This window comes from Sphingorhabdus arenilitoris (assembly GCF_042651485.1).
GTDB lineage: Bacteria > Pseudomonadota > Alphaproteobacteria > Sphingomonadales > Sphingomonadaceae > Sphingorhabdus_B > Sphingorhabdus_B arenilitoris.
In genome coordinates this window covers 55,133-109,657 of the sequence record NZ_JBHSDH010000005.1, presented here as the reverse complement: position 1 = coordinate 109,657, position 54,525 = coordinate 55,133, and the positions used below count along the sequence as shown (strand labels likewise).

The 54,525-nt window shown below is 54.1% G+C and carries 63 protein-coding genes, 1 tRNA gene and 1 pseudogene (1 of these 65 running past the window's edge); 44 read left to right on the top strand and 21 right to left on the bottom strand.

From position 1 onward, the window contains the following. Positions 1-159: 159 nt before the first annotated feature. The 22 genes from rplC (at position 160) to ACFOWX_RS00595 (ending at position 11,768) form a co-directional block, all read left to right on the top strand. Positions 160-921: a 50S ribosomal protein L3 gene (gene rplC, locus ACFOWX_RS00700; RefSeq protein ID WP_381420530.1), complete on the top strand. Its 762-nt coding sequence runs from the start codon at positions 160-162 to the stop codon at positions 919-921. 3 nt (positions 922-924) lie between these two features. Continuing rightward, a complete protein-coding gene (gene rplD / locus ACFOWX_RS00695) occupies positions 925-1,551 on the top strand; it encodes a 50S ribosomal protein L4 (protein WP_381420529.1) in 627 nt (208 codons plus the stop codon). Beyond that, the gene (locus ACFOWX_RS00690; protein ID WP_381420528.1) at positions 1,544-1,852 is read left to right on the top strand and encodes a 50S ribosomal protein L23; all 309 of its coding nucleotides are present in this window, start codon (positions 1,544-1,546) and stop codon (positions 1,850-1,852) included. The genes rplD and ACFOWX_RS00690 overlap by 8 nt, the downstream gene beginning before the upstream one ends. 10 nt (positions 1,853-1,862) lie before the next feature. Beyond that, positions 1,863-2,699, top strand: a complete 837-nt coding sequence (gene rplB / locus ACFOWX_RS00685) for a 50S ribosomal protein L2 (protein WP_381420527.1) — start codon at positions 1,863-1,865, stop codon at positions 2,697-2,699. A gap of 3 nt (positions 2,700-2,702) precedes the next feature. Then, a complete protein-coding gene (gene rpsS, locus ACFOWX_RS00680) occupies positions 2,703-2,978 on the top strand; it encodes a 30S ribosomal protein S19 (protein WP_381420526.1) in 276 nt (91 codons plus the stop codon). Next, entirely contained in the window at positions 2,978-3,358 is a 381-nt protein-coding gene (gene rplV, locus ACFOWX_RS00675; RefSeq protein ID WP_381420525.1) for a 50S ribosomal protein L22, read from the top strand. Before rpsS ends, rplV begins: the two co-directional genes overlap by 1 nt. Positions 3,359-3,361: 3 nt before the next feature. Further along, entirely contained in the window at positions 3,362-4,066 is a 705-nt protein-coding gene (gene rpsC, locus ACFOWX_RS00670) for a 30S ribosomal protein S3 (protein ID WP_381420524.1), read from the top strand. 17 nt (positions 4,067-4,083) lie between these two features. Then, complete coding sequence (rplP, locus tag ACFOWX_RS00665) at positions 4,084-4,518, top strand: 50S ribosomal protein L16 (protein WP_381420523.1); 435 nt, start codon at positions 4,084-4,086, stop codon at positions 4,516-4,518. Position 4,519: 1 nt separating this feature from the next. Beyond that, positions 4,520-4,729, top strand: a complete 210-nt coding sequence (gene rpmC, locus ACFOWX_RS00660) for a 50S ribosomal protein L29 (protein WP_381420522.1) — start codon at positions 4,520-4,522, stop codon at positions 4,727-4,729. A gap of 11 nt (positions 4,730-4,740) precedes the next feature. Then, positions 4,741-5,022: a 30S ribosomal protein S17 gene (rpsQ, locus tag ACFOWX_RS00655; RefSeq protein ID WP_381420521.1), complete on the top strand. Its 282-nt coding sequence runs from the start codon at positions 4,741-4,743 to the stop codon at positions 5,020-5,022. 70 nt (positions 5,023-5,092) lie between these two features. Then, positions 5,093-5,461: a 50S ribosomal protein L14 gene (rplN, locus tag ACFOWX_RS00650; RefSeq protein WP_381420520.1), complete on the top strand. Its 369-nt coding sequence runs from the start codon at positions 5,093-5,095 to the stop codon at positions 5,459-5,461. A 2-nt stretch (positions 5,462-5,463) separates the two neighbouring features. Further along, the gene (rplX, locus tag ACFOWX_RS00645) at positions 5,464-5,793 is read left to right on the top strand and encodes a 50S ribosomal protein L24 (RefSeq protein WP_381420519.1); all 330 of its coding nucleotides are present in this window, start codon (positions 5,464-5,466) and stop codon (positions 5,791-5,793) included. After that, a complete protein-coding gene (gene rplE / locus ACFOWX_RS00640; RefSeq protein ID WP_381420518.1) occupies positions 5,786-6,370 on the top strand; it encodes a 50S ribosomal protein L5 in 585 nt (194 codons plus the stop codon). The genes rplX and rplE overlap by 8 nt, the downstream gene beginning before the upstream one ends. Positions 6,371-6,411: 41 nt before the next feature. Further along, complete coding sequence (gene rpsN / locus ACFOWX_RS00635) at positions 6,412-6,717, top strand: 30S ribosomal protein S14 (RefSeq protein WP_381420517.1); 306 nt, start codon at positions 6,412-6,414, stop codon at positions 6,715-6,717. A 12-nt stretch (positions 6,718-6,729) separates the two neighbouring features. Continuing rightward, positions 6,730-7,134, top strand: coding sequence for a 30S ribosomal protein S8 (gene rpsH, locus ACFOWX_RS00630; protein WP_381420516.1), 405 nt, complete (start codon positions 6,730-6,732; stop codon positions 7,132-7,134). Continuing rightward, a complete protein-coding gene (gene rplF, locus ACFOWX_RS00625) occupies positions 7,134-7,667 on the top strand; it encodes a 50S ribosomal protein L6 (RefSeq protein ID WP_381420515.1) in 534 nt (177 codons plus the stop codon). Before rpsH ends, rplF begins: the two co-directional genes overlap by 1 nt. A gap of 3 nt (positions 7,668-7,670) precedes the next feature. Next, positions 7,671-8,024: a 50S ribosomal protein L18 gene (gene rplR / locus ACFOWX_RS00620; protein WP_381420514.1), complete on the top strand. Its 354-nt coding sequence runs from the start codon at positions 7,671-7,673 to the stop codon at positions 8,022-8,024. 2 nt (positions 8,025-8,026) lie between these two features. Further along, positions 8,027-8,758 (top strand): 30S ribosomal protein S5, encoded by a 732-nt coding sequence (gene rpsE, locus ACFOWX_RS00615; protein WP_381420560.1) that lies wholly within the window; start codon positions 8,027-8,029, stop codon positions 8,756-8,758. A gap of 5 nt (positions 8,759-8,763) precedes the next feature. Then, positions 8,764-8,940 carry a 50S ribosomal protein L30 gene (rpmD, locus tag ACFOWX_RS00610; RefSeq protein WP_381420513.1) on the top strand — a complete coding sequence of 59 codons (177 nt, stop codon included), beginning with the start codon at positions 8,764-8,766 and terminating at the stop codon, positions 8,938-8,940. Between the two features lie 62 nt (positions 8,941-9,002). Next, the gene (gene rplO / locus ACFOWX_RS00605; protein WP_381420512.1) at positions 9,003-9,524 is read left to right on the top strand and encodes a 50S ribosomal protein L15; all 522 of its coding nucleotides are present in this window, start codon (positions 9,003-9,005) and stop codon (positions 9,522-9,524) included. Positions 9,525-9,698: 174 nt separating this feature from the next. Beyond that, complete coding sequence (secY, locus tag ACFOWX_RS00600) at positions 9,699-11,075, top strand: preprotein translocase subunit SecY (protein ID WP_381420511.1); 1,377 nt, start codon at positions 9,699-9,701, stop codon at positions 11,073-11,075. A 48-nt stretch (positions 11,076-11,123) separates the two neighbouring features. Continuing rightward, complete coding sequence (locus tag ACFOWX_RS00595) at positions 11,124-11,768, top strand: adenylate kinase (protein WP_381420510.1); 645 nt, start codon at positions 11,124-11,126, stop codon at positions 11,766-11,768. Here the strand turns inward: ACFOWX_RS00595 and ACFOWX_RS00590 are convergent. Together ACFOWX_RS00590 and ACFOWX_RS00585 are read right to left on the bottom strand one after the other, a co-directional pair. After that, positions 11,749-12,714 (bottom strand): alpha/beta fold hydrolase, encoded by a 966-nt coding sequence (locus tag ACFOWX_RS00590; RefSeq protein ID WP_381420509.1) that lies wholly within the window; start codon positions 12,712-12,714, stop codon positions 11,749-11,751. The two genes, ACFOWX_RS00595 and ACFOWX_RS00590, sit on opposite strands and share 20 nt — an antisense overlap. A 65-nt stretch (positions 12,715-12,779) precedes the next feature. Further along, positions 12,780-13,130 (bottom strand): arsenate reductase family protein, encoded by a 351-nt coding sequence (locus tag ACFOWX_RS00585; RefSeq protein ID WP_381420508.1) that lies wholly within the window; start codon positions 13,128-13,130, stop codon positions 12,780-12,782. Between the two features lie 162 nt (positions 13,131-13,292). On the opposite strand from ACFOWX_RS00585, the gene ACFOWX_RS00580 reads away from it, so the two are divergent. Continuing rightward, positions 13,293-15,350: a TonB-dependent receptor gene (locus ACFOWX_RS00580; RefSeq protein ID WP_381420507.1), complete on the top strand. Its 2,058-nt coding sequence runs from the start codon at positions 13,293-13,295 to the stop codon at positions 15,348-15,350. A 64-nt stretch (positions 15,351-15,414) separates the two neighbouring features. Here ACFOWX_RS00580 and ACFOWX_RS00575 read toward each other — a convergent pair whose 3' ends face one another. Genes ACFOWX_RS00575 through ACFOWX_RS00560 form a run of 4 tightly spaced genes read right to left on the bottom strand, consistent with a single transcriptional unit; the run spans position 15,415 to position 19,198 of the window. Continuing rightward, a complete protein-coding gene (locus tag ACFOWX_RS00575; RefSeq protein ID WP_381420506.1) occupies positions 15,415-15,975 on the bottom strand; it encodes a gamma carbonic anhydrase family protein in 561 nt (186 codons plus the stop codon). Further along, positions 15,972-16,514 (bottom strand): GNAT family N-acetyltransferase, encoded by a 543-nt coding sequence (locus ACFOWX_RS00570; protein WP_381420505.1) that lies wholly within the window; start codon positions 16,512-16,514, stop codon positions 15,972-15,974. Before ACFOWX_RS00570 ends, ACFOWX_RS00575 begins: the two co-directional genes overlap by 4 nt. 47 nt (positions 16,515-16,561) lie before the next feature. Next, positions 16,562-17,563: a porphobilinogen synthase gene (hemB, locus tag ACFOWX_RS00565; protein ID WP_381420504.1), complete on the bottom strand. Its 1,002-nt coding sequence runs from the start codon at positions 17,561-17,563 to the stop codon at positions 16,562-16,564. Between the two features lie 54 nt (positions 17,564-17,617). Beyond that, positions 17,618-19,198 (bottom strand): M23 family metallopeptidase, encoded by a 1,581-nt coding sequence (locus tag ACFOWX_RS00560; protein WP_381420503.1) that lies wholly within the window; start codon positions 19,196-19,198, stop codon positions 17,618-17,620. A gap of 223 nt (positions 19,199-19,421) precedes the next feature. Here ACFOWX_RS00560 and ACFOWX_RS00555 point away from each other — a divergent pair, with 223 nt between their 5' ends. Beyond that, positions 19,422-20,138: a class I SAM-dependent methyltransferase gene (locus tag ACFOWX_RS00555; protein WP_381420502.1), complete on the top strand. Its 717-nt coding sequence runs from the start codon at positions 19,422-19,424 to the stop codon at positions 20,136-20,138. A 690-nt stretch (positions 20,139-20,828) separates the two neighbouring features. Then, on the top strand, positions 20,829-22,196 hold the full coding sequence (locus ACFOWX_RS00550; RefSeq protein WP_381420501.1) for an acyltransferase family protein: 1,368 nt from the start codon (positions 20,829-20,831) through the stop codon (positions 22,194-22,196). Between the two features lie 260 nt (positions 22,197-22,456). Here ACFOWX_RS00550 and ACFOWX_RS00545 read toward each other — a convergent pair whose 3' ends face one another. The 3 genes from ACFOWX_RS00545 to ACFOWX_RS00535 all read right to left on the bottom strand — a co-directional run bounded on the left by ACFOWX_RS00545 (position 22,457) and on the right by ACFOWX_RS00535 (position 23,669). Next, positions 22,457-22,957 carry a thermonuclease family protein gene (locus ACFOWX_RS00545; RefSeq protein WP_381420500.1) on the bottom strand — a complete coding sequence of 167 codons (501 nt, stop codon included), beginning with the start codon at positions 22,955-22,957 and terminating at the stop codon, positions 22,457-22,459. 86 nt (positions 22,958-23,043) lie between these two features. Then, entirely contained in the window at positions 23,044-23,391 is a 348-nt protein-coding gene (locus ACFOWX_RS00540; protein WP_381420499.1) for a PilZ domain-containing protein, read from the bottom strand. A gap of 101 nt (positions 23,392-23,492) precedes the next feature. Further along, positions 23,493-23,669 (bottom strand): PspC domain-containing protein, encoded by a 177-nt coding sequence (locus ACFOWX_RS00535; RefSeq protein WP_381420498.1) that lies wholly within the window; start codon positions 23,667-23,669, stop codon positions 23,493-23,495. Between the two features lie 591 nt (positions 23,670-24,260). Between ACFOWX_RS00535 and recF the strand changes: the two genes are divergently transcribed. Beyond that, positions 24,261-25,331, top strand: a complete 1,071-nt coding sequence (gene recF / locus ACFOWX_RS00530; protein ID WP_381420559.1) for a DNA replication/repair protein RecF — start codon at positions 24,261-24,263, stop codon at positions 25,329-25,331. A 2-nt stretch (positions 25,332-25,333) separates the two neighbouring features. Here the strand turns inward: recF and ACFOWX_RS00525 are convergent, their stop codons facing one another. From ACFOWX_RS00525 to ACFOWX_RS00515, 3 genes are all read right to left on the bottom strand, one after another. Next, the gene (locus ACFOWX_RS00525; RefSeq protein WP_381420497.1) at positions 25,334-27,712 is read right to left on the bottom strand and encodes a putative bifunctional diguanylate cyclase/phosphodiesterase; all 2,379 of its coding nucleotides are present in this window, start codon (positions 27,710-27,712) and stop codon (positions 25,334-25,336) included. Positions 27,713-27,825: 113 nt separating this feature from the next. After that, entirely contained in the window at positions 27,826-30,168 is a 2,343-nt protein-coding gene (gene clpA / locus ACFOWX_RS00520) for an ATP-dependent Clp protease ATP-binding subunit ClpA (RefSeq protein ID WP_381420496.1), read from the bottom strand. A 122-nt stretch (positions 30,169-30,290) separates the two neighbouring features. Continuing rightward, positions 30,291-30,485 carry a DUF1192 family protein gene (locus ACFOWX_RS00515; protein WP_381420495.1) on the bottom strand — a complete coding sequence of 65 codons (195 nt, stop codon included), beginning with the start codon at positions 30,483-30,485 and terminating at the stop codon, positions 30,291-30,293. Between the two features lie 99 nt (positions 30,486-30,584). Here ACFOWX_RS00515 and ACFOWX_RS00510 point away from each other — a divergent pair, with 99 nt between their 5' ends. Continuing rightward, positions 30,585-31,586 carry an NAD(P)H-quinone oxidoreductase gene (locus tag ACFOWX_RS00510; protein ID WP_381420494.1) on the top strand — a complete coding sequence of 334 codons (1,002 nt, stop codon included), beginning with the start codon at positions 30,585-30,587 and terminating at the stop codon, positions 31,584-31,586. Positions 31,587-31,639: 53 nt separating this feature from the next. Here ACFOWX_RS00510 and ACFOWX_RS00505 read toward each other — a convergent pair whose 3' ends face one another. Continuing rightward, positions 31,640-32,389 (bottom strand): hypothetical protein, encoded by a 750-nt coding sequence (locus tag ACFOWX_RS00505; RefSeq protein ID WP_381420493.1) that lies wholly within the window; start codon positions 32,387-32,389, stop codon positions 31,640-31,642. A 155-nt stretch (positions 32,390-32,544) separates the two neighbouring features. Here ACFOWX_RS00505 and ACFOWX_RS00500 point away from each other — a divergent pair, with 155 nt between their 5' ends. The 4 genes from ACFOWX_RS00500 (at position 32,545) to ACFOWX_RS00485 (ending at position 37,331) form a co-directional block, all read left to right on the top strand. Then, the gene (locus tag ACFOWX_RS00500) at positions 32,545-33,534 is read left to right on the top strand and encodes an acyltransferase family protein (protein WP_381420492.1); all 990 of its coding nucleotides are present in this window, start codon (positions 32,545-32,547) and stop codon (positions 33,532-33,534) included. A 62-nt stretch (positions 33,535-33,596) separates the two neighbouring features. Further along, positions 33,597-34,310 carry a DUF1013 domain-containing protein gene (locus ACFOWX_RS00495; RefSeq protein ID WP_381420491.1) on the top strand — a complete coding sequence of 238 codons (714 nt, stop codon included), beginning with the start codon at positions 33,597-33,599 and terminating at the stop codon, positions 34,308-34,310. A 101-nt stretch (positions 34,311-34,411) separates the two neighbouring features. Beyond that, positions 34,412-35,524 carry an MBL fold metallo-hydrolase gene (locus ACFOWX_RS00490; protein WP_381420490.1) on the top strand — a complete coding sequence of 371 codons (1,113 nt, stop codon included), beginning with the start codon at positions 34,412-34,414 and terminating at the stop codon, positions 35,522-35,524. Between the two features lie 94 nt (positions 35,525-35,618). Continuing rightward, on the top strand, positions 35,619-37,331 hold the full coding sequence (locus ACFOWX_RS00485; protein ID WP_381420489.1) for an AMP-binding protein: 1,713 nt from the start codon (positions 35,619-35,621) through the stop codon (positions 37,329-37,331). Between the two features lie 100 nt (positions 37,332-37,431). Here ACFOWX_RS00485 and ACFOWX_RS00480 read toward each other — a convergent pair whose 3' ends face one another. The 4 genes from ACFOWX_RS00480 to lipB all read right to left on the bottom strand — a co-directional run bounded on the left by ACFOWX_RS00480 (position 37,432) and on the right by lipB (position 40,089). After that, positions 37,432-37,635 (bottom strand): cold-shock protein, encoded by a 204-nt coding sequence (locus tag ACFOWX_RS00480; RefSeq protein WP_381420488.1) that lies wholly within the window; start codon positions 37,633-37,635, stop codon positions 37,432-37,434. Between the two features lie 179 nt (positions 37,636-37,814). Continuing rightward, complete coding sequence (locus ACFOWX_RS00475) at positions 37,815-39,107, bottom strand: NADH:flavin oxidoreductase/NADH oxidase family protein (RefSeq protein WP_381420487.1); 1,293 nt, start codon at positions 39,105-39,107, stop codon at positions 37,815-37,817. Then, positions 39,107-39,388, bottom strand: coding sequence for a hypothetical protein (locus ACFOWX_RS00470; protein ID WP_381420486.1), 282 nt, complete (start codon positions 39,386-39,388; stop codon positions 39,107-39,109). Before ACFOWX_RS00470 ends, ACFOWX_RS00475 begins: the two co-directional genes overlap by 1 nt. A 26-nt stretch (positions 39,389-39,414) precedes the next feature. Further along, complete coding sequence (gene lipB / locus ACFOWX_RS00465) at positions 39,415-40,089, bottom strand: lipoyl(octanoyl) transferase LipB (protein ID WP_381420485.1); 675 nt, start codon at positions 40,087-40,089, stop codon at positions 39,415-39,417. Between the two features lie 136 nt (positions 40,090-40,225). Here lipB and ACFOWX_RS00460 point away from each other — a divergent pair, with 136 nt between their 5' ends. Beyond that, complete coding sequence (locus tag ACFOWX_RS00460) at positions 40,226-40,963, top strand: hypothetical protein (RefSeq protein ID WP_381420484.1); 738 nt, start codon at positions 40,226-40,228, stop codon at positions 40,961-40,963. A gap of 72 nt (positions 40,964-41,035) precedes the next feature. On the opposite strand, the gene hemF is transcribed toward ACFOWX_RS00460, so the two are convergent. Both hemF and ACFOWX_RS00450 read right to left on the bottom strand, forming a co-directional pair. Further along, positions 41,036-41,893, bottom strand: coding sequence for an oxygen-dependent coproporphyrinogen oxidase (gene hemF, locus ACFOWX_RS00455; protein ID WP_381420483.1), 858 nt, complete (start codon positions 41,891-41,893; stop codon positions 41,036-41,038). Position 41,894: 1 nt separating this feature from the next. Next, positions 41,895-42,398 (bottom strand): tRNA (cytidine(34)-2'-O)-methyltransferase, encoded by a 504-nt coding sequence (locus ACFOWX_RS00450; protein WP_381420482.1) that lies wholly within the window; start codon positions 42,396-42,398, stop codon positions 41,895-41,897. Between the two features lie 198 nt (positions 42,399-42,596). On the opposite strand from ACFOWX_RS00450, the gene petA reads away from it, so the two are divergent. From petA to ACFOWX_RS00390, 12 genes and pseudogenes are all read left to right on the top strand, one after another. Next, positions 42,597-43,181 carry a ubiquinol-cytochrome c reductase iron-sulfur subunit gene (gene petA / locus ACFOWX_RS00445; RefSeq protein ID WP_381420481.1) on the top strand — a complete coding sequence of 195 codons (585 nt, stop codon included), beginning with the start codon at positions 42,597-42,599 and terminating at the stop codon, positions 43,179-43,181. Between the two features lie 14 nt (positions 43,182-43,195). Continuing rightward, positions 43,196-44,491: a cytochrome b gene (locus ACFOWX_RS00440; protein ID WP_381420480.1), complete on the top strand. Its 1,296-nt coding sequence runs from the start codon at positions 43,196-43,198 to the stop codon at positions 44,489-44,491. An 18-nt stretch (positions 44,492-44,509) separates the two neighbouring features. Next, entirely contained in the window at positions 44,510-45,388 is an 879-nt protein-coding gene (locus tag ACFOWX_RS00435) for a cytochrome c1 (RefSeq protein ID WP_381420479.1), read from the top strand. Positions 45,389-45,474: 86 nt separating this feature from the next. Continuing rightward, positions 45,475-45,548, top strand: a tRNA-Gly gene (locus tag ACFOWX_RS00430). A 199-nt stretch (positions 45,549-45,747) separates the two neighbouring features. Next, positions 45,748-46,968 (top strand): annotated as a pseudogene (locus tag ACFOWX_RS00425) (tyrosine-type recombinase/integrase). Between the two features lie 4 nt (positions 46,969-46,972). Continuing rightward, positions 46,973-47,593 (top strand): hypothetical protein, encoded by a 621-nt coding sequence (locus tag ACFOWX_RS00420; protein WP_381420478.1) that lies wholly within the window; start codon positions 46,973-46,975, stop codon positions 47,591-47,593. 103 nt (positions 47,594-47,696) lie between these two features. After that, the gene (locus ACFOWX_RS00415) at positions 47,697-47,888 is read left to right on the top strand and encodes a helix-turn-helix domain-containing protein (RefSeq protein WP_381420477.1); all 192 of its coding nucleotides are present in this window, start codon (positions 47,697-47,699) and stop codon (positions 47,886-47,888) included. 3 nt (positions 47,889-47,891) lie between these two features. Then, on the top strand, positions 47,892-48,263 hold the full coding sequence (locus ACFOWX_RS00410) for a hypothetical protein (RefSeq protein ID WP_381420476.1): 372 nt from the start codon (positions 47,892-47,894) through the stop codon (positions 48,261-48,263). A 162-nt stretch (positions 48,264-48,425) separates the two neighbouring features. Further along, positions 48,426-49,040 (top strand): hypothetical protein, encoded by a 615-nt coding sequence (locus tag ACFOWX_RS00405; protein WP_381420475.1) that lies wholly within the window; start codon positions 48,426-48,428, stop codon positions 49,038-49,040. A gap of 483 nt (positions 49,041-49,523) precedes the next feature. Next, on the top strand, positions 49,524-50,150 hold the full coding sequence (locus ACFOWX_RS00400; protein WP_381420474.1) for a hypothetical protein: 627 nt from the start codon (positions 49,524-49,526) through the stop codon (positions 50,148-50,150). 138 nt (positions 50,151-50,288) lie between these two features. After that, on the top strand, positions 50,289-51,011 hold the full coding sequence (locus ACFOWX_RS00395; protein WP_381420473.1) for a response regulator: 723 nt from the start codon (positions 50,289-50,291) through the stop codon (positions 51,009-51,011). Beyond that, a complete protein-coding gene (locus tag ACFOWX_RS00390; protein WP_381420472.1) occupies positions 51,008-52,414 on the top strand; it encodes a HAMP domain-containing sensor histidine kinase in 1,407 nt (468 codons plus the stop codon). The genes ACFOWX_RS00395 and ACFOWX_RS00390 overlap by 4 nt, the downstream gene beginning before the upstream one ends. On the opposite strand, the gene ACFOWX_RS00385 is transcribed toward ACFOWX_RS00390, so the two are convergent. Then, the gene (locus ACFOWX_RS00385; protein ID WP_381420471.1) at positions 52,411-53,316 is read right to left on the bottom strand and encodes a sigma 54-interacting transcriptional regulator; all 906 of its coding nucleotides are present in this window, start codon (positions 53,314-53,316) and stop codon (positions 52,411-52,413) included. The genes ACFOWX_RS00390 and ACFOWX_RS00385 overlap by 4 nt on opposite strands. Positions 53,317-53,492: 176 nt before the next feature. Continuing rightward, positions 53,493-54,525: the 3' portion of a cell wall hydrolase gene (locus tag ACFOWX_RS00380; protein ID WP_381420470.1), read on the bottom strand. Its footprint extends 188 nt past the window's final position; only the last 1,033 of its 1,221 coding nucleotides appear in the window; its start codon lies off the right edge, out of view — the gene reads right to left on this strand; its stop codon occupies positions 53,493-53,495.

The following is a 54,525-nucleotide window of genomic DNA, read 5'->3' as shown; positions in this document are numbered from 1 at the left end:
GGGCCGCGTTCCCCGTCTCGCCAAGCACGCCTTTTTGAAAAAGGGTGCTGGCACCTAGCCCGGACGGGGCTCGTTTAATTTACAGGGTTGGAAAATTAGGCGTCACGCCCTCCTGGCAATCCTGCCAGCCGGGCCTCTGACATAGTTGGAGTATGGATCATGCGCACTGGCGTGATCGCGAAAAAGATGGGTATGATGCGCCTCTTCAATGAAGATGGCCGTCACGTTCCTGTCACCGTATTGGCTCTTGAGGGATGCCAAGTGGTCGGAGCCCGTAACGAAGAACGTGATGGTTATTTTGCCGTCCGTCTCGGAGCCGGAGCCCGTAAAGCGAAAAATGTAAACAAACCGCAACGCGAAGAATTCGCAAAAGCTTCTGTTGAGCCCAAGGCTCGCGTCGCTGAATTCCGCGTCGATAATGAAGATGGTCTCCTGCCTGTTGGCGCTGCTATCTCCGCCGATCATTTTGTTGATGGTCAGATGGTTGATATCACCGGTCATACACAAGGTAAGGGTTTTGCTGGTGCCATGAAGCGTTGGGGCTTCGGCGGTATGCGCGCGACCCATGGTGTGTCCATCTCTCACCGTGCCCATGGTTCGACGGGTCAACGTCAGGATCCAGGTAAAGTGTTTAAGGGTAAGAAGATGGCCGGCCACATGGGCGACCGTCAACGCACCCAGCAAAATCTCGAAATCGTCCGCACCGATGTGGCGCGCGGCCTGATTTTCGTAAAGGGAAGTGTTCCCGGCGCGAAAAATGGCTGGCTTCTGGTTCGCGATGCCGTGAAGCATCCTGCTCCCGAAGGCGCACCTTTCCCTGGTTCGGTCAAAAATGACAATGAAGCGCCTGCTCCTGAAGTAGCAGACACTCCTGCTGCTGAGGCTCCTGCAGTCGAAGCTACCGAAGAGAAGGAGGGTTAAGACATGAAACTCAAAGTTCAAACCCTCGACGCGAAAGCCAAAGGTGACATTGATCTGAATGATGATGTCTTCGGTCTTGAGCCACGTGCAGACATTTTGCACCGCGTTGTCACATGGCAGCGTGAAAAAGCTCGCGGCACGGCACGTCCCACGCGTGAGCGCGGTGATGTAGCCCGCACTGGTAAGAAATTCGGCAACCAAAAAGGTGGTGGTACCGCCCGTCATGGTAACCGCCGCGCGCCGATCTTTATCGGTGGTGGTAAAGCCCATGGTGCACGCTTGCGTGACTTTAACCCTTCGTTGAACAAGAAAATCCGTGCTCTGGGCCTGAAAATGGCTTTGTCGAGCAAGGTAAAAGCCGGCACTTTGTTCGTGCTTGAAAATGTGGAATTGAAAGACGCCAAAACCAAGGCGTTGCAAGCTCACATTGGCAAGCTGGGCCTCGGCAAGAAAATTCTTGTGATCGACGGTGAAGCCGTGAATGACAATTTCCGCAAGGCATCGGCCAATCTGGTCGGCATCAATTCGCTCCCCGCTGTGGGCGCCAATGTCTATGACATTTTGAATGCTGATAGCTTGGTTTTGACCCGCGCTGCGGTTGAGAAACTGGAGGCGCGTTTCAATGGCTAAAAAAGACAGCATCGACGCCCGTCATTATGACGTGATTGTTGCGCCGCATATTACCGAGAAAGCAACTTTGCTCTCGGAAAATAACGCGGTTGTTTTCAAAGTAGCGAAAACTGCAAGCAAGCCGCAGATCAAGGCCGCTGTTGAGGCTTTGTTCAATGTCAAGGTTACTGGCGTCAACACGCTGGTCCAAAAAGGCAAAGTCAAGCGTTGGAAGGGTGCTCCCTATAAGCGCAATGACGTAAAAAAAGCTGTTGTGACTTTGGCTGAAGGCCAGATGATCGACGTGACCACGGGGGTTTAACGGATATATTATGGCATTAAAAAGCTACAAACCGACTAGCCCCGCACGCCGCGGTCTTGTGCTGGTTGACCGGTCAAGCCTGTATAAAGGCCGTCCGGTAAAAGCGCTGACCGAAGGTAAGAAGAAAACCGGTGGCCGCAACAATAAAGGTCATGTGACCTCGCGCGGTATCGGCGGCGGTCATAAGCAAAAATATCGCGTGATCGATTTCAAACGTCGGAAGTGGGATATGCCCGCGACCGTAGAGCGTTTGGAATATGACCCCAACCGCACGGCATTCATCGCGCTTCTAAAATATGAAGATGGCGAGCAAGCCTATATCATCGCACCGCAGCGTCTCGCCGTTGGCGATACGGTTGTGGCGGGTGAAAAAACCGACGTGAAGCCTGGCAATGCGATGTTGCTGAGCCAAATGCCGGTTGGCACCATCTGCCACAATATCGAAATGAAGCCCGGTAAGGGCGCTCAGATCGCACGCAGCGCGGGCACTTATGTGCAGCTGGTCGGACGTGATGGCGGACGCGTGATCGTCCGTTTGAACTCAGGTGAGCAGCGCTATATCTTGGGCAGCTGCATGGGAACAGTTGGCGCGGTTTCAAACCCCGACAATTCGAACACCACGCTTGCCAAGGCTGGCCGCAATCGCTGGCGCGGTATTCGTCCGCTGACCCGCGGTGTTGCGAAAAACCCGGTCGATCACCCGCATGGTGGTGGTGAAGGCCGGACCTCTGGTGGTCGTCATCCAGTGACTCCATGGGGCAAGCCGACCAAGGGCGCACGGACCCGCAAGAACAAATCGACTGATCGGATGATCATCCGTTCACGTCATGCGAAGAAGAAGAGGTAACTTATGTCTCGTTCCGTCTGGAAAGGTCCGTTTGTTGACCTCTATCTGCTGAAAAAAGCAGAAACCGCCCAGGATGAAGGCGCTCGTTCGCCGATTAAAACCTGGTCACGCCGCTCGACGATCTTGCCGCAATTTGTCGGCCTGACGTTCAACGTTTATAACGGCCATAAATTCATTCCCGTTTCGGTGAATGAAGACATGGTCGGCCATAAGCTGGGTGAGTTCGCTCCGACGCGCACTTATCATGGTCATGGCGCAGACAAGAAGGGCAAACGCTAATGGGTAAGCAATCCGCCCCCCGCCGCGTAGGCGATAATGAAGCATTGGCTGTTGGCACAACGATCCGTGGCAGCGCGCAAAAGCTGAACCTGCTGGCTGCGTTGATCCGTGGTCGCAAGGTGGACGAAGCTTTGAGTATCCTGAAATTCTCCAAAAAGGGAATGGCGCAGGATGTGAGCAAGGTTCTCGCCTCGGCTATCGCCAATGCAGAAAATAACCATAACCTTGATGTGGACGCGCTGTTCGTAAAAGAAGCCAGCGTTGGCAAGGCGCTTAGCATGAAGCGTTTTCATGCCCGCGCCCGTGGCCGCTCAAGCCTTATCGTGAAACCTTTTAGCCGTTTGCGCATCGTTGTTCGCGAACAAGAAGAAGAGGCGTAAACCATGGGTCAGAAAAGTAATCCAATCGGGCTCCGCCTGCAGATTAACCGGACTTGGGATAGCCGCTGGTTCGCAGAAGGCCACGAATATGGCCAGATGCTGATCGAGGATCTCAAAATCCGTAAATTCATTTTTGAAACTTTGCCACAAGCGGCGATTTCAAAAGTTGTCATTGAGCGTCCGGCGAAAAATTGCCGCGTGTCCATTTATGCCGCACGTCCAGGCGTGATTATCGGCAAAAAAGGCGCTGACATCGAAAAGTTGAAAAAGCAAATTGGTCAACATACCAAAGCGGAAATCAGCCTGAACATCGTCGAAATTCGTAAGCCAGAAGTGGACGCGAAGCTGGTCGCACAAGGAATCGCCGATCAGCTGATCCGCCGTATCGCATTCCGCCGCGCCATGAAGCGTGCGGTGCAATCTGCGCTGCGTTTGGGTGCAGAGGGTATCAAGATCACTTGCGGCGGCCGTTTGGGCGGTGCAGAAATTGCCCGCGTGGAATGGTACCGCGAAGGCCGCGTGCCGTTGCATACGCTGCGTGCAAATGTCGACTATGCCGAAGCCGAAGCGCTGACCGCTTACGGTATTATTGGCATCAAATGCTGGATCTTTAAGGGCGAGATTCTCGGCCATGATCCAATGGCAATGGACCGTTTGATGATGGAGGCCCAAACATCGGGCGTTCGTCCGCATGGCGACCGGCGCTGATAGGATAGGGTAGAAAAATGCTACAACCTAAAAAACATAAATTCCGCAAGCAGTTTAAGGGCCGCATTAAGGGCGCTGCAAAAGGCGGTACGGATTTGAACTTTGGTTCCTATGGCCTGAAAGCTTTGGAACCTGAGCGTATCACAGCGCGTCAGATCGAGGCGGCTCGCCGCGCGATCACGCGTCATATCAAACGTCAGGGACGTTTGTGGATCCGTATCTTCCCCGATGTGCCGGTTACCAAAAAACCTGCTGAAGTCCGTCAGGGTAAAGGTAAAGGTTCGGTCGAATATTGGGCAGCCAAGGTGAAGCCAGGCCGCATCATGTTCGAACTGGACGGCGTTCCCGGTCCGATTGCAGCGGTTGCTTTTCAGCGCGCTGCTATGAAATTGCCGGTCAAAACCAAAGTAGTTGCCCGTCTGGGTGATACTTCGCATTTGGGAGCATCATAAGATGAGCAAAGCAGAAGATCTCCGCGTCAAAACCGACGATGAGCTGTCGGCCCAATTGACTGAGTTGAAGCGCGAAGCGTTCAACCTGCGTTTCCAGGCGGCTACTGGCCAGTTGGAAAAGCCTGCACGGGTTCGTGTGGTTCGCCGCGACATTGCTCGCATCAAGACACTTCAGGGCGAGCGCTCAGCCGCTGCCTCGAAAACGGCATAAGGAGCCAATAGATGCCAAAACGCATATTAACCGGCACGGTTGTCTCCGACAAAAATGACAAGACAATTGTCGTAAAAGTCGAGCGCAAGGTAAAGCACCCGCTGTACGGAAAGATCATCCGTCGTTCGAAAAAATATCATGCCCATGATGAAGCCAATGAATTCAAAGCGGGTGAGACCGTCCGTATTGAAGAAACCCGGCCGATTTCAAAGAATAAGACCTGGAAGGTTTTGGAGCGCGAAACCGCTGCAGCACCGGCCAAGGCAAAGACGGAAGATGCAGGCGCTGAATAAGCGGTTTGCCGAATAGATTTAGGAACTACCGGGCAGATCCCGGCAAGCCCAAACGAAAGGAATTGGATCCATGATCCAGATGCAATCTAATCTCGACGTCGCTGACAATAGCGGTGCGAAGCGCGTCCAGTGCATAAAAGTGCTGGGCGGGTCAAAGCGCCGTTTTGCCGGCGTTGGCGACATCATCGTGGTGTCGATCAAAGAAGCGGCTCCGCGCGGCAAGGTGAAGAAGGGTGACGTCCATAAGGCTGTTATCGTTCGCACTCGCAAGGATATTCGCCGCGCCGACGGCAGCGTCATTCGCTTTGATGGCAATGCTGCGGTTTTGATCGGAAACAATGGCGAACCCATTGGCACACGTATTTTTGGCCCAGTCGTTCGCGAATTGCGCGCCAAAAAACATATGAAAATCATCAGTCTTGCGCCGGAGGTATTGTAATCATGGCTATGGCAAAGATTAAAAAAGGCGATACGGTAGTATTGCTGGTTGGTCCAAAGGAACAACGCGGTCGCACTGGTGAAGTGCTGAAAGTGTTGCCAAAGGAAAATAAGGTCGTTGTCAGCGGCCTGAAATTGGCAAAACGTCACCGCAAACCAACGCAGGACAACCCACAAGGCGGGATCGATACATTTGAAGCACCGATCCATATTTCCAACGTAGCCCTTGCTGACCCCAAAACAGGCAAAGCAACTCGGGTAAAGATTGTTGCTGACAAAGACGGCAAAAAATCACGCGTTGCCGCAAAGTCAGGGGAGAAGATCAGTGGCTGATACAAAATATACCCCGCGTATGAAGCAGCGTTATGACGAAGTGATCGTCAAAGCGATGCAGGAAAAATTCGGCTATAAAAACCATATGGCCATTCCAAAGATCGAAAAGATCACGCTGAATATGGGCGTGGGTGAAGGATCACAGGACAAGAAGAAGGTTACGACCGCTCTTGCCGAAATGGAATTGATCGCTGGTCAAAAGCCCGTGATCACCAAAGCGAAGAAATCCATCGCGGGCTTTAAGCTGCGTGAAGGTATGCCCATCGGCGTGAAAGTTACGCTGCGCGGCGCGCAAATGTATGAATTTATTGATCGTCTGGTGACGGTTGCGATGCCACGTATTCGTGACTTTCGCGGACTGAACCCGAAAAGCTTTGATGGCCGCGGCAATTTTGCCATGGGTTTGAAAGAGCAGATCATTTTCCCAGAGATTAGCTATGACGCCATCGATACGGTGCGCGGCATGGATGTAATCGTAACCACTTCTGCCAAAACGGATGATGAAGCACGCGAATTGTTGCGTTTGTTCAGCTTCCCGTTCCCCGCAGAAGAATCCGAAGAGAAGGCAGCCGCTTAATATAGCAGCTGTCTCGTCAAGAAAGGACGAGAACTTAAGTCATGGCGAAACTGAGTTCCATAAACAAAAACGAACGTCGCAAAAAACTGGTGAAGAAATATGCCGGTCAATATGCGAAATTAAAGGCAATGGCGAAGGATGAAAGCCTCGATGATAGCGCGCGCTTGATCGCACGTTTGAAAATGGCTGAAATCCCCCGCAACGGAAACCCGGGCCGCGTGCGTAACCGCTGCGAAACTACGGGCCGTCCGCGCGGCTATTACCGTAAATTCCGGCTTTGCCGTATCGAGCTGCGTGATCTGGCCAACAAAGGCCTGATCCCCGGCGTCACAAAGTCAAGCTGGTAAGGATTAGATATTATGGCATTGACCGATCCATTGGGTGATATGCTCACCCGTATCCGCAACGGCCAACGTGCGAAGAAAGACTCTGTCATTTCTCCCGCGTCGACATTGCGCACGAACGTTCTCGATGTGTTGCAACGCGAAGGTTATATTCGCGGCTATACTGACGAAGTCTTTGGCAAGAAAGGCCAGCATAAAGGCATTCGTATCGAGTTGAAATATTTTGAAGGTGAACCCGCGATCATTCATTTGGCGCGCGTATCTAAACCCGGCCGTCGCATCTATTCAGGTTCAAAAGACCTGCCAGTAGTGCGCAATGGTCTTGGTATCACGATCGTCTCGACGCCGCGCGGCGTGCTTTCCGATGCGGAAGCGCGTGCGGAAAATGTCGGCGGCGAGATTTTGGCGGAGGTATATTGATGAGCCGCATTGGTAAAAAGCCGGTCGCGATCCCATCGGGTGTTACCGCGACCATAAATGATGGCATCTTGTCCGTCAAAGGACCCAAGGGTGAGCTTTCGATCCCCATGGTGGACGAAGTGAGCTATGCGGTTGAGGCGGATGCCGTGACTGTGACTCCGGCCAACAAAAGCACGAAGGCGCGGTCCTATTGGGGTATGCAGCGCACATTGGTGCAAAATCTGGTAGACGGCGTGACCGAAGGATTTTCAAAGGTCCTTGAAATTACTGGCGTTGGTTACCGTGCCAATGTTCAAGGCAAGATATTGAAGCTGCAGCTTGGTTATAGCCATGATGTTGATTTCGATATTCCTGAGGGCATTGAGATTAAAACACCGGACAACACCACTGTTGAAATTTCCGGTATGGATAAGCAGAAGGTTGGACAGGTTGCTGCCGAGATCCGCCGCTGGAGAAAGCCAGAGCCATATAAGGGCAAGGGCATCAAATATCGCGGTGAGTATATCTTCCGCAAAGAAGGGAAGAAGAAATAAGCCATGGCGAAATTATCTCTCTTTGAAAAACGGCGCCAGCGCGTTCGTTCGAAATTGCGGGTTCAAGGCGGCGGACGTCCACGTCTATCGGTTCACCGCACAGGCCGTCACATTTATGCGCAAGTCATTGACGACAGCAAAGGCGCGACCGTTGCGTCGGCTTCGACCAATGACAAAGACGTCAAGGCGAAAAGCGGTGGTAACATCGCTGCGGCCAGCGAAGTTGGCAAACGCGTTGCGGCTGCGGCGAAAAAAGCCGGCGTGACCAGCGTTGTTTTCGACCGTGGTGGTTTTCTGTTTCATGGCCGCGTGAAGGCGTTGGCCGATGCCGCTCGTGAAGGCGGATTGGAGTTTTAATGATGGCTGATGAAAATAACACACCGGCAGAAGACGTGACCAATAATGCGGAAGCCGTTGCTCAACCTGCACAAGAAGCGCCCGCGCGGGAAAATAGCGACGAAGGTCAGCGCGGTCGTGGCAATCGCGGCGGACGCGACGGTGGCCGTGATGGCGGCCGTGGCCGTGGCCGCGGTGGACGCGACAATAAACGCGAAGAAGAAGGCGACGAGCTGATTGAAAAGCTGGTCCATATTAACCGCGTTTCGAAAACCGTTAAAGGTGGTAAGCGTTTCGGTTTTGCCGCTTTGGTTGTCGTGGGCGATGGACAGGGCCGTGCAGGTTTTGGCCATGGCAAGGCGCGCGAAGTGCCAGAGGCAATCAATAAAGCGACTGCCGCTGCCAAAAAGAAAATGATCCGCGTTCCTTTGAAAGAGGGCCGGACCTTGCATCATGATGGCAAGGGCAAATTCGGCGCAGGCAATGTGACTTTGCGTTCGGCGCCTCCGGGTACTGGCATCATCGCTGGTGGTCCGATGCGCGCTGTTTTTGAAAGCTTGGGCGTTGCCGATGTGGTGACCAAATCCAACGGTACATCCAACCCTTACAACATGGTTCGGGCGACTTTTGCTGCACTTGATGAGCAAACGAGCCCAAAATCGGTGGCACAGCGCCGTGGCAAGAAAATTGCCGACTTGCTGGGCCGTGGCGGCAGCAAAGCTGCTGAAGCCGAAGCCGAAGCGATTACGGAGTAAGCAAAATGGCGACAATCAAAATTAAGCAAATCGGATCGCCGATCCGCCGCCCTGCAAAGCAGATCGCGACCTTGAAGGGCCTTGGCCTTAACAAGATGCACCGGGTGCGTGAATTGGAAGATACGCCCGAGGTGCGCGGCATGATCCGTGCGGTCCGCCATATGGTTGAGATCGTCGACTAATCCGGTCCTTCCTCGGTAAAGGGAGGGACATAGTGCGAATTAAAGCGAAAGCGAGTGCAACAATGAAATTAACAGACATCAAAGATAACGAAGGCGCACGCCACCGCCGTATGCGCGTTGGACGCGGCATCGGTTCGGGCAAGGGTAAAACCGGCGGACGCGGTATGAAGGGCCAGAAATCACGTTCCGGCGTTGCGATTAAGGGCTTTGAAGGCGGGCAAATGCCGCTGCATATGCGTATTCCCAAGCGCGGATTTAACAATCCATTCGGCAAAGATTATGCCGAAGTCAATTTGGGCATGATCCAAAAATTCATCGATGCGAAAAAAATCGATGCCAAAGCCACTCTTGACCATGCGGCGTTGAAAGCCGCTGGCTTGGCGCGCGGCGGCAAAGACGGCGTGCGTTTGCTCGCCAAAGGCGAATTGACCAGCAAAGTTAGCTTGTCGGTCGCTGGCGCTTCAAAAGCGGCTGTTGAAGCCGTTGAGAAAGCAGGCGGCAAGGTCGAAATTTTGACCGTCGTGTCGGCAACCGAAAAAGCAGCGGCCAAAAAAGGCACTGCGAAAGCGGCGGCGAAGAAGTAAGATTTGATCAGGAGCGGCTTTCGCTCTTGTCATGTCAGCCCCGCTCTCCATATAGGACGGCGGGGCTTGGCGTTTCGGGGATGAATATTCCTGTTACGCCGGGTAAGATTTTGGGCCGGGGCAATTGTTGCAATGGGCAACAGGACCGCTCCGCGGAATAAGGAACGCGAAAATATGGCTTCAAACGCCGACAAGCTCGCATCGAATTTGAACTTTTCGAAATTCGGTCAGGCAACAGACCTTAAAAAGCGCCTCTGGTTTACTCTGGGTGCGCTCATTGTTTTCCGGATGCTCAGCTTCGTTCCGTTACCCGGTGTTGATCCGGTGGCTCAGGCGGCGCTGTATGCCAATAATGCGCAGGGCGGCGTACTTGATATTTTCAACACATTTTCCGGCGGTTCGCTCGAACGGATGAGTTTGATCGCGCTCGGCGTCATGCCCTATATTACCGCGTCGATTGTGGTGCAGCTCGCCGCATCTTTGTCGCCGACTTTGGCTGCGATTAAGAAAGAGGGCGAAAGCGGACGCAAGAAACTCAACCAATATACACGCTATGGCACCGTGTTTTTGACGGCGATGCAGGGATATTTCCTTGCGTCTGGGCTAGAAACATTGGCGGCGGCCAACGGTATTGCGGCTGTGGTTGAACCGGGGCTGATGTTCCGCATCGTCGCAACGATCAGCCTTGTTGGCGGCACCATGTTCCTGATGTGGCTGGGTGAACAGATCACATCACGCGGCATTGGCAACGGCATTTCGCTCATTATTATGGCGGGCATTGTCGCGCAAATCCCGCGTCTGATCGTTGGCCTGCTGGACGGCGTGCAAACAGGTTCTATTGACGGTTTCTTGGTTCTGGCATTCATTACGATGTTTGTGGTCTTGGTTCTCATCATTTGTTTTGTCGAGCGCGGACAGCGCCGTGTGCTGGTTCAATATCCAAAACGTGCGACACAGCGCGGCATGATGCAGGCCGACCGCAGCCATTTGCCGCTGAAGATTAACACTGCAGGCGTGATCCCACCGATTTTTGCTTCGGCGCTGCTGCTGATGCCCGTTACGGTGACCCAATTGGCGGGAACCAACGTGGATACTGATACGACCAGCGGCGCGATATTGCAGCAGGTGCTTCAATATCTTCAGCATGGCCAGCCGCTGTATCTTTTGCTCTACGGTCTTGGCATCGCCTTCTTCTGCTTTTTCTATACGGCGGTTGTATTCAATCCCGAGGAGACAGCCGAGAATTTGAAAAAGGCGGGCGGATTTATTCCAGGCATTCGTCCGGGTAAAAATACCGAAGCCTATCTCGACTATGTGTTGACACGCATCACCGTTTTGGGTGCAGCCTATTTGGTCTTCGTCTGTTTGTTGCCTGACTATGTCATGGGCCAAACCGGTCAGACACAATTTTTCGTCATTGGTGGAACCAGTCTGCTCATTTTGGTCAACGTGACCGTCGATACCATATCGCAGATCCAAAGCCACTTGCTGGCGCACCAATATGGTGACCTGCTGAAAAAAGCGAAGCTAAAGGGTGGGCGTGGCCGATAACGGCGCGCCCTTGCCGCGACACTAACACTGACCCCGGGGGAGTTAGACATGGAAATCATCCTATTGGGCCCTCCTGGTGCGGGCAAAGGGACACAGGCGGCGTTGCTTGAGGATGCCTATGGCATGGTGCAACTGTCCACAGGTGATATGCTCCGCGCCGCAGTGAAAGCCGGAACCGAAGTCGGCCTGAAAGCGAAAGCCGTGATGGACGCTGGCGGGTTGGTTTCAGATGAGATTGTTTCCGGAATTATCGGAGATCGGCTCGATGAACTGGGGCCAGATACAGGCGTTATATTTGACGGCTATCCGCGCACCGCACCGCAGGCCGAGGCGCTTGACGCCATATTGGCTGCACGCGGACGCAAGCTTGATCATGTGATTGAGTTAGAGGTCGATGAAGACGCGTTGGTTGACCGTATCACCGGCCGCTACACTTGTGCAGCCTGCAATGCAGGCTATCACGACCGCTATAAACAGCCGGCCAAAGAGGGTGTGTGCGACGAATGCGGCGGCAGCGAATTCAAACGGCGTCCCGATGATAATGAAGAAACCGTGCGCACCCGGATGGCCGAATATCGCGGCAAGACCGCGCCGATATTGCCGATTTATGACGCGCGCGGTATCGTTACCCGCGTTGACGGCATGGCCGCGATTGATGATGTTACCGCTGCTATTAAGGCCGTGCTGGGCTAATCACGCTCCCCGCCCATGCTTTCACATCGGCGGCGCTTTTTTCGGGCGTTTCTTCCATCGGGAGATGGCCGATGTCTTTATAGATTTTGGTCTGGCTGTTGGGAAATTGCGCAGCGAACCATTTGGCGTCGCTGGCGGCGATCAGCTTGTCATCCGCGCCCCACAGGATCAACGCCGGGATCGGGGAGGCTTTCAGCGGCGTATAGGCCTTGCGTTTGGCATATTCGGCAAAGCGCAGGCCCGTGGCGCGGCGGTTGCCTTCACGGCGGAGCATCTTCCAATAAAGATCGACATTGGCCGGGGTAACGACCGCTTTGTTGCTGACCGACTGAGTCAGGCTGGTTTCTATTATCGAACGCGGCGTGATAATCTGCGTTAGCCGGTTTATGCCCGGTGTCCGGGCGATTTTGAAGCCGATTGGCAAGTCGGCCTTTTTCGTTTGCGGTGCGCCCGATGCATCGACCAAGATAAGACCAGCGAGTTTTTCCGGATGCGTGCGGGCATAGGCATAGCTGATCCCGCCGCCCATGCTATTGCCGCCCAAGATGAAACGGGTCAGCCCCCGGTTTGCCGCAACGCGGTCCACCACGTCGACATAACAATCTATGGTATAACAATCCTTTGGATGCGGCCCCGTCAGCCCGTGTCCCGCTTGGTCAAAGCGGATAATGCGATAGGTGTCTTTCAACCGGTCGGTCCAGCCATCCCATGTGTGCAGCGAAGCATTGGAACCATGCAGCAGGATAATCGCAGGCGCATCCTTTGGCCCTTCATCGCGCAGATGCACGGTCAGGCCGCCGCCGAGGCCCACAAATTCGGATTCGCCATTCGCATAATCCGCCTTCAATTCTTCGACCGACAATTCCGGCGCATAGCCCCAGACGAATAGCGCGATAAAGCCTATAAGTAAGAGTGCGACGATCCATTTGAAAATTTTGCCGATCATGGTTGTTCCTTAAAATGCGGTGTCAGTTGCCTTCACTTCATCGGGTTGTGAAACACGCCGGGTGTTTACAAAATCTCCTGCACCTTATCCTGAGGGCGGCATAGGCGCACACCTTTTTCGGTTTCGACGAACGGCCGTTCGACGAGCATTGCATTGGCGGTCATTGCGTCCAAAATCTCATCTTCGCTGACGTCGTCGCGCGTTAGGCCAAGCTCGGCCGCATCGGTGCCGCGTATTCGCAAGGCCTGACGCGCGGTAAGGCCGGCATCGGCAAAAAGCTGCACCAGCTTTTCCCGTTCAAAAGGTGTCTTTTTATATTCAATGACCTTCAGTGCCACGCCCGGCTTCTTTTCCAATATCTCCAACGTTTTGCGCGATGTGCCGCAACCCGGATTGTGCCAAATAGTTGCTATCATATGATGTTTTCTCCCTAAAATATCCATTATCACATCTCCTATCCCCACCACAGAAATATTCAAGCGGTTGCAGTTATTGCAATTGCATATGCGAATGAATCGCAATAGGGCTGCGACTATGATGTTGCGAATCTTTCGCAATAGTGTTTCGGAAGGGATGTAATGCAGTTTTCTAAAATATCGGTTTGCGCGGTCCTGATGGCCTCTAGTGCAATCACTCCAGCGATGGCAGAAGATGCCGCGTTTGACGAACAGGATACAATCTTAGTTGTAGGCCAATCCGATGGTTATGCGGCCACTAACAGCGTCACAGCAACTAAAACCGATACCCCGCTTGTTGATATTCCGCAGACGATTAACGTCATTACCCGTGACCAACTCGACGATCAGGCGCTGCGCAGCATCGGCGATGTCCTGCGCTATGTTCCTGGCACCACGGTGCAACAAGGCGAGGGCAATCGTGATCAGATTACCATTCGCGGACAGGAATCGACGTCCGACTTTTTCCTCGACGGGGTGCGCGACGATGTCCAATATTTCCGCAACTTGTATAATATCGAACGGGTCGAAATTCTAAAAGGGCCCTATGCGCTCATCTTTGGCCGGGGCGGCGGCGGCGGTATCATCAACCGCGTGCAAAAGGCTCCTATCGCGAATGAAACCGGTATTGGCGCCGAAGGCAGCATTAACAGTTTTGGTGCTTGGGAAGTGGCGGGGGATGTCAACGCGCCGCTGGGCGACGCAGGTGCGCTGCGCATCAACGGATTTTATGAAGAACTGGCCAACCACCGCGATTTTTATAATGGCCGCCGTTTTGCGGTGAACCCTTATCTTGGCTTTGACCTCGGCAATGATTGGAAAGTTGGCTTATCCTACGAGTATGTCGATGATGACCGGGTGACCGACCGAGGCATTCCCTCCGATGCAACCAACCGCCCGGCCCGCGGCCTGCGTGACCAGTTTTTTGGCGTACCCGGCATCAACGTAACCACTTTGCAGGCGCATATTGCGAAGCTGCGCGTTGATGGGAAGCTGTCCGATAATCTGTCGGTCAGCTCGACTGTGCTCTATGGCAATTACGACAAGCTATATGAGAATGTGTTTGCTAATGGTCCAGTGAGTGCCGCGAATTCGGTTGCTTTGGCAGGCTATACCGATCCAACGACGCGCGAAAACATCATTGCGCAGGCCAATGCGGTTTGGGACATAAACACGGGCAGCATCGCGCATAAGATTCTATTCGGATTGGAATATGGGCATCAGGATTCGACCAATCAGCGGCGCGATGCGGTGCTGTCCAATTCGGTTCTGAATTTGAACAATATCATCTTCCCCACCGTCACTTTCCCTGTGGTGAACCGGAACCGCGTCTCAACAGTCGAATTCTTCTCTGCTTATGTGCAAGACCAGATCAGCCTAAGCGACCATTTCGATATTGTTGCAGGCATCCGGTACGACAATTTCGACATTAGCGGCATTGATATTGCAGGCGGCAACCGGGCCTTTGGCCGAACCGATAGCAAAGTTTCACCGCGGGTCGGCCTAATCTACAAACCTCAGGAAAATGTCTCTTTCTATGCAAGCTATAGCCAGTCATTTCAGCCGCGGTCGGGGGATCAGTTTTTAACGCTATCCGCCGTGCAGGAAAATCTGGAGCCGGAAAAATTCACCAATTATGAAGTCGGCGCGAAATGGGATATTGAGCCGGGCTTGGCGTTAACTGCGGCTATATTCCGGCTTGACCGGACCAATAACACCACCGGCGATCCCGCCAATCCGGGCAATATCATCCTGCTGCCGGGTACAAGAGCGCAAGGCGTGGAGCTGCATATTGCGGGGCAAGTCACCGACAAATGGCAGGTGAGCGGCGGCTACACTTTCATCAATGCCCATGTCGAAGATAGTAATGTGCGCATTGATCAACAGCCCCAGCATCAAGTCGCGCTGTGGAACCGCTATAATCTGAATGACAATTTTGGCGGCGGTGTGGGCGTGATCCATCAATCATCACAATTTGCGTCGATCAGCAACACCGTGCTGCTGCCCGCATTTACCCGGGTGGATGCCGCTCTATTTTGGGACGTGAATGAAAAATTCGGACTGCAGCTCAATGTCGAAAATCTGTTCGACACCGAATATTTTTCCGACGCGCATAACAATAATAATATTTCAACCGGCGCGCCAATCAACGCACGGTTGAGCGCTCGGATCAAATTTTAAGGGATGATTAGGATGAGCGCGGCCTAACCCGCTGTGCTCATCCTACCCCAGGTAGGTTTAGGGCTTAACCCTGTTCTATGGCTTGTCGGTGGGCTTTGGCATTTTCGACATAATGGGCAACGCCGACTTGCATGCCGGTGATTTCTTCCGACGACAGTGCCCGAACGTAACGGGCAGGCGAACCGGCCCAAAGCTGACCCGAGGGGACAATTTTGCCCTGCGTCAACATGGCTCCAGCGGCCAGCATTGCATCGCTTTCAATAACCGCGCCGTTCATCACCGTCGCCGACAGCCCTGTAAATCCTCGGTCCTTGATGATGCAGCCATGGATCATGCAATTATGTCCGACAAGCGCATCTTCCCCAATAATCGTCGGAAATCCTTCGGGCAGGCCGGGCAGGGGGCCGTCGCAATGGATTGAGCTGCCATCCTGTATATTGCTGCGCGCGCCGATCTCGACATAGTTCACTTCTGCGCGGATCACGCAATTATACCAGATGCTTGCACCCGCACCGATGCGCACATCGCCAATGATCCGGCACCCTGGTGCGATAAAGGCGCTATCGTCAATCTGCGGCGTTTTGCCGTGGATAGAGATGATCGAAACATCGGGACGGTTTATCATGATATATTCTCTTTGACATAAACGATCGTGGGATTTTCCTCTTCCGGATAATCGGGATCGTCAAAATCCAACTCCTTGCGCCTTACCATGCCCAGCTTTTCCATCAAGCGCCATGATGATATGTTACTTTCGCTTGTCATTGCGCAAATATGCGGCACGCCAATACGTTCAAACATATGCATGAGTAATGCGCGGGCGGCTTCTACGGCAAAGCCTTGCCGCCAACGATCTTCGCGCACCAGCCATCCCATTTCGGCATCACCGATATTTTTGGCATAGGCGCAGTCCACTCGTTTGGCGCCGCAGTAACCGATAAAATCGCCGCTCGCCTTTTCCTGCATCGCCATAAATCCAAAGCCAAATTGCGCGAAAGCAGCCTCTGATTTTGCGTGGGACGATTCAATCTGGTGCAGCTCTTTTGGTCCTCCAATATGCCGGGTAACCGCAGCGCTGTTGCAATAGCGATATTGCAATTCTGCGTCGCTTTCCTCAAACCGGCGAAGGATAAGGCGGTCCGTTTCCATTATGATGTCGGGCATATTCCCTCTCGCTTACCCTTGCACTCTGGCGGCCGCAGCGGGCGACCTTACTGGGCCAGCAACCGGGCAGCATGGGCGGCATGATAGGTCAGGATGCCGCTGGCACCGGCACGTTTAAACGCGGTCAGGCTTTCCAATATCATGGCGTCGCGGTCTCCTGCCCCTGCAGCGGCGGCCGCTTCGATCATCGCATATTCACCCGATACTTGGTAAGCGAAGACAGGAATATTGAAATGGCCGCTGACCCGCGCCACGATGTCGAGATAGGGCATCCCCGGTTTAACCATCACGCTGTCGGCGCCTTCGGCAATATCCATGGCGACTTCGCGTAACGCCTCATCCCCGTTGGCTGGGTCCATCTGATAGCTTTTTTTGTCACCTTTCAGTAACCCACCGGAGCCAACCGCGTCGCGGAATGGACCATAAAAGGCGCTCGCATATTTGGCGGCATAGCTCATAATCTGCACATTATGATGCCCGCCCATTTCCAGCGCGCGGCGAATGGCCCCGATGCGGCCGTCCATCATGTCGCTGGGGGCAATTATATCCGCGCCTGCCTCCGCTTGATTGACCGCTTGATCGACCAGCATGGCGACGGTTTCATCGTTTAACACATAGCCTTTATCGTCTATCAGGCCGTCTTGCCCATGGCTGGTATAAGGATCAAGAGCGACATCGGTCAGGATGCCAATTGCATCGCCATGTGCGGCTTTCACGGCGCGGATGGCGCGGCACATTAAATTATCGGGGTTCAGCGCCTCTGCCCCGTCGGCGCTGCGCCGGTCCGCCTGCGTATTGGGGAATAGCGCAATGCAGGGGATACCAAGCGCAATGGCTTCGCCTGCACGTTCTACAATGCCGTCCACCGACCAGCGCGATACGCCCGGTAAGCTGGCAATAGGTTGCTCTATGCCTTCGCCATCGGTGACGAACAGCGGCCAGATCAGATCGGCAGAAGTCAGAAAATTTTCGCGCAGCATCGCGCGGCTCCAAGCGGCGGCACGGCCCCGGCGCAGGCGTGTATTAGGATATTGGGCTTGTCCAGTCATCGGGCGGCCATAGCCCAGCGAGCGCAGCGGCTCAATCGAAACTGCAGCGAGGCGTCAAATCCGGCTATTACGTGGGACAGACATGGTGAGCCGGTCTATCTCCCGCTTGGGCTCGTCCGCTTGGCTATTGCTACCGCGCAAGGATGTGAGCGCCGCGCCGGGCTTTACTGCTTTCAATCGTGCCAGCTTCGCGCGGAAATTGGCGAGATCCGCACCGGCAAGCTGCGCCGTTTCGGTGAATTTGATTGATAGCGGGTTGATGGCGCGGTTGTTGCGATAGAGCGAATAATGCAAATGCGGCCCGGTCGACAGGCCGGTGGAGCCAACATAGCCGATCACTTGGCCTCTGCGGACACGCTGTCCATTGCGCGCAGCGATGCGGCTGAGATGGGAATAGCCGCTGGCAAGGCCGCCGCTATGACGGATTTGCACATAATTGCCGTTGCCGCCCTTACGCCCGGCATAGCTGATTACACCGTCGGTCACGGCATAAATGGGGGCGCCGTGGGGCGCGCCAAAATCTACGCCAGCATGCATCCGCCGATATCCCAATATCGGATGGCGGCGCATACCATAGCCTGATGTCATCCGGCCATTAACCGGCCGGCCCAATTCGCCGCGCGTTTTGCCAACGCCTGATGCTTCAAACCATTGGGCCGAACCGCCGCTGGTCCATTTCAGCATTTGCACCTTTGATTTACCGCCACTGTCGATACCGGCATATAGCAGGTCGCCCACCTCCACCTCTCCGGTTTCGGCGCGGCGATAATCGACGATAATATCAAATTCATCGCTCGATTGCAGATTGGACAAATTGATCTGCCCCGAAATGACTTTCAGGAAATTCTGGATTGCGTCGGCAGGTGCGCCTGCGGCACGGGCGGATTTATACAGGCTGCTGCCCACTTGGCCGCGAATGCGCAGCGGCGTATCGTCGGTCATAATGGGCAGGCGCTTCAACTGCAATGCACCGCCCACTCGGTTAACGGCAAGATTAAGGTCGAATCGGGCACGGAATGATAGAGCATCCAAAGGCCGCGCCGCATTGCGCGACGACCGCTTGCCAAGCACGACCTGCATTTGGGTGCCAGGCGCAATCGCTCCCAAATCCGCCGCGCCCGATACCATAGACGTCACTCGCGCCGCTTCGTCTCGGCCAACGCCTGCACGCTGCAAAACGCGGGCAAAGCTGTCGCCGCGGCCCAATGTGGCCATTAACGTGATGCTGGGGCGTTCCGGGCTTGCGGCGAGCGCGATGACGGCATCGGTTGCGGCCATTTTCTTTCCGCTGTCACTGCCTAGGGCGAGCGGCATAATCATTTGTGCCCGCGATTCTTCGAACTCCGCCTCGGTCGGGACTGCGCCTGCCATCCCATATAGCGGCGCGAAATCCGGGAGCAAGGCAAGCGCCAGCGCAACCAACGCGGCAAAAGTGCCAAGCCCGCGAAACCAGCGTAACGATCCAATATCTTCGCCTAAATCCGGTGCGAGATCCATGTCCGACAGTTTGTCACGCCAGGTAAGCTCGCTGTCATTCGCAGCAACGGCGCGCAGGGGCGCACGCATCGCATCCGCGATGATCATTTCGCCATTTCCGGCTATGGCGGCAAGTCCTGCCTTTTGTGGTTGTAGCACAACGACCCCTGACTTTTGGTCAGACCCTAATTATCTGACGGTCTTCTGTGCATGATGATGGTTAATGTCAAATTAAAGCAGAGATTTTGTGGGCAGCTGTGCGGCGGAACGTGTAAAATCGCGGGCGGATTACCAGTAACGGTTAACCGGGAGCGATTGAGCAATATTCGGGTCGGTTCAAAAATAGCTTCATTCCCTGTGATAAGGGCGATAAGGCGCATTCATGATCTTCAGGATGTCTTTTTTGGCCATATTGTCGCTGGCCGCGTGTAAGCCGGTGGATACAGGCGGCAGCAGCCGGCCCGAAAGCTCGCGCGAATTTCCGCTTGCGGCCCGTGCAGTGTCGGCGGTCGCGGGCACGCAATTTTCTACAGAAACCGCGCGTGATGAGGCAGGTGAGGCCGAAATGGTGATGGACTGGGCAGGGATTGAGCCGGGTTCAACGGTCGCCGATATTGGCGCAGGTGAAGGCTATTATACCGTGCGATTGGCCAAAAGAGTGGGGCCAAAGGGGCGCGTTCTGGCGCAGGATATTAACCGCGATGCGCTGCGCCGGTTGGGTGAACGCATTGCGCGTGAGCGTTTCGATAATGTCGCTATAAAAGAAGGTGCGATTGACGATCCGCGTTTGCCCGCTGGGTCTTTTGACCGCATTTTCTTGGTCCATATGTATCATGAAGTGACCGAACCCTATGCGTTTTTGTGGCGGCTTGAACCTGCATTGGCCAAGGGTGGGCAGGTGATTGTGGTTGATCGCGACCGGCCAACCAATCAACATGGTATTCCGCCCAAGCTGTTATTCTGTGAATTTGAAGCGGTCGGTTTTCACCTGAAAGGCTATAGCGAGCGTTTGGATGTTGGCGGATATTTTGCTCGATTTGAATCGAGCGGTGAACGGCCGGACCCTGGAAAAATTAAAGCCTGCCAGAGCAAGAATTAGGTCTCGACCCTAAACCGCATTCTTGGCCGTATGCTTCTGCCTCTACGAAAAAAAGGCCCTCCGCCTCAGGGGGGATCGAGGCGGAAGGCCAAAGCTATGCCTGTCCTGATAGGGTCTCGGGGGCGGACAGGCCAGCATATGAATTTCACTGGGAACGCGGTCACCGCCAAGCGACGAAATCCCCAGTTAACCGGGCGGGCCTGTCATACCAGTTCGTTTTGCTGGTCAGCCCGCTTTAAAATTCTGACCTTTCGGCCTTGCGCAGCAATCGCTGCCAATGTTTTCGGTCGCGGAGGGATAAATCGCTATCACTGGCCCGCCGCCGCAATTCTGATTTGTACTCTTGGCCATAGCTGACCGAAAGATACTGTATTTCTAATTTATCGCGCTGTGCCCTTTCTCGCGATTCAAAAAGTATGTCCAACATGTTTTTCCATTCGTTCCGGAGCAAAAAGCTCCCCTGAATTTCTTTATTGGAGCCGTTTTCCGACTCAGCGACTTTGTTCTAATTACACGATTTTACAAATTTGTGAAATAGCTCCATTATGGTGTTTTATCGTGAATAATGCAGCGGTGGCGAGACAGGCATGTCAAAGGCAGCAGGAAATTAACCATTTTGCTCGATAGGCGTAATAGAGCATATCGGGTTCGGGTGATGCTCGATCACGATTAAAGGCAAAGACGGCATATATGGCAACAAAACAGGGTTTATGGGCAAGAGCGGAGCAAATGGCGATGCTGGCGCCGCCGGAACGCAATCGTTACGTCGATTTTTTGAGGGCCTTTTCCATCCTCGCCGTGGTTGTCGGCCACTGGCTCGTTGCTGCGCCTTATATCAAAGACGGCGTGGTTGAAGGCGGCCATTTATTGGGCATTTTGCCATGGACACAATGGCTGACCTGGGGATTTCAGGTCATGCCCTTATTCTTTCTTGTCGGCGGCTTTTCCAATGGCGTGAGCTGGGCCGCGAACCGGCGCAATGGCGGCACATATGCGGCTTGGTTTACCGGACGCCTGCTGCGGCTAGTTAGTCCGGTCCTGCCGCTATTCCTGATATGGACCCTATTCGCTTTTTTCGGCACGATGATGGGGGTGGAACGCAAGATAGTCGCGCTCGCGGCTCAGTTGGCGCTGATCCCCGTCTGGTTCCTGTCTGTTTATTTGATGGTAGCGGCGGTGGTTCCCCTAACTCACGCCGCATGGACGCGATTTGGCATGGGATCATTTGCGGCCTTGGTAACAGGAGCCGTGCTGGTTGATATAGCGGCGCTATATTTTGGTGTGCCGTTCATCAATTTTGTCAATTTTGCCTTTATCTGGTTGGCGGTTCATCAATTGGGTTATGCGTGGAGCGAAGGGTATTTCGCCAAGGCCAGTTTTGCCGGAAACCGAGCTATGGTTTGGGGTATTACTGGCTTTGCTGCGCTAGCGTTGTTGATCGGTTTTGGTCCCTATCCCGTGGCGATGATCGGTGTTCCAGGCGAACCACTGAGCAATAGCATGCCGCCAACGCTGGCTTTGCTGGCGCTTGGTATTGCCCAAATGGGGCTCGCGCTAACGCTGGAGCCAGCGGCACGGCGGATGCTTGATAATGCCCGGATATGGACCGGTGTGGTCTTGCTGAACGGTATGATTATGACCGTCTATCTGTGGCATTTGACCGCTTTTGTTTTAATCATGGTTGCCGCGTGGCTGCTGGGCGGAATAGGGCTAGAGCTTGCCCCAGGGAGCAGCGCTTGGTGGCTGTCGCGGCCTGTTTGGTTTGCGCTTTATATCGCCGCATTATTGCCGATGATTATGATCTTTGCCCGCTATGAACAATTGCCGCGCGGGGCGGGCCTACCGGAAAAAGGGGATGTGCCGCATTGGCGGCTGATTGCGGCTTTACTGCTCATTTGTGCAGGGCTAGGCGCGACTGCGGCGATCAGCATCGCCAGCCCGATGGGTGTAACCGGCGTGCGGTTGTGGATCGTTATCCTGCCCTTTATCGGCGCGGGGCTGGTCCGTTTCGGCCCAGCCTACAAACTGACAAAAAGATTTAGGGTCCGGACTCGATAGAAACAGCACCGAGGTTTGAAGCCATTTTGCTCAGGGCTAGGAAGTGAGCCGCCGGGATATACATATATCTCAAGGCTTGCTGACGCAGCACTGGGCAAAATGGGTCAAATCCTAAAGGACGTCAAAATGGCTTCGATCTCGTCGCAAAGTACGCTTGCAGGCAGAATAACTGCCTGACTGCGCGCATTTTACCCCGATATCTTTGCCATTTTGACGCCTCGATGCTGTTTCTATTGGGTCCGGACCCTAACTAACCCTTTTTATCGGGGATGGGTGTCGCGCCATTCGCGAGGGGGCGTGAATGTGCCGCGCCAGATGCCGCGCTTTGCGCTGCGGGCCCTGTCTTCTTCCCGGCTATAGTCGCGTATGCCGTTAAATTCCTGACTAACCGCAAAGCCGCTGGCGACTAGATTGGCGGCAATATCGCTGTGTTCGCTGACCGCGCATTTGGCCAATGCCCGCCCAAACCGGTCATAGGCACCGGCTTCGCAAGTTAGGTTTGGCTGTTCCAAAAGCCGAGCCAATGCGGCTTTGGCGGCCAGGCCGCAGGGCCAGTCTTTGCCATTTTCATCGACGCAAATCTGATCACGCTCCGGCGCATCAATGCCGCGTAAGCGGAGTTTTTTGGCACCAACGGAAAAACTATCCCCGTCGGCTGCTCTTATCGCTGCGCCCGGTGAAGGTATAAAGATTTCGCGGTTATCATTATAAACGCTGTAAATATATGCCCCGCCCAGCATAAACATGAGGGCGATAATCATCGTTACCTTGTTCCAAAATGCGCGGCTTGCGCTACGCTTTGCCGCATGGCTTTTTGGAAAGGCAATCCGGTTTTTTGGCAATAGCCTTAACGCGCCCGCACCAGAGACGGGAAGGTTTTGACCATATGATCATATATGGCAACATGCAGTCGGTCCCTAAATTCGCAGCCATATAAATCGCCCTTATGCCACGCAATACGCGCCTCCAGTGGGGCATAGCCGGGGATGGTCAAATACACCGTCTTGTCGACTTTAATATAGGTCAGCGAATGAATACGAAAGCCGGATCGGGACAGGTCGATAATATTGACCTTGTGCTTACCCGCGCCCTGTTCCCTGATGTCGGCATAAATTTGAACATCGCCGCGATCATATTCGCGGGCGTTAAACCAGTGACGGTCGTCATCATTACGTTCTTCATTTACCGACATCATGTTCTCCATAGGCGCGACCCGCTGGAAAAATATTTTGTTTTGTTACCGCAAAAATATTAACATTTTCGCTATCTGCGCAGTAGTTTATTGGAAGGAATATATCAATCCAGAATAAGTCCGAGCACCAGATAGATCAATATTGGCGATCCGACACCGATCAATGTGGCTATAACAAAACCTAGCCGCACGAGGCTGGTGTCAATGTTCGCCCAATTTGCAAGGCCGCTACACACGCCCCAGATTTTCTTATTTTGCTTATCCAACGTCAATTTGTTCATTTCATTATCCTTTCAATAATAGATAGCGATGCCAATATGTGGGTTATACCAGATACGGCGCGGCGGTATATATGGCTGGTCCTGCGCTCACCGTCAGAGTGATGAATGTGCAGATCAGCGCGCCGAAAATGGCAGTGGTGCGGGGATAGTGGGAAAAGTTCATGGGGTCAGTTCCTTAGTTAATATCTGTGTGATTATACAAGATAGGGCGATACGGTTGAAATTGCTGGTCCAGCGCTGGCGGCGATGGTCACAAAAGCGCAAATTACTGCAGCAAATACAGCGGCGATTTGGTTGTTGATCGATAGGGTCATTGTGAAATTCCTTTATAGTGGTTGCCCGATGGGGCGGTTTGGTGGGTCGTAATTGCTTACATGACCCATACAGCAGGATGCGTGCCAGTTTTTACAAATCTATATAAAACAATATTTTGGTAGGAATTTACGCGAATAGGCAATTTACATCTTCAGATAAAATGGGAAAATATCCCAACATTTGGGAAATGCTGAACCCTGGATGAATGCAAAATCGGTCATGGACGCGATATTGCCGGTTGACCGCCACCGCATCTGCTATAGCAACGCAGCGATAATGGCTTTGACCCGTCTCTCTTTGACTGATTTTCGAAATCATGCGCAGGCATCATTCCGGCCGGGGCGTCAGTTTACTGTGCTGCATGGCGCAAATGGTGCAGGCAAAACCAATATCTTGGAGGCGGTATCCCTTTTGGTGCCAGGAAGGGGGCTGCGCCGTGCGGCTTTGTCGGATATGCCCCGGCATGGGGGCCGCGGCGGTTTTGCAATTGCGGCGGAGATTGAAGATATTAAGCTGGGCACTGGCGTTAGCCTCGACGCGCCGGACCGGCGTAAAGTCCGGATCAACGGCGCGCCCGCCGCAATTACCGCTTTGTCCGAATGGCTTGCGGTCATCTGGTTGACCCCGGCGATGGACCGGCTGTTTACCGATAGCGCGGGCGAACGGCGGCGTTTTCTAGACAGGTTGGTTATGGCCGTGCAACCCTCACACGCCCGCTATAGTAGCCAATATGAACGCGCCATGCGGCAACGCAATAAATTATTGTCCGATGACAGACCCGCCGACCCTGATTGGCTCGATGGACTGGAAAAGGCGATGGCCGAAAATGCGGTGCAGATTGACGCGAGCCGCAAACGGATGATCGACCAGTTAGGTGAGCGGCTGGCGCAGGAGCCGGAGGGACCCTTTGCCATTCCGATTTTGTCCATTGAGGGCGCAAGCCCAACCAGCGAGGCGGAGCTTCGCGCTGTGTGGCAGCGCGGCCGTCCACGTGACGCCGCCGCCGGGCGCACATTGACAGGACCGCACCGTGCGGATTTGCTCGTTACGCATAAAGTGAAAAATCAGCCCGCTGGCTTATGCTCGACCGGGGAGCAAAAGGCGCTGTTGCTGTCGGTTATTCTGGCTCATGCGGGGCTGGTTGCTGATATTCGGTCCGAAGCACCGGTCATCTTGCTGGACGAGGTGGCGGCCCATTTGGACCCTGCGCGCCGTGCAGCGCTGTTTGAACGGCTGGCGGCCACCGGAAGCCAGCTATGGATGACGGGTACGGAAAAAGCGTTATTCGGCGGATTAACCGGCGATGCGCTGTTTATCGAAGTCGATAACGGGCAATTGCATTTATAGCCTTAGCCGGTTTTCTTGCCTTTTTGAATGCGCCCAACGCGCGCGGCGATTTCCTGTTTCAGCTTTCGCTTGGTTTCCATGTCGACAAGGCGCTGCGCATGGCTGTGCACAGGTTTGCGCAGGTCGGTCAGCTGGTCCTGCGGCACGGCCTTGCTGAATAAATAGCCTTGCACTTCGCTGCATCCTTCGCGGCGCAAATGTTCAACCTGGTCGTCGCGTTCAACGCCTTCTGCAGTGGTGGTCATGCCCAGGCTTCTGGCCAAATCGACGACCGAACGGACAATCGCTTGGCAATCTTCGCGCGTATCGATTTCGTCGACAAAACAGCGGTCAATCTTAATCTTGTCAAAGGGGAAGCTGCGCAGATAATTGAGCGAGCTATAGCCCGTGCCAAAATCATCCAGAGCAATCTGCACGCCAATTTCATGCAATTTATGCAGCGTTGCCATATTGGCATCACTATCCTGCATCAGGACATTTTCGGTTATTTCAAGGCAAACCCGTTTGGGCTCAACCCCGGTCGCGGCCAATCCTTGAACCAATGTGGTAATCAAGCTTGGACTGCGCATCTGCACAGGAGAAAGGTTGATCGAAACCGTCATATTATCGGGCCACTGCGTTAAATCATCGATGGCTTGGCGAATAACCCATTCGCCAATAGGAATAATCATACCGCTTTCTTCGGCTATGGGAATGAACGTATCGGGCATCACCACCCCGCGTTCGGGATGTTCCCAGCGGATCAGGGCTTCATAACCCAGCGTTTCGCCGCTATCGATTTGCACCAAGGGTTGATAATGCAGACATAGCTCACCCTTGCCCAACGCCCCGCGCAGATCGAGCTCCAGCGCCCGGCGCAATTGTGCGGCTTGGTCCATGCCATCTTCAAATACAATCTGCCGGTTGCGGCCTTGCGATTTTGCTTCATAAAGCGCGAGGTCCGCGTTGCGTAGCAGCGTTTCTGCATCCTCACCATGTTCCGGGGATAGTGCAATGCCGATACTGGTGCCAACAATGACATCATGGTCATCGAGCCGGAATGGCTGCGTCAAGGCCGCGATTATGTCGTCTCCAATTTTCTGAATCTCGGTCAGGCTGCGATTTTCAATCAATATCGCAAATTCATCGCCGCCCAGACGGGCAACAATTTCCTGTGCGCTCACACATTTTTTAAGCCGCGCGGCCACACCTTTCAGCAGCAAGTCGCCGAAGCTATGACCCAGCGTGTCATTGATAATCTTAAACTGATCCAGATCGAGATACATGATACCGGGTTTTATTCCCGGCGATTTGACTACCCGCGTGAGCCGTTGATTAAATTGAAAACGATTGGGCAGATCGGTCAGCGAGTCAAAATGCGCCATATAACTGACTTGCTCTTCGGCTTGCCGCTGCGCGGTGATGTCGGTTACGATACCGCGATAATTGCCATTCATTTCCAGAGCAGGGCGCAAGCTGATCGACCACCAGAAACGGTCGTTCCCAATACTGAGGCTGACTTGCAAATTTCGGAAAGCCCGGCCAAGCGCGATATGGTCGGCCATTTGATCGCGTTCCGGTCCCTCATCCAGCAGGTCGAGAAAAGATTGCCCCGCCAAAGTTTCAATCGGCCGTTGCAGCGCAGCCGCCATTTGAGGGCTTGGGTTCAATATTTGCGTCTGGCTGTTCATTTCCAGCACCCAGTCGCTGCCCTGTTCGGTGAAATCGGCGAGCAACATGTTAATGGTTTCGGCGGAATCGCGCAGCGCATTTTCACGCTCATGGCTTTCAATAATCGCGGTTTCGGTTGACCGGATGCTGGCGAACAGCACAGCCGCATAACACATCACTAATATAGCCGAAGCATAAGCCGCGCCGGTGCCCAATTCGGCAAGCGAGATGAAGCAGCCCGCCGCACATGATCCGACAAACAGATAAGCCGCGCGCTTCAGCGTGCGGTAAGTCAGCGCACCCGCCGCCATTTTTCCTGCCCCCAATATCGCGCATAAAATTTGCTGCGACGGGGTTGCACCTGGCATAAGTATGACGACCGACAGCCCCCACCATAGGCCAAGACCAGCGGCATTCAGTTCAACCGAATGGAGTATTTTTTTAAGCTTTACCGGGTCGGTTTTGGCATCGGGCAAATTGCGGTAATTGGAAACTCGCCACACCAGCAAAATGGCCATCAATAATCCGGCGACGGTCAATATCTGCCAAGAACGAGATGCGAAGAATACGACGCCCAAGATTGAAGCATTGATAATACTGGCGGCAACAGAGGCTTTGAGAGAACCGAAATGTTCTTCCAAAAGCCGTTTGGTAAGCCACGGCTTTAAAGCAATATCGCTTTTGCCCGGTACGCCCGTAATATGCGCAATTTTTTTGACCCTGCCATCCATCACCACCGGATAGCTGCGAATGCTTAATATATGATTATCAGCTGTTTATTGCTCACGGACGCCCAGAAAACTTGCAATATTCGGACGCCCTTGAAAAATAAAATCATACAACTCTAATTCGCCTTATCCGCTTTATCAGATGCTTTTTTGCGCGGCTTTTTGGGCTTGGCGGCTTTCGGCGGCGCGGGCGATACTTCAAAAACGGGTTTGCCGTCTTTCATATGCACCGATACCTCCCCGCCATTGACCAATTTGCCAAAGAGCAATTCTTCGGCCAGCGGCTGTTTGATCTTTTCTTGAATCAACCTGCCCATCGGCCGTGCGCCATAGAGCTTGTCATAACCGCGTTCGGACAACCAGCTGCGGGCCTCATCATCCAATTTGATATGCACATTTTGATCGGCAAGCTGCAATTCCAGTTGCAGGATGAATTTGTCCACGACCATTGCCACCACTTCGGGCGACAAATAGGCAAAGGGCACGATTGCATCGAGCCGGTTGCGAAATTCGGGGCTGAACATTTTCTTCACTGCTTCGTCGCTCGCATCTTCCTTGCTGATATTATTCCCAAAACCGATGCCTTCCTTCGCCATATCGGCGGCACCGGCATTTGTGGTCATGATGATGATGACATTGCGGAAATCAATCGTCTTGCCATGGTGATCCGTTAAACGGCCATTGTCCATCACCTGCAACAATATGTTGAACAGGTCGGGATGCGCTTTTTCAATTTCATCGAGCAGCAGCACACAATGCGGATTTTGATCCACCGCATCGGTCAGCAGCCCGCCCTGATCATATCCGACATAACCCGGAGGTGCGCCAATGAGCCGCGATACGCTATGCCGCTCCATATATTCCGACATGTCAAACCGCTTGAGCGGAATGCCTAGGATGGACGCCAATTGCCGCGCGACTTCGGTCTTGCCCACGCCGGTGGGACCGCTGAACAGATAATTGCCAATCGGCTTGTCGGGTTCACGCAGGCCCGCCCGCGACAATTTGATTGCAGAGGCAAGCAGTTCAATCGCCTGATTTTGGCCAAAGACCACGCGTTTCAGATCAGTTTCCAAGTTGCCAAGCGCTGTTTTGTCATCGCTCGACACATTTTTCGGCGGGATACGTGCGATGGTTGCAATGACCGCTTCAATCTCTTTCGATGTGATCATCTTGCGCCGTTTGGATGGCGGGACGAGCATTTGCATCGCACCCACTTCATCAATCACGTCAATCGCCTTATCGGGCAATTTGCGGTCATTGATATAGCGTGCCGACAGCTCGACCGCCGTTTTCAAGGCATCAGGCGTATATTTAACCTTGTGATGCTCCTCAAATGCACCGCGCAGGCCAGCGAGGATTTTGATTGTGTCGTCGATGCTCGGCTCATTCACGTCGATTTTCTGGAACCGGCGCAGCAGGGCGCGGTCCTTTTCGAAATGATTGCGAAACTCTTTATAGGTGGTCGAACCGATGCAGCGGATCGAGCCGTTGGATAGCGCCGGCTTCAGCAGGTTGGAGGCGTCCATTGCGCCGCCGCTGGTTGCGCCTGCGCCAATGACCGTATGGATTTCGTCGATGAATAAAACCGCGTCGGGCATTTTTTCGAGCTCGGTAACCACCGCCTTCAACCGTTCTTCAAAATCACCTCTGTAACGCGTTCCCGCAAGCAGGCTGCCCATGTCGAGCGAGTAGATCACGGCAGGCAGGAGAACTTCGGGCACGTCTTTTTCATAAATACGCCGTGCCAAACCTTCGGCAATTGCGGTTTTTCCGACGCCGGGTTCGCCGACATATAACGGGTTGTTTTTTGACCGGCGGCACAAGATTTGAACAGTGCGGTCAACCTCTGCGCTGCGGCCGATTAGGGGATCGATCCGGCCTTGCTCCGCCTTTTTGTTCAAATTGACGGTAAACTGCGACAGCGCGCTCCCTTTTTCTTTCTTACCCTTGGCTGCGGCTTCGCTATTGTCGTCACTGTCTTCTTCTGTGCCCTTAATCTCGGTGGGGGTCAGCTTGCCATCCTTGCCGATGCCGTGGCTGATGAAAGAAACCGCGTCGAGCCGGCTCATATCCTGTTGCTGCAAGAAATAGACGGCATAGCTTTCCCGTTCGGAAAATAGCGCGACCAGGACATTCGCGCCGGTAACAACATCCTTGCCAGAACTTTGGACATGCAGGATCGCGCGCTGCACCACGCGTTGAAAGCCACTGGTGGGTGAGGGGTCAACCTTGCCTTCAACCCGCAGGCTTTCCAGCTCGCCATCCAAATAGGTTATAATTATATCAGACAACTCACCTAAATCGACACCGCATGCTTGCATCACCCGCGCCGCGTCGGCATCGTCGATCAATGCCAGCAACAAATGCTCCAATGTGGCATATTCATGGGTACGGTCGGCCGCGTGCTTCAACGCATTATGCAATGTCGTTTCGAGCGATTCCGCGAATGAAGGCATATTTTCTACTCCTTGGCGGGATATAAGGTAATATCCCTTTCTATCATCTATGTCGGAATAGCGGTCTTACCTGTCAACATATTCCGCGAAATAAACCCGGCATCACATTCAGCCGGCGGTCTTTATTTTTTAAACAACGCATCGGCGGCCGACATATGGCTGGAGGCAGCGGCCTTTTTTGCTTCGCAGCGGCTTATTTCTGCTTTCAACGCTGCAATTCTCTGGTCCAATTCGCTAAGCGACAGCGGATCCAAATCCTGCCGCACCAGCCGCGCCAATGGGTCGTCACCGCGTAAAGGTAAATTATCTTCGTCCATCGCGGGTAAGTGTTGACTGAACCGCGCTTGCTGTCAATAAGTTAAAAATGCGGTAGGGCACAGGCGGATGAGGGCAAATCGCCGCATTTAGGGGGATGTTTGGTGACCGAATTACCCAAAAATATGACTGCGATCGAAATAAGCAAACCTGGCGGACCAGAGGTGTTGGTGCCATGCACACGGCCGGTACCTGTGCCGGGACCGGGGCAGCTGTTGATCAAAACCGCCTTTGCGGGTGTCAACCGTCCCGACGTCGTGCAACGAAAGGGGCTCTATCCGCCTCCTCCCGGGGCAAGCGACCTGCCAGGATTGGAGATTTCCGGCGAAGTTGTAGCCGTTGGCGCCGATGGTCCTGCCGATATGATCGGGCGTAAAATTTGCGCTCTGGTTGCAGGCGGCGGTTATGCCGAATATTGTATCGCACAGGCCGGTCAATGCCTGCCTGTTACAGGCGACCTGTCGATGGCCGAAGCGGCGGCGATACCCGAGACATTATTTACGACCTGGCATAATATATTTGAGCGCGGCTATGCCTGCGAAGGCGAAACAATATTGGTGCATGGCGGCACCAGCGGCATTGGCACAATGGCGATAAAGCTGGCGAAATTATTCGGTATCACCATCATCGTCACCTGCGGCAGTGATGAAAAATGCGATGCGGCGCGAAGCATCGGTGCCGACCATGCCATCAATTACAAAGATAGCGATTTCGTCGCCGAGGTGAAGCGGATTACCGGCGGCGCGGGCGTCAATATGGTTCTGGATATGGTGGCGGGCGATTATGTCCCCCGCAACCTGCAATGTTTGGCCGAAGATGGCCGTCATGTTACGATCGCAGTTCAGGGCGGGATGAGTGCCGAAATCAATATGGCGCAGGTGATGATGCGGCGCTTGACGCTGACTGGATCGACGCTTCGTCCGCGTAGTGACGAATTTAAGGCTTTGCTATGCGATGAAATTCGCCGGACAATGTGGGACGCAGTGGGTTCGGGAGAATTGCGGCCGGAGATGGCCAAAAGCTTCTCCCTCACCGATGCGGCGGCGGCGCATGCCTTTATGGAAGCCGGTGATTTTGTCGGCAAGATTGTGCTGGAGATTTAGGCTTTCGGGCTTGGTTTAGGCCAGCTGCTGACCCTCGCTCCGCCCTCTGCCCATCACTGATTATAGGCTGGGTCGCCAAATTCTGGTTCGGAACCAAAGCTGTCTTGGGTATCTTCTTCGGGAAGCTGCAGTGACGGCTTGCCCTCCATCGACGCTTGCCCGCTGTCCCAACGGCTGCCCGTGCTGCTGCTGACGCCGCTGTCGATACTCGCTTGGTCATCACTGTCAAATGCGTCAAAGCCGCTCTTCATCGTTGTTTGCAGGCGATCTTTCATCGCTGGGTTCAGTACGATAGCAACCATTTCCATGAGCATGTTAAACTCCTGAATAGCCTTTTTGGTGTCGCCCGATCCGCTAACTGCTGACGCGAATTTTTTTAGCGCCTTCTGGCCTTCATTCGCCACTTTAACCTGACTCAAATATTTGGTTTGATCATTCTCCATTTTAATGGGGGGAACGAGATAGCTCGCGGTGACCAAGCTCGCATTGCTATTTTTCGGGTCTGGGATCACTTGTAATTTGATAACTGCCTCGCTGCCTTCGCTCGACGCGATCGTGTAAACAATGCTGCTGCTACCATCATTTTTGACCGAAATTTTATCCCGAATATCATGGGTGATTAAAGTGCTCGCAAAATATTCGTCGCCGGTGGACGTCGCAAAGGCGTGGTAAGCGCTTTTTGCGGGGCTGTTGACTGCGATGGTTCGGGCAGTCGGATTATCGCCGCCAAACCCCGATCCGCCGCCAAGCCCCAATATCGCCGCAACCAACGCAACAATTCCGATCGTCATATATTTCAGCATGGTTTGCCCCCTAAATTTCATGCCCTGTGATGTATGTTCGCAATTGGCAAATATTGTTTGAAAAAATGTTAAAAAATCGGCTGCTGCTGTCACAATAATATAACCAGAATTTAACTGATACGGATTAGAGCTTATGCTAGGTAAAAGGTTGGGTCATGCCATCATCGAAAATATACAGCGTGCAATATTTGCGGGCATTGGCTGCTCTTATGGTGGTTATATATCATTGCTTTCGCGGCGATATGTTTGGCATGCATAGCTGGGCCGCTTGGCTTAATAGCGGAGTGGATATCTTCTTCGTTATTTCCGGTTTCATAATGGTCCGTTCCACCCAAAACGCGGACGTGACGATATTTGGTTTTTATGGCCGCCGGTTGATCCGGATTGTGCCCCTTTATTGGATCATGACATTTGCGGTGATTATAGCTGAAGGATATGGGGGCTGGCATAGCATCGCGTCGCTGCTTTTCATTGCCGCGCCCAATCCTGATAATGGTTGGATGGTCCCCGTTGTGGAACCGGGCTGGACATTAAATTACGAAATATTCTTCTACGCCATTTTCGGAATTGCTCTGCTTGTCAAAGCAAAATTCCGCACTTGGGCCGTCGCTGTGCCGATTATCCTGCTGGTCATTGCTGGCAAATATTTTACCCCGGCCGGTATCGCGGGTTTTTACACCAGCGAATTGATGGTTGAATTTTTGCTGGGAGTGATGATCGCCAAAATCCGTTTCAAATTGCCGCTTTGGACGCCGGTTGCGGCCTTGTTGCTGCTGGCGACATTACATCATGTTATTGACAGCCGGTTAGTCGCCTATGGCATACCTGCGGCGTTGCTGGTGGCGGGGATGTTGGCATGGGAAGGAAAAATCAAACCGAATAGATTTCTGCTAATGCTAGGCGATGCGTCCTATGCGCTTTACGTCACGCATATCTTGGTCATCGGCAGCTTTGCCTTATTATGGCAGCAATTTTTACCGCTGCATTATATGTTCATTCCGGCGGCAATCGCGGTATCTGCCGGGCTAAGCATTGCGGTGCATATTGGTATAGAAAAGCCATTAACGGGTTATTTGCAGCGCTTGCTTTTCCGCAGAAGGCAGAATGACAAGCTTCCTCTTGCCGACTCTCGCATCATCGCGTAAGACGCATGCAACATATTCAGGCCGCTCCGGTAAGGGGCGGCCCTTTTCATTGGAGAAGCCTCATGGCTACGGAAAAACCGTTACCCCTTATGCCGCACGCGACCGCCGCTTGGCTCGTTGACAATACAGCGCTTGCTTTCCCGCAAATTGCCGAATTTTGCGGACTGCATATATTGGAAGTGCAGGCGATGGCCGACGATATGACGGGCAGCAAATATACCGGCCGCGACCCTGTTCATGCAGGCGAGCTGAGCATGGAAGAAATTGAAAAAGGCCAGGCGGACGAAGATTATGTCCTGCAAATGCGTAAAGGCCCCGAACAGGTCCGCCGCACCAAAGGCCCGCGTTATACGCCGGTGTCAAAGCGTCAGGATAAACCCGATGGCATTGCATGGTTGCTGCGTAATCATCCGGAAATTTCCGATGGCGCAATTTGTAAGTTGATCGGAACGACCCGCCACACGATATCTGCCATCCGTGACCGCACCCATTGGAATATCGCCGAAATTCAGGCGAAAGACCCGGTAACGCTGGGGCTTTGCTCACAACGTGAGCTGGATGCGATTGTTTCCAAAGCCGCCAAAAAAGCAGGTATTGAAACTGCCCCTGTCGAAGATGGCCGTTTGGGCAGCGACCGTGATGCCTTGATCGAACAATTGCGCAGCGAGCGCGATGAAGCCGCTAGAAAGGCCGATGCTGCCCTGCATGGCGAAGAGGCCGAAGTTGCCAAGGAAGAGCTGACCGCAGATACGTTGTTCAAAAAACCGGGCGCTTAAAACCGCCGCGTTGGAGGGATAGGGGCAGGCTGCGGCAATCTGTCCCCACCTTCCCTAACGTCACCATTGCGCCGCCGCTGGCTTTGCGGCAGTCATAGGGCATGACGAAAACAAATACGCCCCCATCCTATGATATGTCGCTGGTCGACCATGGCTTTGAAGCGAAGACATTCAAGGGGCTGACCTATCCGTTGGGCGATCATGCGCCGGGTTATGGAGAGATTTATCCTCTCGCGCCTGATCTGGGCTGGACGCGGATGCCGGTGCCGGGAAATCTGGCGCATATTAATTTGTGGCTGCTTGATGATGATGCCGATGTGGCCGGCGGTTTTGCCATTGCCGATACCGGGCTGTTTATGCCCGACACGATAAATGCGTGGAAGGATATATTTGCCGGCCCCTATGCTGGGCGGGCGCTCCAAAGGGTTTTTGTCACGCATTTCCATCCCGATCACTTGGGCTGCGCCGGATGGCTCGCGAATAAGTTTAAGGCGCCGGTTTGGATGAACCGGACCGAATGGCTGATGGCGCGGATGTTGACCAGCGATGTCCGCGATGCTCCGCCCGAAGACACCATCGCCCGGCGCAAATTTGCAGGCTATGACGAGGAAAGATTGGATAAGCTGCGCGCACAGGGCTGGGGCAATTTTGCGCGCGCCGTATCGCGCTTGCCGACCGGACATATCCGCATGGATGACGGCGATCTCATCCGGGTGGGCAAGCGTGACTGGACAGTTATCACCGGCGGCGGCCATACGCCTGAACATGCCTGTATGGTGGATTATCAAAATGGTGTGATCATCGCGGGGGATCAGATTTTGCCCCGCATCACATCGAATGTGTCGATCATGGATAGCGAGCCAGAAGCCAATCCGCTCGCCGAATGGCTGGCCTCGATTGACAAGTTTAAGGCGGCATTGCCCGATGATATGCTAGTCCTGCCTGCGCATGGATTTCCGTTTAAGGGCGTGATTGCGCGGCTGGAACGGCTGGCGGCTGGGCATCATAAGCAGCTAGATGATTTGGAAGCGGCGCTGCGTCAGCAGGAAATGCGCGCTGTCGATACATTTGGCCTGTTATTTGGGCGGGCCATTGATGACAGTATTTATGGCCTGGCGACGGGCGAAGCGACCGCGCATTTGCGCTATTTGGAGCGCGCCGGGCGGGCAAAATTGGACATACGTGACGGGGTGGGTTGGTATAGTGCGGCATAATATGTGGCCGCCCCTTCGCCACCCCTTGCCTATACCAAAGCTGCCGCTTACAACATTGTCAGTAAGTTCAACCTGATACCCCCACAGGCCCCTTATGTCCGATATTGAAACTCCGCTTATTTCCCACAGTGAATTTGACTGGTCGAAATCCTATCTGCATCCGTCCAGCTGGCGCATGGAATTTCCACCGCTGGCGCTGCATGAGATGTTTTTTGAAAGCGCGAGCCGCGAGGGCGCAAGGCCGATGCTGGATTTTATGGGCCGCAAATTCAGCTATGCGGAAATGGCCGTTGCCGTGCGCCGGGTGGCAAAGGGGTTGCAGGATAAAGGGATTGGGAAGGGCGATCATATCGGCCTGTTTTTGCCCAATGTGCCGCATTATGTCGCCGCCTATTATGGCGCATTGGCGGCGGGCGCGACGGTGGTAAATTTCTCGCCGCTTTATACCGTGGATGAATTATCGCATCAGGTCGCCGACAGCGGCACCAGCATGATCTTTACCGTATCAGCGGCGGCGCTGCTGCCGACAGCGCTGAAGGTGCTCAACAAATCGCAGTTAAAAGGACTCGTGGTCGGCAGTGTTGCCGAAATGCTGCCCATGGCAAAGGGACTTGCTTACCGGCTATTCAAACGCCGGGAGACGGCGGCAATACCGCAAGATAGCCGGATCACCCGCTACCGCGATTTGATGTCCAATGATGGCGGCTACATCCCGCAGCCGTGCGATCCCGAGCGGGACATTGCGCTGCTCCAATATACGGGCGGCACTACCGGCACGCCCAAGGGCGCCATGCTGAGCCATCAGAATATCACCTCCAATGCGCGGCAGGTGAACGCCATTGACCCGCATTCTCGGTTGACCGATCCCGCCAATCCGGCGGAGGATCGGATATTGGGCGTGCTGCCGTTTTTCCATGTATTCGCCAACGCGACCGTACTCAATCGCACCGTCAATAATGGCGGAGAGATTATCATGCTGCCCCGTTTTGACGCGCGTCAGGCGCTGGCCGCGATTAACCGGACCAAGGTAACCGCGATGCCGGGCGTTCCCACCATGTATCAGGCGCTGCTCGATTGTCCCGATATCGCGAAGACAGATTTCACTTCGTTGCGTGCCTGTATATCGGGCGGCGCGCCGCTCGCGGCGGAGCTGAAGGCGCGGTTTGAAGAACGCACGGGCGCGGTGGTAATTGAAGGCTATGGCCTGACCGAAAGCTCCGGCGTGGTGTCGAGTAACCCGTATCAGGCCATGAGTAAAACGGGCACTATTGGACAGCCGGTGCCGGGTACTGACGTGAAGCTGCTCGATAAAGAAGACCCATCAAAACCCGCGCCCAAAGGCGAGCCTGGCGAGCTGGTATTTTCTGGACCGCAAGTGATGCGCGGCTATTGGAACCGCCCTGATGCCGATGCGGAAGTTTTCGTGGACGGCTATCTGCGCACGGGCGATGTGGCAACGATCGATGACGACGGTTTCATCGCGATAGTGGACCGGATCAAAGATATGATTGCGGTTGGCGGGTTTAAGGTTTTTCCAAGCCAGGTCGAAGATGTCTTATATAAAAATGAAGCGGTGCGAGAGGCGTTGGTCATTGGCGTTCCCGATGCCTATACCGGCGAAAAGCCGAAAGCTTTCGTGACATTGAACGAGGGTGCAGAGCCGGATGAAGAGGCGCTGCTGCAATGGCTGAATAAACGGCTGGGCAAGCATGAACGCTGCGTAGCGTTATCGATTCGCGATGCGCTGCCCAAAACGATGATCGGCAAATTGGACCGTAAGGCGCTGCGCGCTGAAGAAGGCGTGTGACCGAGCAGGTGCCTGCCCAAAATTAACCGCCCTATAAAAAAGGACCGCAGCTTTCGCTACAGTCCTCCTTTTTCATTAGCGTTTCCGCCGAAAGTCGCGATTATGCGCCTTCGATGTTGCTCGCTTGCAAGCCCTTGGGGCCTTGCACGACTTCGAAAGTCACTTTTTGACCATCTTTCAAGGTTTTGAAACCTTGCATATTGATGGCGCTGTGGTGCGCGAAAAGGTCATCTCCGCCTTCATCGGGGGTAATGAAGCCAAAGCCCTTGTCGTCGTTAAACCATTTTACTGTACCTGTTGGCATGATGTGTTTCTCTTCTTTACTTCAAGTTCTTACGGGCCAAAATCAGTCCGTAATTATGCCTGTGTCGGTTTTGGGGGAAGGTGGTGCAGGGTCAAACCAGCGTCAAATTCCGTCGCAGACGACGTTAGCAGACCCGCGTTGTGACAGATTCTGTAGAAAAGGCAAGCCAAAGGGCACATTCAATTGGCGCGGCGCCGTTTCAGCCATTGTTTATGCGTGGCTTCAACCTCTAGAAAGGACGCAAAGACCGACTGATCCACCACTGGCCGCCCGCTTTTGCCCAGCGCATATAGCTGACTATAAAACCAATATTGCGTGGCGAAACTGTCTATGCTGCGGATCATTTTGATTTTTTTCAGCCATGATAGCGCGGAAGGAATCAGATGGAGTTGCTTTTCCATTTCGGGCAATCGCTCTGAACCCTCCAACAAAAGCCTTGGCCCACCGGGTTGGTAGCATAGCGGGCGGCCCAGCCCGATGATATCGGCCGCGCCCGACGTCAGCGCTTGTTCCATCGCGCTGCGGCTGCGAAAACCGCCAGTGACCATCAACGGCACCGACACAGCATCCTGCATAGCGAGCGCGAAATCCACAAAGTAAGCCTCGCGTTGCAATGTCGTCGCAGCGACATTTTGCTCTTCGGCTTCCTCCAGCCCCTCTATCCCGAGCAATTTCGGCTGTTCATAGGTGCCGCCCGATATTTCCAGCAGGTCAATGCCCGCCGCCTCCAGCCAGCGTGCCACCATCAGGCTTTCGTCAAAGGCAAAGCCGCCGCGCTGAAAATCTGCGCTATTCAGCTTCACCGAAATCGGAAATTCCGGCCCGGTGGCGGCGCGGACTTGCGCGACAATATCAAGCAGCAGGCGCGCCCGGTTTTCGATGCTGCCGCCCCATTTGTCGCTGCGCTGATTGGAACGGGGGCTTAAAAACTGGGACAGCAAATATCCATGCGCCCCGTGGATTTGGACGCCCGTAAATCCCACCGCTTTACACGTCACCGCCGCGCGCACAAATCCAGTGATCACCGCGGCTATATCCGTCTCAGTCATGGCCACCGGCGTGCCAAATTGGCCGCCGGGCAAGCCCAGTTTCACGGCCGACGGCGCTTTGGGATGGGGGTTGACGGCTTTCATTGTTTGCCGTCCGGCGTGGCTGATCTGTGCCCAGAAATGATTGCCCCCGCGCGTAGCGGCTTTGGCAAGCGCCGACAGGGCGGTCATCATCTGAGCATCCGGTTCCCGGTCGATAATGACATTGCCGGGCCTTTCCAAATGGTCTGCGTCAATTTGGATATTCCCCGATAGCAGCAACCCCGCACCGCCATCCGACCAAATGCCATATAACCGCTCCAACTCCGGCGTCGGATGGCCGTGAATGTCGGCAAGCCCCTCGGTCATCGCCGCTTTGGCAATACGGTTGGGCAGGACCGCGCCGCAGGGCAGGGTGAGCGGGTCCGATAGGGAGACGGCCATTATTCGGCTGCGTCGCCGGTTGCTTCCTCGTCGGCAGGAACGCTTTCTCCGTCGCCGCTATCTGCGCCCGCTTCATCCTCTTTCCCGGCAAGCGGTGCTTCTTCGCTATCTTCGCTGGTGTCGATCATCTCATCGCTGATGGTGCCTTCAATCTTGTCAATATCATCCATACGGGTTTGGGTGACGGCATTGTCTTCTGACGGCTTTTCCGCTTTCTCCGATGAACAGGCGGCCAGTGCAGGCAGAAGGAACAGGGCAGCAAGGGGAAGCATGGGACGCATAGATATAGTCTCTCTTGAAAATGTGATCATTGGTCCACGTTACAAAGCCCGGCGGCTTTGGCAAGGGCGGACAGGAAATCAGGAAAAGTTTCGGTAAGCGCTGCGTCGAAATCACCCATGGCAGCGGTGATGCCAAGGTCCGACAGGCTGGTCACGGGATATTCGGATATCCCGCACGGGACAATGCCCGCGAAATGCGACAGGTCCGGGTTGATGTTAACGGCAAAACCATGGGCAGTGACCCAGCGGCGGATGCGCACGCCAATCGCGCCGATTTTGGCTTCTTGTCCATCGCGGTTATCGCACCATATGCCAACGCGGCCCTCCGCTCTGCGCGCGGCAACATCAAAGCGGGCAAGGGCAGCGATGACCCAGCCTTCCAAGGCATGGACATAGCATCGGACGTCTTTGCCCCTTTGGTTCAGGTCGAGCATTACGTAACCCACGCGCTGCCCCGGTCCATGATAGGTATAGCGCCCGCCCCGGCCGGTTTCATAAACCGGAAATTCCCGGCTCAGCAATTCGGCAGGATCGGCGCTCGTCCCCCCGGTATAGAGCGGCGGATGTTCCAGCAGCCAGACCTGCTCCTTCGCTCCGCTGTCCCGAATGGCACCCTGCCGCGCCTCCATCTGCGATAGAGCATCGGGATATGGGATGGGGCGATTGGCAATGTCCCAGTCAATATTCGGATCAAATGACATGGCCATCCGGTTACAGGAGGCAGCGCGAAAAGCAAATATACCAACGATGACATGCTATAAAAAAGCCTGTTTCTTTTTCAGGAGACAGCGCATAGGCTATGCCTACCTACCAATGACCTCGGGGAGATCAGCAACTATGAAAAGAGATTTGGATTTTACCGCCGCATGGAATGATGCGGTGGCGATGATGAAACAGCATCAATCACTGGTTTTGCCGATTGCGGGACTGTTTATATTTCTGCCAGGTGCAATTTTCGCGGTGATGATGCCGCCGCCCGAAATTGATGCCGCAATGGATCCCGGCGCTCAATTGGCAATGCTAACTGGTTTCCTTTCAGCAATGGCGCCATGGTTGTTCGTGATGTCGATCCTCGGCATGGTTGGAAATCTGGCGATTTATCATTTGGTTCTTGGCAATGGCCGTCCCACCGTCGGTGAAGCGCTTGGTTTGGCAATGGGTTCATTTTTGACCTTATTCCTGGCTGGATTGATGAGCACCATCGCCATTACGCTTGGCTTGATATTGTTGATCATTCCCGGTGTGTATCTTGCGATTAAATTCTCATTAATTGGTCCAGCAATTGCCGGTGAAGGAATTAAAAGCCCGATCGAAGCGCTTTCTCGATCGTGGAATCTCACCAAAGGCAACAGCCTGCGTATTTTTGGTTTTTTCCTGATTATCGGGATTGTCGGCGGGGCGTTGTATCTGGTTGCATCGCTCGTCGCGGGCGGTCTTTTGGGTCTGATTTCGGCGACATTGGCGTCTGTGGTCGACACCGTTTTTTCAACTATTTTAAGCGTCGTTTTTCTATTTGTAGTTATTGCGGTCTACAAACAAATGGCGGCATCTGACGTTAGTAACCCTATCCGTTAGGCACCGGAGTATAATCACCAAAAGGGGCAGCTGGCACACGCTTTGCTGCCCCTTTTCTACGGCCGGTGCGGTTTAATCCCACGCTACATCGGGCGGAAGGCTCATCAATATCGCATCGATATTGCCGCCGGTTTTTAATCCAAACAATGTACCCCGATCATAGATCAAGTTGAATTCGGCATAGCGGCCGCGCCAGACGCGCTGCTGATGTTTTTCTTCGTCGGTAAATGGCATATCCATGCGCCGCCGCACCAATTTCGGGAATATATCCAGAAACGCTTCGCCGACTTCGCGGGTGAAGGCGAAATTACGGTCGAACAGCGCGTCGCTCTCATTTTCCAGATGGTCGTAAAATATCCCGCCGACACCGCGGTGCATTTGGCGGTGCGGTATGTAGAAATAATCATCGGCCCACGCCTTATACCGTTCATATAATTCCGGGCCATAAGGGACGCAGGCCGCGCGCAGCCGGGCGTGAAATTCTTCGGTATCCTCTTGATACGGAATAGGCGGGTTCAAATCCGCGCCGCCGCCAAACCAGCTTTTGGTGGTGGTCAGCAGCCGCGTATTCATATGCACGGCGGGCACATGGGGATTGGCCATATGCGCAACCAAGCTGATCCCCGTGGCGAAAAAGGCGGGGTTATCCTCTGCACCGTGGATGCTTTTGGCAAATTCGGGGTTGAACGCGCCGCCAACGGTGGACACATTGACGCCGACTTTTTCAAATATTTTGCCCTTCATCACGCCGCGCACACCGCCGCCGCCGTCGTCGCCGCTATCATCGGTGCGGTCCCACGGCAGATATTCAAACGACGCATCGGATCCTGCCTCGCGTTCAATTGCCGTGAACGCATCACAGATCCGTGTGCGCAAATCTTCAAACCATTGCCGCGCGGCGCTTTGGCGTTGGTCTAACTCCAGGGCCATATTAGATTCCTTCATCACTTTGCCGGCCAAGGGGAATTGGCGGGCAGGGAAATTGCTGTGTCTGTCTTAACCCTTCGGACAAAGCGATGCCAGCGGCAACAGCAACATTTAATGAACGAAATCCCGGCTGCATGGGAATATGGACGCGCATATCGGCGCGGTCATGGACGGCAGGCGGCGCACCTTTGCTCTCACTGCCCATCAATATGATGTCGTCGGACATGAAATTTGCCTGGGGCAGGGGCACAGAGGCCTTGCTCGACAAGAGGATGATCCGGCGGTTATGCGCCTCCGCGCTATGTTCAAACGCGGCCCAATCGTCATGTTCGGTAATGTTCGCTTGGTCCAGATAATCCATACCCGCCCGTTTCAAACTGCGCTGGGAAAAGGCAAATCCGCATGGGTGGATGATGTCGCATCCCACGCCAAAACAAGCGGCCATGCGCAAAATTGTGCCGACATTTCCGGCGATATCGGGTTGGTAAAGGGCAATCCGTAGGGGCAAGATTAGGCTACTTTCATAATTTGCAATCGCTTGACCCTATTATTGTCCAAATTCCCTGTTGGCAAATGGCTATAAACACGTCTATCAGGCCGCAGAATCGTGCGCGACTTATAACTTATATCGGTTGACGCAAATGGGGTTTTTGACAGCAGGGTGATTGGCGTTTATGCCTGAATACCCGCAACATGAGGGCAGTTTATGGCTACGGTCAAAAAAACAAAAGATGCGACTGAAAATGCAGCGCTAGAAGCAACAGGTGAACAGCCTGTGCGCCGCCGCGACTTCATCCATATCGCGACAATCAGCTTCGCAGGTGTGGGCGCAGGCGCAATCGCACTGCCGGTGCTTTCGACAATGAGCGCGAGCGCGGACGTGGTCGCTTTGTCATCGATTGAAGTCGATGTGTCGAAAATCGAAGCGGGTCAGGCCATTAAAACCAGCTGGCGCAAGCAACCGGTATTCATTCGGAACTTGACCGCTGATGAAATTAAGGCAGCAAATAGTGCGGATGTGTCCAGTATGCGCGATCCGCAAACTTTGGCCGAGCGCACGCAGCCAAATAAAGAAAATTGGCTGATTACACTTGGCGTCTGCACCCATTTGGGTTGCGTACCATTGGGCGCCGCTGCAGGTGAGATTAAGGGCGAATTTGGCGGCTATTTCTGCCCATGCCATGGTTCGCATTATGATACGGCGGGGCGCATTCGCAAGGGTCCTGCACCGCTGAATTTAACCGTTCCGGAATATAGTTTCCTGAACGATACTGTCGTAAAAATCGGCTGAGGACGAGAAGAGATATGAGCTTTCCCTGGGCACAACAATATACGCCGCAAAATCCGGTTATGCAGTGGGTGGACGAACGTCTGCCGCTGCCGCGTTTGGTTTATAATGCAGTCGGTGCCGGTTATCCGGTTCCACGCAATCTGAACTATTTTTGGAATTTTGGCGTTCTCGCCGGTGCGGCTTTGATGATCCAGATCATTACTGGCATTATCCTAGCCATGCATTATGCCGCGAATGTCGGCGTCGCGTTTAATTCGGTTGAACATATCATGCGCGACGTGCCAGCCGGCTGGTTCATCCGTTATGCGCATATGAACGGGGCAAGCTTCTTCTTTATCGTGGTTTATATCCACATGTTCCGCGGCCTATATTTCGGTTCCTACAAAGCGCCGCGCGAAATGATCTGGCTTTTGGGCGTGGTCATATTCTTGTTGATGATGGCGACCGGTTTCATGGGCTATGTGCTTCCTTGGGGACAAATGAGCTTCTGGGGCGCGCAGGTTATTACAGGCTTCTTCTCCGCCATTCCGGTGGTGGGTGAGCCATTGCGTCAATGGCTGCTGGGCGGATTTGCTCCGGATCAAGCGGCGTTGAACCGCTTCTTCTCGCTGCACTATTTGCTGCCCTTCGTTATCGCGGGTGTTATTATCCTGCATATTTGGGCGCTGCATATTCCGGGATCATCCAACCCCACGGGTGTTCATATTAAAGCGGAATCCGACACTGTTCCCTTCCACCCTTATTACACCGCGAAAGACGGCTTTGGATTGGGCGTATTTTTGATCTTCTTTGTGGCGATCACCTTCTTTGCGCCCAATATGCTGGGCCATCCGGACAATTATATTCCGGCCAACCCGCTGTCGACACCGGCGCATATTGTGCCTGAATGGTATTATCTGCCTTTCTACGCGATCTTGAAAGCATTCACCGTCGATTTCGGCATTCCTTTTACCGGCATTGTCATTATCCCGGCAAAGCTGATGGGCGTTCTCGCTATGTTTGGGTCGATCTTGCTGTTCTTCTTCTTGCCATGGCTTGATACCTCACCCGTTCGTTCGGGCAATTACCGGCCATTGTTTAAGAAGTTTTTCTGGTTTGGTCTGGTCCCAAGCGTCCTGATCCTGGGGGTTTGCGGTGCCATGCCTGCCGAACAGCCTTGGGTGTTGCTCAGCCAATTGGCCGCGGCTTATTATTTTGCGCATTTCTTGATCATCTTGCCGATCGTGTCGCGGATTGAAAAGCCTCTGCCTTTGCCAAATTCCATTACCGAAGCCGTCACCGGCAAACCGCTCCAAGAAGCGGCAGCATAAACAGGGAAGTAAATTATCATGGTTCGTATATTTGGAGGCCTGATCGGTGCGTTTTTCGTCATGATGCTGGTATTGGCATTGGGCGACGGTATCTACACCGCGGCAACCACGAAAACTGAGGAAACGGCCGAGCACGCTTTCCACAAAAAACCAAAAGAGGTTAAATTTGCCCACGATGGTATGTTCGGCAAATATGACCGGGCGCAGCTGCAACGCGGATTTAAGGTGTATAAGGAAGTTTGCGCGGCATGCCACAGCATGAACCTTGTTGCCTTCCGTAACTTTGCAGAAATCGGCTATAATGAAGACGAAGTGAAGGCAATTGCCAAAGGCTGGCCAACCGAAACCCCGTCTATTGATCCTGAAACCGGTGAAGCGTCATCGCGTCCGTCCATTCCGGCGGATAAAATTCCTTTGGTATATCCTAACGAAGTGGCTGCTCGCGCCGCGAATAATGGTGCTTTGCCGCCTGACCTGTCGCTGATTACCAAAGCGCGCCATGACGGCCCCGCTTATGTTTACAGCTTGCTGACCGGTTATCAGAAACAGCCTGCGGAATTGAAAAAGAAATTCCCGGATGTGGCCGCTGGATCAGGATCCGACCCACGCGACCCGAAAAAGGCGCCTGGCACGCTCCATTACAACCCCTATTTTGCCAACTTGAATATCGCAATGGCCGCACCGCTAACCGGTGAAGGGCAAGTGACCTATGATGACGGAACCAAGGCAACTGTAGATCAAATGGCCCGTGACGTCTCGTCCTTCTTGACTTGGACAGCGGAACCAAAAATGGAAAACCGGAAAACAGCGGGCTGGGCAGCGCTGATCTTCCTGATCATTTTCACTGGTTTGGCCTTTATGTCTTACAAGACCATTTGGGCCGACAAGAAACATTGATGCAAAAATATTGACGGCGTTGCTGCTTAATGGCAATAGCAGCGCCGTTGATGCCAGCGGGCGATATTGCCAACTGGCCGGAGCGGGCGGGTATAGCATAGTGGTAATGCTCTAGCCTTCCAAGCTAGCTAGAGGGGTTCGATTCCCCTTACCCGCTCCATTATCTTATCCAGCATTGTCCAGATACGTCTTGCCAATCGCTGTAATTCCATACTATTCCCGAATAATTAAGCCGATGACGTGCCATCATGTCCAGCCGCAATCACTCTTTAATGGGGGCCACGCTGGGGACCATGGCGCAGATAGTCTTTTCGGCTGGCCCCCAAATGGGGGCCATTTGGGGAAGGAATGGCGAAATTATGGCCTTAACCGATGTGAAAATAAGAAACGCAAAGCCCGGCGAAAAACCGCGTAAGCTGGGTGATGAAAAGGGGTTACTCCTTTTGGTCCAGCCTACGGGCGGCAGATTGTGCCGGCTTAAATATCGCATAGATGGCCGCGAAAAGAAATTGAGCCTTGGCATATATCCGATGCCACTCTGAGCGCTGCAAGAGCCGCTAGGGATAAGGCGAGGGCGCTCATAGCTGGGGCGTCGATCCATCGCGCCAAAAGCAGCAGGAAAAGGCGCAGCGGGAAATTGCATCGGGCAATAGCTTTGAGGCGGTAGCAGCGGAATTTTGCGCCAAGCGAAAGCGCGATGGCAAAAAAGCATGGTCCCCCGCGACCGCAAAGCGCAGTGAATATCTGCTGTCCCTTTCATAGGACGCCTGCCCATCGCCGATATTGAGCCAGCCGACATATTGGCGGCGGTGCGCAAGATTGAGGCCAAGGGCAATCACGAAAGCGCAAATAGGACGTTGCAGCTTGCAGGGGCCGTTTTTCGCTATGCGGTAGCAACAGCGCGGCTGCCATCCGATCCAACCCGTGATTTGCGCGGCGCGCTTACCGCCCCCACGGTCAAACATTATGACGCTGTAACCGATGCAAAGGCGGCTGGAGCGCTTTTAAGGGCGATTGATGGTTATCAGGGCTACGGCCTTACCAAATGGGCATTGCAGCTTGCCTCCCATGTCTTTGTGCGACCGGGGGAGCAGCGCCGGGCCGAATGGGGTGAGTTTGATTTTGAGGCTGCTGTCTGGACGATACCGGCCGGCAAGATGAAAATGCGAAAGCCTCACCATGTGCCGCTATCTAAGCAAGCCATTGCGTTGCTGCAGGACATTCGAGGCGTTACGGGGCCAAGCGGCTTTGTTTTTCCATCCATCCGCACCCGTGCCCGCCCGATGAGCGAAAACACATTAAACGCCGGTTTGCGAAGGCTGGGCTATGCCAGCGATGAAATGACCGCGCACGGCTTTCGCGCGATGGCGTCAACCTTGCTGAATGAAAGCGGCAAATGGTCCTTTGACGCGATTGAACGAGCGTTGGCACATGGCGAACCAAATAAGGTGCGCGCCGCCTATCATCGCGGGGAGCATTGGGCAGAGCGGGTGCAAATGGCGCAATGGTGGAGCGACCATCTGGAGGCGCTGCGCAAGGGGGCGGATGTGGTGGCGTTTCCTGAGCGCAGCGCGGGTTAGTGCAATGCGAAAACGCATAGATTTAGCAGCAGCGGTTCGCCGCTCGCCGAATAATCTCGCGGTAGCGCAGGCTGCTTTATCACTATTAAAAAATGGGAGCGTTCGTTCGAGGGGGAATTACTCCGTATCCATTTCGTCAGGCGAAGAGAAAGCGCAGAATCGTTCGGCTATAGATTGCAAATTGCCAAATAGTTTCTGGGAGCGCTTTAAGGAAATTGAATTTCCAGAAATGTGGAAACCGGACGATCCAGAAGATTGGGAGAATTGCAAGTGGGATGGCCAATTTGGATATGGATGCGATTGGCAGTCTGGAGAATTTTATCGTGTTGAAGAACGTCGGTATGATTCGATGGAAATTAAGTGGAGCGGTATCACTATCTCGGAAGCTGGCTGGGAACGAGTAGCTGCTGCTGCAAATGGCCAAGAAACTGTGCCGGTCGGAAGGCCGAAAGGCCTATCTAACCAGCGCGATAATAAAATACTGGTAGAGGCGAAAGCGCTAATCGCCAGCAATCCGAAAATGTCAAACTACAGTGCGGTAATGCAATGCCTTCCCAAAAAAAACAGATCAAAAGATGATCTAAGGTTTGATCGAATTTACAAGGCCTTAAACCGCAGGCAGTAACTGAATTAGTAGGGATAAAATTCTGGCCTCAGTCATTTGTCACCCGACAGCATTAAATGCCTCGGATATTCCACCCGCATTCAACAACGAATGAGGTAATCCAATGACAACCGATACACAAAAAACTGCAAAGCTGGCTTATTCGATCCGCGAGGCGGTCGCGGCGTCGAGCTTGGGAAGGTCCACCCTTTATACGCATATCGCCGCCGGTCGGCTGGAAGCGCGGCGCATTGGCGGGCGCACCATCATACCAGCCGAAAGCCTAAATGCTTTTATCGCTGGCAAGGCGGAATGAGCCATGGACAATCCGCAAAATGAAAAGCCCCCGGCGGCAACCGGGGGCAGAGCCAACGCTGTGCGGGCACTAGGCCAATTGGCTATCATGCAAGGGATTGCAACCTTTCGCTGCCCAGATGGCCGCAAATGGAGATTTAGAGGGCAACGAGCGCGGATATTATCCATGCTTGCCAATTCATCCGGTGGTGTATCACAGCGCTATTGCTTACCGTGGTGCATAAGGCTGGGCGCAACCATCCATGTCATGCGAGAGGCGGGGCTGGATATTGAGACCAGCCGCGAGGGGGCAACGCGGGAAGCGCGATACCGGCTTTTAACGGCTGGGCGCCTTATCCGGGTAAACTCCGATAAAGGACCTGAAAAGCCGCAGTAAAGCTGACTTTCACCCGCAAACTTGAAACTTACGAAAGATGCCAAAATGGTAAGGCAACGGCCTTGTCTGCGCGAGCCTGTGAGCCGCATAAAAGCGGCAGTTTCCAAAACTGGTATGGATATTGCTTACGCGTGCGCGCGTAGTGACACGGCAATATGCGATATGATAATATCTCAACCTGTGATTGCGGGCGGCTGGGGTGGAGCCCGTAACAGTGCAGACAGAACAAGCCACGGTTTGAATGAGCGAATGGCGAGAAGGCTGATAGCAGCTTGCAAGAAAGCGGTGGAGATTGGCCTTCCCCTTAACCGCCACGTAACCGTCCATTGGGGCAAGTTTGATATTCCTGATAGCCAAGTGATTCAGGTTATCGGCAAATTTGTGAAGCTCATGAGCGACTGGCTGCGCACCAAGGGGCAGCGGGCCGCTTGGCTGTGGGTGAGAGAGCAAGGCACAAGCACAAAGGGCAGTCACGTCCATATCCTGCTGCATTGCCCCTCTAACATTCCCCTAGGGCGTATGTGGCGGCGCTGGCTGTCAAAGGTGAGCGGCAAGCCCTATCGAAAGGGAGCGGTGCATACCAGCCGCATAGGTGGCACGCTGAATTGCTACAAAACGAGCCCGGATCGGTATCGGGTGAACTTGCAAAATGTTATGGGCTATCTGTTGAAAGGCGCAGATGATGAAACTGCAAAAGCAATAGGTTTGCAGCGAATTGAATATACAGGCGGAATCATCGGTAAGCGTGCATCTGTTGCCCAATGCTTGGCCGGTTAATCAAACAGGCTCAATATTTTCGGGTCCTTCCGGTTCGATCGACGAGACGGTATGCGCTGGATAACCGCATTTTACGCAACGCTCCCCGGCTCATATAACCCCCTCTGTTTGTTGTTGGGGTTAAGTTTAGTTTTCGGTTCAGTTTGAAAAACAGAAGGCAGCGGCGATACCCCGCAAAATTGATCAAGCGAGAGTGGCAAGATAGCTTTGGGGGCCATATTGGGGGCCAATTGATATTGGTAAATTCAGATATAAAGGAAAAATGCTGTTTATAGAGTGAAACGCGATTCCCCTTACCGCCTGGATGTTTATCCGACTTTGCTTGCGGTGAAACCGGGTTGTCTTTCGGCAAAATGAACCATGATGCCGTGTTGATACAATTTGCGACAATTGACTTCTTTTCCGGCAAAATATTGCGACATATCATCTTCATAAAGGTGTCAATCCGGTACCAATCCGGTTTGACCAACAAAGGATGATACGATGAAAAAGAAACTGACAATTTGGGGCGGCGCTTCTGCGCTTGTGATGGCCGCAGCCGCTACGGTCGCATTTGCGGCGCCAGGCGGGGGTCGAGGTATGAAAGCAGACGCCGATGGCAATGATATGATCAGCAAAGCCGAAGCCATGGCCGCAGCAGACGCCCGTTTTGCCAAAATGGATGCCGACGGCAATGGTCAGATTGATGCGGCCGACCGTGAAGCGAGAGTGAAACAGCGCTTTGCCGAAATGGACGCGGACAATAATGGCGTGGTAACTGAGGCTGAGTTTCTCGCGAACCACAATGCGAAGATGGAAGAGCGCAGGGAACGCCGTGCGGCGCGGGCCGGGCGTGGCGGAGGTGACGGTGAGATGCGCGGCGAAGGACGCCGTGGCGGCAAAGGCATGCGCGGCGCAATGGGCGGTGGTGGCGGCGATGATGTCGGCAAATGGGGCCGCGCTGATACCAATGGCGATAAAGCCATCAGCCGCGCCGAATTTGACGCGGCAACGCTCGCTCGCTTCACTAAAGCCGACGCCGATGGCGATGGTAACATTACCAAAGAAGAGCGCCGAGCGCAGCGTAAAGCCATGCGCGACGAACGCCGCGGTGGCCGCGACGAAGGGTAAGCCTCGTCCTATCATATAGTTTGAATGCGCGGGGCTTCCTCCCTCCCCCTATCCCGTGCACCATTGGCCGGGGCAGTCATTTCAAGTGGCTGCTCCGGTTTTTTCCGCTAAAGCGGAACGGTGAAGGTGTCATCAACTATGTCAAAAACCAGACCCCATCTATTGCTCGTTGATGATGAAGCATCGATCCGCGAACCGTTGGGCAAATATCTTGAAAAGCAGGGTTTTCGGGTTGCGGAGGCGGACAATGCCTCTGCGGCGCGTTCCATGTTGATCGCCTATGACATTGATTTGGTGTTGCTCGATATCATGATGCCGGGTGAGGATGGGCTGAGCCTATGCCGTCATATTGCCGCGAGTGACGGACCGCCAGTCATATTGCTGACCCCTAAATCGGAGGAAACCGACCGCATTGTCGGATTGGAAATCGGCGCGGATGATTATGTGGTAAAACCGTTTTCTCCGCGCGAGTTGGTGGCGCGGATCAAAATCATTTTGCGCCGCATCGAATCCGGTGCCAAAAATATCCGCAGCGAAGGGGAAAGCTATTATTTTGATGGCTGGACCCTGAAAACAAATGAACAAAATCTGTTTGATCCGGATGGCGTGCTGATCCCCTTGTCATCGGGCGAATATCGGATGTTGGAAGTATTGGTCACCCGTGCAGGCCAAGTGCTCAGCCGCGAACAGTTGCTCGACCTGACCCGGGGGCGAGAGGGTGGGCCGTTTGACCGCGCGATCGATAATCAAATCAGCCGCCTGCGCCGCAAAATAGAGGCCGACGCCAAAGATCCGCAGATGATCAAAACCATTTGGGGCGGCGGCTATCGTTTTTCGGCTATAGTCCAGAAATTATCATGAAGCGGCTTCTATCCTCGTTTTGGCCCAAAAGCCTATATGGGCAGATATTGTTTGTTGCCGCGCTGGCATTATTGGCGGCGCAGGCGATAAATGCCGCGATGCTGTTAAATGCGGCGCGCGGGCGCAGCAATGCGGAGGCGGCAACATTACTGGTTGGCCGCGTCGCCAATCAGGCAGAACGCAATGCCGAACGGGGCCGCGACTGGACCCGGCAAAGGCAAGGCCGCCGCCGCAATCCGGCGGTGATGATCAATGTCAATGATAGCCGGCTGCAACTGCCGCAATTTACCGTCCGCGACGATTTTACCGAACGAGCAGCCGAGTTTTTCGCCCAAGGCGATAACAGCCTGACCGAGGTGCAAATCTCCTCTGGTCCGATATCCGCGCTTCCCGAGGCTCTGACACGGGGCTTGATGCAAAGCCGCTTTGTTCAGCGGCAACGCCGTTCCGGCCGCGATATGCCGCAGGATGCGATGCTGCTGACCGCGAAAACCGGAAATGGGCAGTGGATAAGTGCAGCCGTTTTTGTCCGCCCGCGCGATCCGGGTTCGATATTTGTGCTGCTGCTCCAGACTTTGACATTATATGCCGCCGTTTTGATCCCGCTCGCGCTGGTGACGCGCCGTATTGTCAAGCCGTTGGAAAGGTTGACTGAACGGGTTGGCCGCGTTGGGCTGGCGGGAGAAGACGCACCGCTGCACAGCGAAGGGCCGTCGGATATCCGTAATTTGGTGGATAGTTTCAACATCATGCAATCGCGGGTGAGCACGCTCTTGGGTGAAAAAGACGTCATGCTGGGCGCGATAGGTCATGATTTGAAAACGCCGCTCGCCGCGCTCCGGGTGCGGGTGGAATCGGTTGAGGATGATGCGGAGCGGGGCAAAATGATCGCCGCGATCGACGAGATGGTGACGATATTGGATGACATATTGACACTCGCGCGGCTCGGCAAATCGGGAGAGGAAAAGCAGCAGACCGATTTGGGCGCATTGGTCGATGCGATTGCCGACGAATTTGCGGCGTCGGGAGCGGATGTGCGCATGGTGCAGCCTGAACAGCGGATTTTGGCGCACATACGCCCGGTCCTGCTGCGCCGTGCGATCCGCAATCTGATCGGTAATGCGGTCAAACATGGCGGCAATGCAGAAATTTCGGTGGTGCAAGACGCCGGACGGATCGCGGTGCATATTGATGATACAGGCCGCGGTATTCCGCCTGAACAAATGGATGATATGTTTCAGCCCTTCATCCGTATGGACAGTTCCCGCAATCGCGGCACGGGCGGATCGGGGCTCGGCCTGACCATCGCGCGCGCTATCGCTTCGGCACATGGCGGCGAAGTGAAGCTAATAAACAGAGCTGAAGGCGGCCTGCGCGCGACAATGATTTTGCCAGCGGGTTAACGGCAGCCGGGATCAGGGCAGGGCAAACTCATGCGGCCCCATGTATGATCAGTTTCAGCGTGCCGGGGCCGGGCTGGCGTTGCATGAGATGTCGCCGGATCACCCATCCGCAGCAACGCGCCGATTTGCTGCGGCCCAATAATAGCCCCGGGATAAAAATGGCACGCCCTGGCAACAAGATTGCGCAATTCGCGGATATTTCCAGGCCAGAAATGGGTTCCGAGCAACTGTAATGCCTCGCGGTCCAGCGTGAAGCGCTTCGTTTCACTTTGCGGCATCAGAAAATATTCAATCAGCGTCAATATATCCGTGCGCCGGTGCCGCAGCGGCGGGACCGGGATGGAAAGCAGGGATAGGCTATAATATAGATCTTGCCGAAATTGGTCCTCGCCAATCAAATGACCCAGCGCTTGACGGGTGGAGGCTATGATCCGGATTTGGCCATATTGATGCGGTTCGATGGGCAGGCCGGGAACCGGCTTACCCGACAAAATTTGTTGCAGCACGGCTTGTAAATCGCGCGGCAAATCGGCGATTTCATTAAAGAGGATGCTGCCGCCACGAGCCATTTGCAGATAGGATTTCCGTTGCAGCTTCGGGGCTATTCCGTCCCGTCCTATGCCAAATAGCGTCATCATGGCATCGCTACCCAATCCCGAACAATCGGCACGGATAAAAGGGCCATTGCGCTTTGCCGATGCAGCATGGACTGCCCGGGCGGTAACAGTCTTACCGGACCCCGCCGGCCCCGTGATCAGCAGCGGCGCGTTGGACCCCGCCGCGAGCGCGACCATCTGACGCAGGCTATGCGCGGCGTCGCTGCGGCCGATGATGATATTGCCAGGTGGCCCCTTGCCCTGCACCTGTGTCAGCAGGCCTCGACCTGTGCGGTGGTTATACATAAAACTTCTCCCAAAATTATCGCGCGAATGCAAAAATCGCATGCGCCATTGGGGAAGGCGGCCGTCCAGAAAGGGTGTTTTTTTAGATTAGGTAGAATGGGTTAACGCCGTCAATCCGTATGGGCGGCAAGCCTGTCCAATTCGGACCGTGGCGATGGTATCGCGATGATCGGGGATCAACCAGTCGGCTGTGCTTTCCACGTCCCGCTATTTTGATATTCCGGCTTAATGTTGGTGGTGCCGGGCAGTTTGCCACCGCCATAGGCTTTGTCGCCGCCCTTGTTCAAAGCTTCGCGGGAATAATCCGGAGCGGAGTAAACAGGTGCGCTTCTTTGACGCTGCGGTACGATTTCGGAATAAGCGGGCGCAGGTGCAATTCCGCTTTGCGCCGATGCGGCGGCACGGCCACGCGCCTCTTCTTCTGCTTTTAACCGCGCTGCGGCATATTCGCGCTCATATTGTTTTTGCAGCTGGATCGGATCGAGCGACGGCGCAGGCGTATCTTTCCAAGCGCGCGGCTTAGGACCGGGGAAAGGTTCGTTGCCGGCATAGCTGCGGAAGAAAGCTGATGGCCGTCCCGCGCTGCCTTTCCAGCGGTAGAAACGGTGCATTCCGATGGTACCGATAAAATGCAGGCTCGGTGCCCAATAGGGGTAGATGTTGACGGTGTGATAATGGGTCGCCATGCCGACCGGGCGGTGCACATAGCCCGCCAGCGCCGAAGCCGCGACGCGGCCCGCGCGCAGCCAATGCGAACGTGACGGTATGCGCGCCATGGAACCATCGCAGCTATAGCTAAACTGGCATCCGGTGCGCCGTTCGCTGCCCTGATACACAACGCCGCAAATATTATTGGGATAGGTGGGGTGGCGCATCCGGTTGATAATCACCTGCGCAACGGCCCGCTGTCCGCTGTCGGATTCGCTAGCGGCTTCGTAATAGATTGCATCGGTCAGGCATTTTAACGCCCGCGCATAATCGGCGCTGGCCGCATTCATCACGAAGGGCTGTGCTGATCCGCCAAGGCCGGTTTCATCGGCAGGCATGACGTCCGAAGATAACGGATCGACCCCGATCAAACTGCCTTTGTCGCCCATAGCAGCATCCATCACCTCGTTCGATGGCGGGATTGCATAGTCTTGTTCCATGAAATAAAATGCGGAGCCGGCAAAATTGCTTTCAGGTCGTTCGGCTGAACCAAGTGTAACC

Bases quoted from the DNA above. Each gene is read 5' to 3' on its own strand.
- rplC (WP_381420530.1), top strand. From the start codon at position 160: ATGCGCACTGGCGTGATCGCGAAAAAGATGGGTATGATGCGCCTCTTC.
- rplD (WP_381420529.1), top strand. From the start codon at position 925: ATGAAACTCAAAGTTCAAACCCTCGACGCGAAAGCCAAAGGTGACATT.
- ACFOWX_RS00690 (WP_381420528.1), top strand. From the start codon at position 1,544: ATGGCTAAAAAAGACAGCATCGACGCCCGTCATTATGACGTGATTGTT.
- rplB (WP_381420527.1), top strand. From the start codon at position 1,863: ATGGCATTAAAAAGCTACAAACCGACTAGCCCCGCACGCCGCGGTCTT.
- rpsS (WP_381420526.1), top strand. From the start codon at position 2,703: ATGTCTCGTTCCGTCTGGAAAGGTCCGTTTGTTGACCTCTATCTGCTG.
- rplV (WP_381420525.1), top strand. From the start codon at position 2,978: ATGGGTAAGCAATCCGCCCCCCGCCGCGTAGGCGATAATGAAGCATTG.
- rpsC (WP_381420524.1), top strand. From the start codon at position 3,362: ATGGGTCAGAAAAGTAATCCAATCGGGCTCCGCCTGCAGATTAACCGG.
- rplP (WP_381420523.1), top strand. From the start codon at position 4,084: ATGCTACAACCTAAAAAACATAAATTCCGCAAGCAGTTTAAGGGCCGC.
- rpmC (WP_381420522.1), top strand. From the start codon at position 4,520: ATGAGCAAAGCAGAAGATCTCCGCGTCAAAACCGACGATGAGCTGTCG.
- rpsQ (WP_381420521.1), top strand. From the start codon at position 4,741: ATGCCAAAACGCATATTAACCGGCACGGTTGTCTCCGACAAAAATGAC.
- rplN (WP_381420520.1), top strand. From the start codon at position 5,093: ATGATCCAGATGCAATCTAATCTCGACGTCGCTGACAATAGCGGTGCG.
- rplX (WP_381420519.1), top strand. From the start codon at position 5,464: ATGGCTATGGCAAAGATTAAAAAAGGCGATACGGTAGTATTGCTGGTT.
- rpsN (WP_381420517.1), top strand. From the start codon at position 6,412: ATGGCGAAACTGAGTTCCATAAACAAAAACGAACGTCGCAAAAAACTG.
- rpsH (WP_381420516.1), top strand. From the start codon at position 6,730: ATGGCATTGACCGATCCATTGGGTGATATGCTCACCCGTATCCGCAAC.
- rplF (WP_381420515.1), top strand. From the start codon at position 7,134: ATGAGCCGCATTGGTAAAAAGCCGGTCGCGATCCCATCGGGTGTTACC.
- rplR (WP_381420514.1), top strand. From the start codon at position 7,671: ATGGCGAAATTATCTCTCTTTGAAAAACGGCGCCAGCGCGTTCGTTCG.
- rpsE (WP_381420560.1), top strand. From the start codon at position 8,027: ATGGCTGATGAAAATAACACACCGGCAGAAGACGTGACCAATAATGCG.
- rpmD (WP_381420513.1), top strand. From the start codon at position 8,764: ATGGCGACAATCAAAATTAAGCAAATCGGATCGCCGATCCGCCGCCCT.
- rplO (WP_381420512.1), top strand. From the start codon at position 9,003: ATGAAATTAACAGACATCAAAGATAACGAAGGCGCACGCCACCGCCGT.
- secY (WP_381420511.1), top strand. From the start codon at position 9,699: ATGGCTTCAAACGCCGACAAGCTCGCATCGAATTTGAACTTTTCGAAA.
- ACFOWX_RS00595 (WP_381420510.1), top strand. From the start codon at position 11,124: ATGGAAATCATCCTATTGGGCCCTCCTGGTGCGGGCAAAGGGACACAG.
- ACFOWX_RS00590 (WP_381420509.1), bottom strand. From the start codon at position 12,714: ATGATCGGCAAAATTTTCAAATGGATCGTCGCACTCTTACTTATAGGC.
- ACFOWX_RS00585 (WP_381420508.1), bottom strand. From the start codon at position 13,130: ATGATAGCAACTATTTGGCACAATCCGGGTTGCGGCACATCGCGCAAA.
- ACFOWX_RS00580 (WP_381420507.1), top strand. From the start codon at position 13,293: ATGCAGTTTTCTAAAATATCGGTTTGCGCGGTCCTGATGGCCTCTAGT.
- ACFOWX_RS00575 (WP_381420506.1), bottom strand. From the start codon at position 15,975: ATGATAAACCGTCCCGATGTTTCGATCATCTCTATCCACGGCAAAACG.
- ACFOWX_RS00570 (WP_381420505.1), bottom strand. From the start codon at position 16,514: ATGCCCGACATCATAATGGAAACGGACCGCCTTATCCTTCGCCGGTTT.
- hemB (WP_381420504.1), bottom strand. From the start codon at position 17,563: ATGACTGGACAAGCCCAATATCCTAATACACGCCTGCGCCGGGGCCGT.
- ACFOWX_RS00555 (WP_381420502.1), top strand. From the start codon at position 19,422: ATGATCTTCAGGATGTCTTTTTTGGCCATATTGTCGCTGGCCGCGTGT.
- ACFOWX_RS00550 (WP_381420501.1), top strand. From the start codon at position 20,829: ATGGCAACAAAACAGGGTTTATGGGCAAGAGCGGAGCAAATGGCGATG.
- ACFOWX_RS00545 (WP_381420500.1), bottom strand. From the start codon at position 22,957: ATGATTATCGCCCTCATGTTTATGCTGGGCGGGGCATATATTTACAGC.
- ACFOWX_RS00540 (WP_381420499.1), bottom strand. From the start codon at position 23,391: ATGATGTCGGTAAATGAAGAACGTAATGATGACGACCGTCACTGGTTT.
- ACFOWX_RS00535 (WP_381420498.1), bottom strand. From the start codon at position 23,669: ATGAACAAATTGACGTTGGATAAGCAAAATAAGAAAATCTGGGGCGTG.
- recF (WP_381420559.1), top strand. From the start codon at position 24,261: ATGGCTTTGACCCGTCTCTCTTTGACTGATTTTCGAAATCATGCGCAG.
- ACFOWX_RS00525 (WP_381420497.1), bottom strand. From the start codon at position 27,712: ATGGATGGCAGGGTCAAAAAAATTGCGCATATTACGGGCGTACCGGGC.
- clpA (WP_381420496.1), bottom strand. From the start codon at position 30,168: ATGCCTTCATTCGCGGAATCGCTCGAAACGACATTGCATAATGCGTTG.
- ACFOWX_RS00515 (WP_381420495.1), bottom strand. From the start codon at position 30,485: ATGGACGAAGATAATTTACCTTTACGCGGTGACGACCCATTGGCGCGG.
- ACFOWX_RS00505 (WP_381420493.1), bottom strand. From the start codon at position 32,389: ATGCTGAAATATATGACGATCGGAATTGTTGCGTTGGTTGCGGCGATA.
- ACFOWX_RS00500 (WP_381420492.1), top strand. From the start codon at position 32,545: ATGCCATCATCGAAAATATACAGCGTGCAATATTTGCGGGCATTGGCT.
- ACFOWX_RS00495 (WP_381420491.1), top strand. From the start codon at position 33,597: ATGGCTACGGAAAAACCGTTACCCCTTATGCCGCACGCGACCGCCGCT.
- ACFOWX_RS00490 (WP_381420490.1), top strand. From the start codon at position 34,412: ATGACGAAAACAAATACGCCCCCATCCTATGATATGTCGCTGGTCGAC.
- ACFOWX_RS00485 (WP_381420489.1), top strand. From the start codon at position 35,619: ATGTCCGATATTGAAACTCCGCTTATTTCCCACAGTGAATTTGACTGG.
- ACFOWX_RS00480 (WP_381420488.1), bottom strand. From the start codon at position 37,635: ATGCCAACAGGTACAGTAAAATGGTTTAACGACGACAAGGGCTTTGGC.
- ACFOWX_RS00475 (WP_381420487.1), bottom strand. From the start codon at position 39,107: ATGGCCGTCTCCCTATCGGACCCGCTCACCCTGCCCTGCGGCGCGGTC.
- ACFOWX_RS00470 (WP_381420486.1), bottom strand. From the start codon at position 39,388: ATGCGTCCCATGCTTCCCCTTGCTGCCCTGTTCCTTCTGCCTGCACTG.
- lipB (WP_381420485.1), bottom strand. From the start codon at position 40,089: ATGTCATTTGATCCGAATATTGACTGGGACATTGCCAATCGCCCCATC.
- ACFOWX_RS00460 (WP_381420484.1), top strand. From the start codon at position 40,226: ATGAAAAGAGATTTGGATTTTACCGCCGCATGGAATGATGCGGTGGCG.
- hemF (WP_381420483.1), bottom strand. From the start codon at position 41,893: ATGGCCCTGGAGTTAGACCAACGCCAAAGCGCCGCGCGGCAATGGTTT.
- petA (WP_381420481.1), top strand. From the start codon at position 42,597: ATGGCTACGGTCAAAAAAACAAAAGATGCGACTGAAAATGCAGCGCTA.
- ACFOWX_RS00440 (WP_381420480.1), top strand. From the start codon at position 43,196: ATGAGCTTTCCCTGGGCACAACAATATACGCCGCAAAATCCGGTTATG.
- ACFOWX_RS00435 (WP_381420479.1), top strand. From the start codon at position 44,510: ATGGTTCGTATATTTGGAGGCCTGATCGGTGCGTTTTTCGTCATGATG.
- ACFOWX_RS00420 (WP_381420478.1), top strand. From the start codon at position 46,973: ATGCGAAAACGCATAGATTTAGCAGCAGCGGTTCGCCGCTCGCCGAAT.
- ACFOWX_RS00415 (WP_381420477.1), top strand. From the start codon at position 47,697: ATGACAACCGATACACAAAAAACTGCAAAGCTGGCTTATTCGATCCGC.
- ACFOWX_RS00410 (WP_381420476.1), top strand. From the start codon at position 47,892: ATGGACAATCCGCAAAATGAAAAGCCCCCGGCGGCAACCGGGGGCAGA.
- ACFOWX_RS00405 (WP_381420475.1), top strand. From the start codon at position 48,426: ATGATAATATCTCAACCTGTGATTGCGGGCGGCTGGGGTGGAGCCCGT.
- ACFOWX_RS00400 (WP_381420474.1), top strand. From the start codon at position 49,524: ATGAAAAAGAAACTGACAATTTGGGGCGGCGCTTCTGCGCTTGTGATG.
- ACFOWX_RS00395 (WP_381420473.1), top strand. From the start codon at position 50,289: ATGTCAAAAACCAGACCCCATCTATTGCTCGTTGATGATGAAGCATCG.
- ACFOWX_RS00390 (WP_381420472.1), top strand. From the start codon at position 51,008: ATGAAGCGGCTTCTATCCTCGTTTTGGCCCAAAAGCCTATATGGGCAG.
- ACFOWX_RS00385 (WP_381420471.1), bottom strand. From the start codon at position 53,316: ATGTATAACCACCGCACAGGTCGAGGCCTGCTGACACAGGTGCAGGGC.